58 protein-coding genes and 1 pseudogene (2 of these 59 only partly in view) are annotated in these 57671 nt (G+C 45.2%); 26 read left to right on the forward strand and 33 right to left on the reverse strand.

Annotation, left to right across the window (positions count from 1 at the left end):
* Positions 1 to 876: the 5' portion of a cell division protein ZapE gene (gene zapE, locus L5L97_RS10015; RefSeq protein WP_263142838.1), read on the reverse strand. It extends 237 nt beyond the left edge of the window; 876 of the gene's 1113 nt are visible here — the first part of the coding sequence; its start codon is at positions 874 to 876; its stop codon lies beyond the left edge, outside the window.
* A 412-nt stretch (positions 877 to 1288) separates the two neighbouring features.
* On the opposite strand from zapE, the gene degQ reads away from it, so the two are divergent.
* Together degQ and degS are read left to right on the forward strand one after the other, a co-directional pair.
* Positions 1289 to 2641, forward strand: coding sequence for a Do family serine endopeptidase DegQ (degQ, locus tag L5L97_RS10020; protein WP_131524126.1), 1353 nt, complete (start codon positions 1289 to 1291; stop codon positions 2639 to 2641).
* A 115-nt stretch (positions 2642 to 2756) separates the two neighbouring features.
* On the forward strand, positions 2757 to 3839 hold the full coding sequence (gene degS / locus L5L97_RS10025) for an outer membrane-stress sensor serine endopeptidase DegS (protein WP_105251400.1): 1083 nt from the start codon (positions 2757 to 2759) through the stop codon (positions 3837 to 3839).
* A gap of 97 nt (positions 3840 to 3936) precedes the next feature.
* On the opposite strand, the gene murA is transcribed toward degS, so the two are convergent.
* The 7 genes from murA to mlaF are packed head-to-tail and all read right to left on the reverse strand — an operon-like array spanning position 3937 to position 8568.
* Positions 3937 to 5196 carry a UDP-N-acetylglucosamine 1-carboxyvinyltransferase gene (gene murA / locus L5L97_RS10030; RefSeq protein ID WP_105251399.1) on the reverse strand — a complete coding sequence of 420 codons (1260 nt, stop codon included), beginning with the start codon at positions 5194 to 5196 and terminating at the stop codon, positions 3937 to 3939.
* A 9-nt stretch (positions 5197 to 5205) separates the two neighbouring features.
* Positions 5206 to 5463 (reverse strand): BolA family protein, encoded by a 258-nt coding sequence (locus L5L97_RS10035; protein ID WP_006086065.1) that lies wholly within the window; start codon positions 5461 to 5463, stop codon positions 5206 to 5208.
* Between the two features lie 19 nt (positions 5464 to 5482).
* A complete protein-coding gene (locus tag L5L97_RS10040; protein ID WP_263181744.1) occupies positions 5483 to 5767 on the reverse strand; it encodes a lipid asymmetry maintenance protein MlaB in 285 nt (94 codons plus the stop codon).
* Positions 5764 to 6426 carry a phospholipid-binding protein MlaC gene (locus tag L5L97_RS10045; RefSeq protein ID WP_105251397.1) on the reverse strand — a complete coding sequence of 221 codons (663 nt, stop codon included), beginning with the start codon at positions 6424 to 6426 and terminating at the stop codon, positions 5764 to 5766. Before L5L97_RS10045 ends, L5L97_RS10040 begins: the two co-directional genes overlap by 4 nt.
* An 11-nt stretch (positions 6427 to 6437) precedes the next feature.
* On the reverse strand, positions 6438 to 6911 hold the full coding sequence (mlaD, locus tag L5L97_RS10050) for an outer membrane lipid asymmetry maintenance protein MlaD (protein WP_028759401.1): 474 nt from the start codon (positions 6909 to 6911) through the stop codon (positions 6438 to 6440).
* Positions 6912 to 6967: 56 nt separating this feature from the next.
* The gene (gene mlaE / locus L5L97_RS10055) at positions 6968 to 7753 is read right to left on the reverse strand and encodes a lipid asymmetry maintenance ABC transporter permease subunit MlaE (protein WP_105251396.1); all 786 of its coding nucleotides are present in this window, start codon (positions 7751 to 7753) and stop codon (positions 6968 to 6970) included.
* Positions 7750 to 8568 (reverse strand): phospholipid ABC transporter ATP-binding protein MlaF, encoded by an 819-nt coding sequence (mlaF, locus tag L5L97_RS10060; protein ID WP_063882287.1) that lies wholly within the window; start codon positions 8566 to 8568, stop codon positions 7750 to 7752. Before mlaF ends, mlaE begins: the two co-directional genes overlap by 4 nt.
* Before the next feature lie 643 nt (positions 8569 to 9211).
* Here mlaF and L5L97_RS10065 point away from each other — a divergent pair.
* The 11 genes from L5L97_RS10065 (at position 9212) to mgtE (ending at position 17636) form a co-directional block, all read left to right on the forward strand.
* The gene (locus tag L5L97_RS10065; protein WP_168825500.1) at positions 9212 to 10189 is read left to right on the forward strand and encodes a KpsF/GutQ family sugar-phosphate isomerase; all 978 of its coding nucleotides are present in this window, start codon (positions 9212 to 9214) and stop codon (positions 10187 to 10189) included.
* A complete protein-coding gene (gene kdsC, locus L5L97_RS10070) occupies positions 10189 to 10740 on the forward strand; it encodes a 3-deoxy-manno-octulosonate-8-phosphatase KdsC (RefSeq protein ID WP_028759542.1) in 552 nt (183 codons plus the stop codon). Before L5L97_RS10065 ends, kdsC begins: the two co-directional genes overlap by 1 nt.
* The gene (gene lptC, locus L5L97_RS10075; RefSeq protein ID WP_105251394.1) at positions 10737 to 11297 is read left to right on the forward strand and encodes an LPS export ABC transporter periplasmic protein LptC; all 561 of its coding nucleotides are present in this window, start codon (positions 10737 to 10739) and stop codon (positions 11295 to 11297) included. The genes kdsC and lptC overlap by 4 nt, the downstream gene beginning before the upstream one ends.
* Positions 11284 to 11838, forward strand: a complete 555-nt coding sequence (lptA, locus tag L5L97_RS10080; protein ID WP_105251393.1) for a lipopolysaccharide transport periplasmic protein LptA — start codon at positions 11284 to 11286, stop codon at positions 11836 to 11838. The genes lptC and lptA overlap by 14 nt, the downstream gene beginning before the upstream one ends.
* The gene (lptB, locus tag L5L97_RS10085) at positions 11835 to 12566 is read left to right on the forward strand and encodes an LPS export ABC transporter ATP-binding protein (RefSeq protein WP_105251392.1); all 732 of its coding nucleotides are present in this window, start codon (positions 11835 to 11837) and stop codon (positions 12564 to 12566) included. Before lptA ends, lptB begins: the two co-directional genes overlap by 4 nt.
* Positions 12567 to 12673: 107 nt before the next feature.
* Positions 12674 to 14152, forward strand: a complete 1479-nt coding sequence (locus tag L5L97_RS10090) for an RNA polymerase factor sigma-54 (RefSeq protein ID WP_105251391.1) — start codon at positions 12674 to 12676, stop codon at positions 14150 to 14152.
* 28 nt (positions 14153 to 14180) lie between these two features.
* Positions 14181 to 14468 carry a ribosome hibernation promoting factor gene (gene hpf / locus L5L97_RS10095; RefSeq protein ID WP_028759468.1) on the forward strand — a complete coding sequence of 96 codons (288 nt, stop codon included), beginning with the start codon at positions 14181 to 14183 and terminating at the stop codon, positions 14466 to 14468.
* A gap of 2 nt (positions 14469 to 14470) precedes the next feature.
* Complete coding sequence (gene ptsN, locus L5L97_RS10100) at positions 14471 to 14914, forward strand: PTS IIA-like nitrogen regulatory protein PtsN (RefSeq protein WP_006083071.1); 444 nt, start codon at positions 14471 to 14473, stop codon at positions 14912 to 14914.
* Entirely contained in the window at positions 14911 to 15765 is an 855-nt protein-coding gene (gene rapZ, locus L5L97_RS10105) for an RNase adapter RapZ (protein ID WP_105251390.1), read from the forward strand. Before ptsN ends, rapZ begins: the two co-directional genes overlap by 4 nt.
* Positions 15752 to 16027 (forward strand): HPr family phosphocarrier protein, encoded by a 276-nt coding sequence (locus L5L97_RS10110; protein ID WP_006083073.1) that lies wholly within the window; start codon positions 15752 to 15754, stop codon positions 16025 to 16027. Before rapZ ends, L5L97_RS10110 begins: the two co-directional genes overlap by 14 nt.
* Before the next feature lie 244 nt (positions 16028 to 16271).
* The gene (gene mgtE / locus L5L97_RS10115; RefSeq protein ID WP_219235357.1) at positions 16272 to 17636 is read left to right on the forward strand and encodes a magnesium transporter; all 1365 of its coding nucleotides are present in this window, start codon (positions 16272 to 16274) and stop codon (positions 17634 to 17636) included.
* A gap of 78 nt (positions 17637 to 17714) precedes the next feature.
* Here mgtE and L5L97_RS10120 read toward each other — a convergent pair whose 3' ends face one another.
* The gene (locus L5L97_RS10120; RefSeq protein ID WP_263181745.1) at positions 17715 to 18551 is read right to left on the reverse strand and encodes a molybdate ABC transporter substrate-binding protein; all 837 of its coding nucleotides are present in this window, start codon (positions 18549 to 18551) and stop codon (positions 17715 to 17717) included.
* 265 nt (positions 18552 to 18816) lie between these two features.
* On the reverse strand, positions 18817 to 19506 hold the full coding sequence (locus L5L97_RS10125; protein ID WP_173497922.1) for an OmpA family protein: 690 nt from the start codon (positions 19504 to 19506) through the stop codon (positions 18817 to 18819).
* Positions 19507 to 20178: 672 nt separating this feature from the next.
* Here L5L97_RS10125 and L5L97_RS10130 point away from each other — a divergent pair.
* Positions 20179 to 20412 carry a transposase gene (locus L5L97_RS10130; protein ID WP_263181746.1) on the forward strand — a complete coding sequence of 78 codons (234 nt, stop codon included), beginning with the start codon at positions 20179 to 20181 and terminating at the stop codon, positions 20410 to 20412.
* Between the two features lie 716 nt (positions 20413 to 21128).
* On the opposite strand, the gene L5L97_RS10135 is transcribed toward L5L97_RS10130, so the two are convergent.
* Together L5L97_RS10135 and L5L97_RS10140 are read right to left on the reverse strand one after the other, a co-directional pair.
* Positions 21129 to 21989 (reverse strand): PA4780 family RIO1-like protein kinase, encoded by an 861-nt coding sequence (locus tag L5L97_RS10135; RefSeq protein WP_028759534.1) that lies wholly within the window; start codon positions 21987 to 21989, stop codon positions 21129 to 21131.
* Positions 21990 to 22324: 335 nt separating this feature from the next.
* The gene (locus L5L97_RS10140) at positions 22325 to 22639 is read right to left on the reverse strand and encodes a hypothetical protein (protein ID WP_317629528.1); all 315 of its coding nucleotides are present in this window, start codon (positions 22637 to 22639) and stop codon (positions 22325 to 22327) included.
* 180 nt (positions 22640 to 22819) lie between these two features.
* Here L5L97_RS10140 and L5L97_RS10145 point away from each other — a divergent pair, with 180 nt between their 5' ends.
* Entirely contained in the window at positions 22820 to 23368 is a 549-nt protein-coding gene (locus L5L97_RS10145; RefSeq protein ID WP_131524134.1) for a DUF2799 domain-containing protein, read from the forward strand.
* A 55-nt stretch (positions 23369 to 23423) separates the two neighbouring features.
* Here L5L97_RS10145 and L5L97_RS10150 read toward each other — a convergent pair whose 3' ends face one another.
* Complete coding sequence (locus L5L97_RS10150; RefSeq protein ID WP_263181818.1) at positions 23424 to 24182, reverse strand: phosphatase PAP2 family protein; 759 nt, start codon at positions 24180 to 24182, stop codon at positions 23424 to 23426.
* A 224-nt stretch (positions 24183 to 24406) separates the two neighbouring features.
* Between L5L97_RS10150 and L5L97_RS10155 the strand changes: the two genes are divergently transcribed.
* Positions 24407 to 26347, forward strand: coding sequence for a GGDEF and EAL domain-containing protein (locus tag L5L97_RS10155; protein WP_263142000.1), 1941 nt, complete (start codon positions 24407 to 24409; stop codon positions 26345 to 26347).
* Between the two features lie 188 nt (positions 26348 to 26535).
* On the opposite strand, the gene L5L97_RS10160 is transcribed toward L5L97_RS10155, so the two are convergent.
* The 8 genes from L5L97_RS10160 to L5L97_RS10195 all read right to left on the reverse strand — a co-directional run bounded on the left by L5L97_RS10160 (position 26536) and on the right by L5L97_RS10195 (position 34674).
* Complete coding sequence (locus tag L5L97_RS10160; RefSeq protein WP_263142002.1) at positions 26536 to 26931, reverse strand: hypothetical protein; 396 nt, start codon at positions 26929 to 26931, stop codon at positions 26536 to 26538.
* Between the two features lie 81 nt (positions 26932 to 27012).
* Complete coding sequence (locus L5L97_RS10165) at positions 27013 to 27426, reverse strand: hypothetical protein (RefSeq protein WP_263177672.1); 414 nt, start codon at positions 27424 to 27426, stop codon at positions 27013 to 27015.
* Positions 27427 to 27527: 101 nt separating this feature from the next.
* Positions 27528 to 27911 (reverse strand): hypothetical protein, encoded by a 384-nt coding sequence (locus L5L97_RS10170; RefSeq protein ID WP_263181748.1) that lies wholly within the window; start codon positions 27909 to 27911, stop codon positions 27528 to 27530.
* Positions 27912 to 27975: 64 nt separating this feature from the next.
* Complete coding sequence (locus tag L5L97_RS10175; protein WP_131524138.1) at positions 27976 to 28917, reverse strand: leucine-rich repeat domain-containing protein; 942 nt, start codon at positions 28915 to 28917, stop codon at positions 27976 to 27978.
* Between the two features lie 805 nt (positions 28918 to 29722).
* A complete protein-coding gene (locus tag L5L97_RS10180) occupies positions 29723 to 30553 on the reverse strand; it encodes a hypothetical protein (RefSeq protein WP_263181749.1) in 831 nt (276 codons plus the stop codon).
* Between the two features lie 97 nt (positions 30554 to 30650).
* Positions 30651 to 31364 (reverse strand): LysE family translocator, encoded by a 714-nt coding sequence (locus L5L97_RS10185; protein WP_263181750.1) that lies wholly within the window; start codon positions 31362 to 31364, stop codon positions 30651 to 30653.
* A 138-nt stretch (positions 31365 to 31502) separates the two neighbouring features.
* A complete protein-coding gene (locus L5L97_RS10190; protein WP_263181751.1) occupies positions 31503 to 32345 on the reverse strand; it encodes an AraC family transcriptional regulator in 843 nt (280 codons plus the stop codon).
* Positions 32346 to 32616: 271 nt separating this feature from the next.
* Positions 32617 to 34674: a TonB-dependent receptor gene (locus tag L5L97_RS10195; RefSeq protein ID WP_372832366.1), complete on the reverse strand. Its 2058-nt coding sequence runs from the start codon at positions 34672 to 34674 to the stop codon at positions 32617 to 32619.
* Positions 34675 to 35001: 327 nt separating this feature from the next.
* Between L5L97_RS10195 and L5L97_RS10200 the strand changes: the two genes are divergently transcribed.
* Positions 35002 to 35817 carry a transporter substrate-binding domain-containing protein gene (locus L5L97_RS10200; RefSeq protein WP_263181753.1) on the forward strand — a complete coding sequence of 272 codons (816 nt, stop codon included), beginning with the start codon at positions 35002 to 35004 and terminating at the stop codon, positions 35815 to 35817.
* 147 nt (positions 35818 to 35964) lie between these two features.
* Here L5L97_RS10200 and L5L97_RS10205 read toward each other — a convergent pair whose 3' ends face one another.
* Both L5L97_RS10205 and L5L97_RS10210 read right to left on the reverse strand, forming a co-directional pair.
* Complete coding sequence (locus L5L97_RS10205) at positions 35965 to 36927, reverse strand: hypothetical protein (protein WP_263181754.1); 963 nt, start codon at positions 36925 to 36927, stop codon at positions 35965 to 35967.
* A gap of 1 nt (position 36928) precedes the next feature.
* Positions 36929 to 37315 (reverse strand): PadR family transcriptional regulator, encoded by a 387-nt coding sequence (locus L5L97_RS10210; protein WP_263181755.1) that lies wholly within the window; start codon positions 37313 to 37315, stop codon positions 36929 to 36931.
* 411 nt (positions 37316 to 37726) lie between these two features.
* Between L5L97_RS10210 and L5L97_RS10215 the strand changes: the two genes are divergently transcribed.
* The 3 genes from L5L97_RS10215 to L5L97_RS10225 all read left to right on the forward strand — a co-directional run bounded on the left by L5L97_RS10215 (position 37727) and on the right by L5L97_RS10225 (position 39002).
* Positions 37727 to 38359 carry an excalibur calcium-binding domain-containing protein gene (locus L5L97_RS10215; RefSeq protein ID WP_263181757.1) on the forward strand — a complete coding sequence of 211 codons (633 nt, stop codon included), beginning with the start codon at positions 37727 to 37729 and terminating at the stop codon, positions 38357 to 38359.
* 83 nt (positions 38360 to 38442) lie between these two features.
* A complete protein-coding gene (locus tag L5L97_RS10220; protein WP_173246947.1) occupies positions 38443 to 38592 on the forward strand; it encodes a hypothetical protein in 150 nt (49 codons plus the stop codon).
* 62 nt (positions 38593 to 38654) lie between these two features.
* Complete coding sequence (locus L5L97_RS10225) at positions 38655 to 39002, forward strand: thioredoxin family protein (protein WP_263181758.1); 348 nt, start codon at positions 38655 to 38657, stop codon at positions 39000 to 39002.
* A 19-nt stretch (positions 39003 to 39021) separates the two neighbouring features.
* On the opposite strand, the gene L5L97_RS10230 is transcribed toward L5L97_RS10225, so the two are convergent.
* The 3 genes from L5L97_RS10230 to L5L97_RS10240 all read right to left on the reverse strand — a co-directional run bounded on the left by L5L97_RS10230 (position 39022) and on the right by L5L97_RS10240 (position 41876).
* Positions 39022 to 39537: a NifB/NifX family molybdenum-iron cluster-binding protein gene (locus L5L97_RS10230; protein WP_263181759.1), complete on the reverse strand. Its 516-nt coding sequence runs from the start codon at positions 39535 to 39537 to the stop codon at positions 39022 to 39024.
* Entirely contained in the window at positions 39534 to 39830 is a 297-nt protein-coding gene (locus L5L97_RS10235; RefSeq protein WP_012088215.1) for a DUF134 domain-containing protein, read from the reverse strand. The genes L5L97_RS10230 and L5L97_RS10235 overlap by 4 nt, the downstream gene beginning before the upstream one ends.
* A 531-nt stretch (positions 39831 to 40361) precedes the next feature.
* The gene (locus L5L97_RS10240; RefSeq protein WP_263181819.1) at positions 40362 to 41876 is read right to left on the reverse strand and encodes an ATP-binding cassette domain-containing protein; all 1515 of its coding nucleotides are present in this window, start codon (positions 41874 to 41876) and stop codon (positions 40362 to 40364) included.
* Positions 41877 to 42235: 359 nt separating this feature from the next.
* Here L5L97_RS10240 and L5L97_RS10245 point away from each other — a divergent pair, with 359 nt between their 5' ends.
* Positions 42236 to 42487 (forward strand): DUF2999 domain-containing protein, encoded by a 252-nt coding sequence (locus tag L5L97_RS10245; RefSeq protein ID WP_263146649.1) that lies wholly within the window; start codon positions 42236 to 42238, stop codon positions 42485 to 42487.
* Between the two features lie 159 nt (positions 42488 to 42646).
* Here the strand turns inward: L5L97_RS10245 and L5L97_RS10250 are convergent.
* Both L5L97_RS10250 and L5L97_RS10255 read right to left on the reverse strand, forming a co-directional pair.
* Positions 42647 to 43032: pseudogene (locus tag L5L97_RS10250) on the reverse strand (carboxymuconolactone decarboxylase family protein).
* A gap of 117 nt (positions 43033 to 43149) precedes the next feature.
* Positions 43150 to 43725, reverse strand: coding sequence for a hypothetical protein (locus L5L97_RS10255; protein ID WP_263181760.1), 576 nt, complete (start codon positions 43723 to 43725; stop codon positions 43150 to 43152).
* Between the two features lie 836 nt (positions 43726 to 44561).
* Here L5L97_RS10255 and L5L97_RS10260 point away from each other — a divergent pair.
* A complete protein-coding gene (locus tag L5L97_RS10260) occupies positions 44562 to 45473 on the forward strand; it encodes a hypothetical protein (RefSeq protein ID WP_263181789.1) in 912 nt (303 codons plus the stop codon).
* A gap of 457 nt (positions 45474 to 45930) precedes the next feature.
* On the opposite strand, the gene L5L97_RS10265 is transcribed toward L5L97_RS10260, so the two are convergent.
* The 4 genes from L5L97_RS10265 to L5L97_RS10280 form a co-directional block, all read right to left on the reverse strand.
* On the reverse strand, positions 45931 to 47232 hold the full coding sequence (locus L5L97_RS10265; protein ID WP_263181790.1) for a HipA domain-containing protein: 1302 nt from the start codon (positions 47230 to 47232) through the stop codon (positions 45931 to 45933).
* A gap of 3 nt (positions 47233 to 47235) precedes the next feature.
* Complete coding sequence (gene hipB / locus L5L97_RS10270; protein WP_263181791.1) at positions 47236 to 47472, reverse strand: type II toxin-antitoxin system antitoxin HipB; 237 nt, start codon at positions 47470 to 47472, stop codon at positions 47236 to 47238.
* Positions 47473 to 47877: 405 nt separating this feature from the next.
* Positions 47878 to 49515, reverse strand: a complete 1638-nt coding sequence (gene groL / locus L5L97_RS10275; RefSeq protein ID WP_011847850.1) for a chaperonin GroEL — start codon at positions 49513 to 49515, stop codon at positions 47878 to 47880.
* 57 nt (positions 49516 to 49572) lie between these two features.
* Positions 49573 to 49863 carry a co-chaperone GroES gene (locus L5L97_RS10280; RefSeq protein WP_006086113.1) on the reverse strand — a complete coding sequence of 97 codons (291 nt, stop codon included), beginning with the start codon at positions 49861 to 49863 and terminating at the stop codon, positions 49573 to 49575.
* 224 nt (positions 49864 to 50087) lie between these two features.
* Between L5L97_RS10280 and L5L97_RS10285 the strand changes: the two genes are divergently transcribed.
* Complete coding sequence (locus tag L5L97_RS10285; RefSeq protein ID WP_263181792.1) at positions 50088 to 51455, forward strand: MATE family efflux transporter; 1368 nt, start codon at positions 50088 to 50090, stop codon at positions 51453 to 51455.
* A gap of 1 nt (position 51456) precedes the next feature.
* Here L5L97_RS10285 and L5L97_RS10290 read toward each other — a convergent pair whose 3' ends face one another.
* The gene (locus L5L97_RS10290; protein WP_113940006.1) at positions 51457 to 52446 is read right to left on the reverse strand and encodes a LysR family transcriptional regulator; all 990 of its coding nucleotides are present in this window, start codon (positions 52444 to 52446) and stop codon (positions 51457 to 51459) included.
* Positions 52447 to 52574: 128 nt separating this feature from the next.
* Here L5L97_RS10290 and L5L97_RS10295 point away from each other — a divergent pair, with 128 nt between their 5' ends.
* The 3 genes from L5L97_RS10295 to L5L97_RS10305 form a co-directional block, all read left to right on the forward strand.
* Positions 52575 to 53657: an efflux RND transporter periplasmic adaptor subunit gene (locus tag L5L97_RS10295; RefSeq protein WP_263181793.1), complete on the forward strand. Its 1083-nt coding sequence runs from the start codon at positions 52575 to 52577 to the stop codon at positions 53655 to 53657.
* A gap of 3 nt (positions 53658 to 53660) precedes the next feature.
* Positions 53661 to 56747, forward strand: a complete 3087-nt coding sequence (locus L5L97_RS10300; RefSeq protein WP_263181794.1) for an efflux RND transporter permease subunit — start codon at positions 53661 to 53663, stop codon at positions 56745 to 56747.
* 695 nt (positions 56748 to 57442) lie between these two features.
* A protein-coding gene (locus tag L5L97_RS10305; protein ID WP_263181795.1) for a DUF3187 family protein crosses the window boundary here: on the forward strand, positions 57443 to 57671 show its 5' end (the start). Its footprint extends 758 nt past the window's final position; only the first 229 of its 987 coding nucleotides appear in the window; the start codon lies at positions 57443 to 57445; its stop codon lies beyond the right edge, outside the window.

The following is a 57671-nucleotide window of genomic DNA, read 5'->3' on the forward strand; positions in this document are numbered from 1 at the left end:
GACAGTGTGATAAATCCGCGCAAGTTCCATGTAATCACGCTGGCTTCGTGGACCATCACAGAGCGCTCTAAAATCGGCCAACAATACGCCCTGCGCCTGCTGCCGAATACTAATACTGCGGCCTTCTATTTCGATGTCAGCAGTAAGCACCTCAGACTCAGGCGCTAACTGACTAAAATAACGTATAAGATTGGCATCAGCTTGTGCATCTAATGGATGATGATAAATCTCTGCTTGCTCAAGGGTACGCAATCGATAGTCAATGCCAGAATCCACATTGAGCACTTCACAATGTTGATTAATTAGAGCTATCGCAGGTAAGAAACGTGCGCGCTGTAAGCCATTTTTGTATAAGTCGTCGGGGATAATATTCGAGGTTGCAACCAGTACAACGCCTTCTTTAAATAACGCTTGAAACAGCGTACCTAATAGCATGGCATCGGTAATATCAGAGACAAAGAATTCATCGAAACAGATAACGCGATATTTTGCAGCCATCTTTTTCGCAATCACCAACAAGGGATCGCGCACGCCTTTCAGCTCATCTAAATCTAAATGTAGCTGATGCATGAAACGATGGAAGTGAGCCCGCAGCTTTTGATCGCCAGGCAAGGCATCAAAAAAAGTATCCATCAGGTAAGTTTTACCGCGCCCAACTCCGCCCCAAAGATACAGGCCTTTAGGTGATGCTGGTGCCGATTTTAAGCCTAATGCGCTAAACAATTTCCCTACAATAGAACTCGGCTCTTCTGCCGTAGTTAAGTCTTCATAGACACGTTGTAACGCCTTAACGGCAATTTCTTGAGCCGGATCATGGGAAAAACCGTCACGGGTAAGATCTTTTTGATAATGCTGCCAAGGGCTTAACTGAGGCACGTTTAAATTCTCTTATGTCCTTTATTAAAACTGTGACGATATTAGCACGGCCAATATGACGCAGGATATATTAATGCAGAATACGACTTTTACCTTAACGCTAAACTGCATACAAACGTCTAATAAGCATCTATGCTGTAGGTCATTTTAATCGGCAAAATCCGCTAATATTGGGGCTTGAAAAATCCTAATCTCGCCCACAGATTTCTGTTCAGAAACAAGTATGAAACAGCCGACAAAATAGGCTAAAAAAATTAACATTTATTAATATAATGAACTTTTTCAATAAGGTGCGAGTCAGAGTGATTACCTAGGCAAATAGCCGGTACCGATACAGATTTGATCTGGCACTCGCACGATTGCTGATGCATTACATCCAGATCTTTCAACCCTTATTTGGAGTTATGAATAGATGAAAACAAAATTATCTGTACTTTCAGCCGCAATGTTAGCCGCGACCCTGACTATAATGCCTGTCGTCTCACAGGCCGCCATTCCACAGACGGTTGAGGGACAATCCATTCCAAGTCTTGCGCCTATGCTTGAGCGTACGACGCCCGCAGTCGTATCAGTAGCAGTAACGGGGACTCATGTTTCTAAGCAAAGAGTACCTGATGTTTTCCGTTACTTTTTCGGCCCTAATGCGCCACAAGAGCAAGTGCAAGAACGTCCTTTTAGAGGCTTAGGCTCAGGCGTCATTATTGACGCAGAAAAAGGCTATATCGTCACGAACAACCATGTGATTGACGGTGCTGATGATATTCAAGTTGGTCTTCACGATGGCCGTGAAGTAAAAGCAAAACTGATTGGTACTGACTCAGAGTCAGATATCGCATTATTGCAAATTGAAGCGAAAAATCTCATCGCAATCAAATCCTCTGATTCCGATGATTTACGCGTAGGTGACTTTGCCGTTGCCATTGGTAACCCCTTCGGCTTAGGTCAAACCGTCACCTCGGGCATTGTTAGTGCTTTAGGCCGTAGCGGCTTAGGCATTGAAATGCTGGAAAACTTTATTCAAACCGATGCTGCGATTAACAGTGGTAACTCGGGTGGCGCACTCGTCAATCTTAACGGCGAGTTAATTGGGATTAACACGGCAATCGTAGCACCGGGCGGCGGTAACGTCGGTATTGGCTTTGCCATCCCTGCTAATATGGTGAAAAACCTCGTGGCACAAATTGCCGAACACGGAGAAGTACGCCGCGGTGTATTAGGTATTTCGGGACGTGATCTCGATAGCCAACTCGCCCAAGGTTTCGGTTTAGACACTCAACACGGTGGCTTCGTGAATGAAGTAGCCAAGGGCAGTGCCGCAGAGAAGGCCGGTATAAAAGCAGGTGATATCATCATCAGCGTTGATGGCCGTGGTATTAAGTCATTCCAAGAACTGCGGGCTAAAGTCGCCACTATGGGTGCAGGTGCTAACGTTGAGTTAGGACTCATCCGTGACGGTGATAAGAAAACAGTTAAAGTGACCTTAGGTGAAGCGAGCCAAACCAGTGAAACAGCGGCTGGTGCCGTGCATCCTATGCTGCAAGGTGCGTCCTTAGAAAACTCATCTAAGGGCATTGAAATTACCGATGTCGCACAAGGCTCACCAGCGGCCATGAGTGGCTTACAAAAAGGAGATGTGATTGTCGGTATTAACCGTACTGCGATTAAAGATCTTAAGACACTTAAAGCACAACTTAAAGATCAAGAAGGTGCCGTTGCACTGAAGATAATGCGTGATAAGAGCATGTTGTATTTAGTCCTACGTTAATCGACAAAATAGGCCATTTTTTCTGCCATAGATAAGCATAGGGAGCTTAGGTTCCCTATGCTTACATCGATTAAACATGTTAATCTAACTCACCTTTTTCTAGATCCATCCTGCCATGACTATAAAAGACACTCTGTTATATCTCGGTAAAGCCACCCTTTTCGGCCTTATCATGGCGGCCATGTTTTTATTGGTGACACGTTATTTCGATAACCAATCCCTCGGCAGTAGTCTGCTACAAACCCGTGCCAACAACACAGTCGAGCTATCCTTTGCCAAGGCGGTACGCCGTGCAGCTCCTGCCGTTGTAAATATTTATAGCCTCAGCATAGATCAAAATCGGCCGCTTAATTCAGGCTCACTTCAAGGTCTAGGCTCTGGGGTGATAATGAGTAAAGAAGGTTATATTCTCACTAATTATCATGTCATTAAGAAGGCCGATGAGATTGTTGTCGCCCTGCAAGATGGACGCAAATTTACCTCTGAAGTGGTTGGTTTCGATCCTGAAACCGATTTATCGGTACTCAAAATTGAAGGCGATAACTTACCAATTGTCCCCGTTAATCTCGACAGTCCGCCTCAAGTCGGTGATGTCGTACTCGCTATTGGTAATCCCTACAATTTAGGCCAAACCATTACCCAAGGCATCATCAGTGCCACGGGGCGCAACGGCTTAAGTTCAGGTTACTTAGACTTCCTACAAACCGATGCAGCGATTAATGCGGGTAACTCGGGTGGCGCACTCATTGACACTAACGGCAGCCTTATCGGTATTAATACCGCAGCATTCCAAGTGGGTGAAGAAGGTGGCGGCCATGGGATTAACTTCGCTATCCCGATTAAATTAGCCCACAGCATTATGGGTAAGTTGATTAAAAACGGCCGCGTGATCCGTGGTGCCTTAGGAATTTCTGGCGAGCCGATTAATCCTGTGGTGGCACAAATCCTTAATCTACCCGATCTCAAAGGTGTGCTCGTTACGGGTGTCGATCCTAATGGCCCTGCGGCCCGAGCCCTGCTAATGCCAAGGGATGTGATTATTAAATACGATGGTGAAGATGTGCCAGGCGTTGAAATGCTAATGGACCGCATCGCTGAAACCACACCGGGTAAGAAAGTGATGATGACTGTGATACGCCAAGGTAAACAACAAGAGTTGCCTGTGATTATCGATGAGAAGGTTGTGATCGATAACTAGAGTGTCACTCAGTATTACGAGCTCAACTGCAGAAAACAAAAAACCAGCTTTTAGCTGGTTTTTTAATGATTCAAAATTAGCTTAAGTCAGTAACAGATCACTGAATACGCACAACCTGTGCGCCTAAACCTTGAAACTTATTCTCAATATGCTCATAGCCACGATCTAAGTGATAGATACGATCGACAATCGTCTTACCATCGGCCACTAAGCCCGCAATCACTAGACTCGCTGACGCACGTAAATCCGTCGCCATCACCTGCGCACCACTTAAAGATTCAATCCCTTGAATGATGCAGGTATTACCTTCAAGCTCCATGGTAGCGCCCATACGGATAAGTTCAGGCACATGCATAAAACGATTTTCGAAGATAGTCTCAGTTATGGTTGCCGTACCTTGTGCTAAGGCATTGAGCACACAAAACTGCGCCTGCATATCGGTTGGGAAACCAGGATAAGGTGCCGTCTTGATATTCACCGCCTTCGGACGTTTACCCTGCATATCGAGCTCAATCCAATCTTCGCCCGTAGTAATCGTCGCGCCTGCATCTTCAAGCTTAGCGATAACCGACTCAAGTGAAGCAGGATCGGCTTTTAAACAACGAATGCGACCACGGGTCACCGCAGCGGCCACCAAAAATGAACCGGTTTCGATACGATCTGGCATCACGCGGTAATTACAGCCCTGTAAACGCTCAACCCCTTGAATACGCAATGTCGCACTGCCTACACCAGTGATTTTTGCACCCATGGCAATTAAGCAATTAGCGAGATCGATCACTTCAGGTTCACGGGCCGCGTTTTCAATCACGGTTTCGCCATCGGCTAATGCTGCGGCCATCAGTAAGTTTTCGGTCGCACCAACACTCACCATGTCCATAAAGATATGTGCGCCTTTAAGACGACCATCAACACGGGCCTTGATATAACCTTCTTTCACTTCAATCTTGGCGCCCATCATTTCAAGGCCATGTAAGTGCAAGTTCACTGGTCTTGCGCCAATGGCACAGCCGCCAGGCAATGACACATCAGCCGTACCATAGCGAGCCAATAACGGCCCTAAGATCAAGATAGAAGCACGCATGGTTTTCACGAGATCATAGGGAGCGCAAAACTCATTCAGATTAGTGGTAGAAATGCGGATCTGTCCGTCACCGAGTTCAGTCACTTCAGCGCCGAGACAGCGTAATAATTTACAGCTCGTACTCACATCACGCAGATTGGGCACGTTAGAAACCACAAAATCGGTTTCAGCCAATACACCGGCCATCAGAATAGGCAAAGCTGCATTTTTAGCACCCGAAATAATCACATCACCGGCAAGCGGGGGGCTTGCCTGAATTGTTAGTTTATCCACTTTTCCTCACTAGCTAGGCATGTTGAAAACTTTTTCGCGTTTCCATTGAGTCGGCGTGAAAGTTTTGATCGTTAATGCATGTAATTCACCGCTGGCAATGTGTGCCGTCAACGGTGCATAAATGGCTTGTTGCTGTTTGACTCGGCTCATACCATCGAAGCATTCACCTACGGCGATCACTTTATAATGGCTACCATCCGAGCTAGCGTGAACTTCTTCAAGCCCTAACGCATCACGTAAAATCTGTTCGATTAAGCTGCATTCCATGAAATCTATTACCCTATTCTCAATGCGCTTCTTCGGTAAAGAAGGCATCTAAATCATATAAATCAATTAGTTTTTTAAGTTGTGCTGAAGCAGAACTCAATACAAGTTGGCTGCGATGTTCACGCACTAACGCCAGCAAAAATGCCATGCCAGCGCTATCACTGTATTCGAGCCCAGACAGAGACAATATCTGGGTTGACTCATTCAGCAGTTGTTGCCGCTGTGGCCAAAGTGTAATGACATCGGCTTGGGTTATGCGCCCTTTGAGATGACAAACTGTCCCCTGTTGCACAAATTCAATCACGACTGTGACTTCCCTGACTTAGCCTTCATGACCACTTTCTCTTTAGTGCGATCTTCGAGCATCTTAATCACAGGATCGATACCCTGTTGGCGAATTAGATTAGAGATTTCCGACTGCTTAGAAGACAGTAAGCTCACACCTTCGGCAACTAAATCAAATGCCTTCCATGAGTCATCCTTTAAACGGCGCGCCTTAAACAGCAGTTTAATCGGCGGGCGACCAGCTTCGATGATCTGCACGTTTACATCGACCATTTTCTCTTTGCTGAAATCAATCCCAGGTGAGAATTCCACTTTTTGATTAGTATATTCAGTAAAGGCTTGGGCATAAGTAGAGATTAAATAACCTTCAAAAGCATTGACGAAACGATTGCGTTGCTCTTCGGTTGAATCCTTAAGATATTGGCCTAATACCTTATAAGAAGCGTATTTATAATCGACATAAGGCATGAGTTCTTCACGAACAATCACCTTTAAATGGTCTGAATTTGCGTCGATTAATGCTTTATCTTTGTGAAAACGATCGAAGGTTTTATTGGCAACGGCTTTCACCATGGCATACGGATCTGTCGTATCGACAACCACATCAGCGGCGACTGCGCTCGTTGCCCCTAAAACCATCACTAACGGCAATAAAAAACGAGATAAGTTTTTAAACATAGCGGTAACCCCTATTTATCCTTCGAACCCATACTATATAAGAACTGACCAATCAGCTCCTCCAACACTAATGCCGAGCGAGTGTCGTCAATCTTATCGCCATCTTTCAGCATACTGACATCATCGTCGACAAAACCCGGTGTTAACCCTAAGAATTGTTCGCCCAACAAACCCGAAGTCAAAATGGCTAAACTACTGGTTTCAGGGAATTTATCGTAACGCTTGTCCATCACTAATGTGACCACAGCCACTAACTTAACTGGGTCTAAATCTATGCTGCTCACTCGGCCAACGACAACACCGCCAACCTTGACTGGCGAACGCACCTTCAAACCACCAATGTTGGTAAAATTGGCTTGTATGGTATAAGTGCTATCGCTGCTTTTCACTTCAATATTGGCGACGTTAAAGACTAAGACCAAAAAAGCGGCCAATCCTGTTAAAAGAAACACACCCACTAATAATTCAATTTTTCGTGTCAACATGTTCAGCTACCACTCTGTTAATCCATCTAACCTGTGTCGAAATCCGCAGTGTTCCGTTAGCGGCCAAACATCAGGGCTGTCAGTAAAAAATCCAATGCCAATACAGCGAGGCTCGACTGAACGACAGTCTGGGTCGTTGCACGGCTGATGCCTTCCGGATTTGGGATCACTTGATAACCGCGATATAACGCAATCCAAGTGACCACTACGGCAAACACACCACTTTTGATCAAGCAGTTAACTATGTCCTGACGCCATTCGACAGACGCCTGCAGAATCGACCAAAACGCACCACTGTCGATCCCTTTCCATTCCACGCCAACAAGGTGCCCGCCATAAATACCTACAGCGGTAAACATCAACGCCAGCAATGGCATACTGATCACTCCAGCCCAAAAGCGCGGTGCAATAATCTGCCTTAATGGGTCAATCGCCATCATTTCTAAACTAGAAAGCTGCTCAGTACTTTTCATTAAACCAATTTCAGCGGTTAATGCTGAACCCGCCCGTCCCGCAAACAATAACGCGGTAACAACTGGCCCTAACTCACGCAGTAAACTGAGCGCCACCATAGGACCTAAGCTTTCTTCGGTGCCAAAACCAACTAAGATGTTGTAGCCTTGCAGTGCGAGCACCATGCCGATAAAGAGTCCTGAGACTAAAATAATCACCATGGATTGCACACCGACCACATAAATCTGGCGCACTAATAATGGAAAACCTTTACGCACGCGTGGCCAGCGAAAAATCGCGCCCCACAGCATAAGGCCTGCACGGCCAAAACCGAGCACTAGCTCAATCGCGCTGCGGCCTAAGTCGGCAATACTGTCGATTAACTTCACTTGCCAACTCCTTTTGCCATTAATTCTTGCTGGTAATCATTTGCCGGATAATGGAACGGCACAGGGCCGTCCGGAGCACCTTGAATAAACTGTTTCAGCTGCGGATTATCAGCGTACTTTAATTCTTCAGGGGTACCGTGGGCGATGACTTTTTTGTCAGCCACCACATATACATAATCGGCAATGCCAAGCACTTCATCCACATCGTGGGACACCACAATGGAAGTCAGATTCAGCGCATCGGATAACTCACGAATAAGCTTTACTAACACGCCCATCGATATTGGGTCTTGCCCTGCAAAAGGCTCATCGTACATCACCATTTCAGGTTCAAGCGCTATGGCTCTAGCTAATGCGGCGCGGCGTTGCATACCACCGGACAATTCGCTTGGCATCATCTGAGCGGCACCACGTAAACCTACGGCTTCAAGCTTCATCAGCACGATAGTGCGAATAATGTCTTCAGGCAGTCCAGAATGTTCACGCAGCGCAAACGCCACGTTATCGAACACATTAATGTCGGTAAACAGCGCACCACTTTGAAACAGCATGCTCATCCGCTTACGCAGACTAAATAATTCATTACGACTCACGCCATGGATATCGTGACCGTCGAATAACACTTGTCCATGATCAGGCGTTAATTGGCCGCCAATCAATTTCAACAGGGTCGTTTTGCCTATGCCGCTCGGCCCCATGATCGCCGTCACCTTGCCCCTTGGAATGGACAGGCTAATATCTTCATATATCACACGCTGACCGCGGCTAAACCCCAAATTACGGATCTCAACCAACGGCGTTTGTTCTTGAGTCATGCTTGATTCCGACATTTGCAAATGAGGTGATCCTAGTCTTCCGAGACTGACCAATCGAAGAGCCGCAAATTGTACGTAATTGCGCTTTAACCTACAACCGAATCGACACTATCGCCCTCCGATACTTTCAATTTGCCTCATTTACAGCGAAAATGCGCCCTAAGTTTTCACTCTGCACAGGTAAAATGTTACTTAATGTTTTCAACCTGGTTGCAGAATTGGCAGTATTGGCTAATTCGTTCGCACTTAGCTCACTCTTTGCCCACTTTTATCGGGGAGAGTCGATACGCAATTGCGCAATAGAGGCATCCCATAGGGTAATACCCGCTGCGATATGGAATAAATCCATTGAAATAAACGACAAAGACGATGATATTGCTCAAGACCTTCTGCCGCTAAACACGTTATTGTGCGTGAATAGCTAACGCAGCTGAACTTGACGAGTCGGATCAATCGCTCTAGCCTGCCGCAATTGTTTTGCTGTTTTCGGTAATAAACCACAGTAAGACATAAGCTAAATTGTCTGAAAACAAACTAATACTTGGCAGAAAGCCTATTACATATCATCTTTATCGCGTACCAAATTGTGCTATTCCAATCCCATCAATGGGGCGACAAAGACAATGCAAAAAGAGAGATAGACATGGTAGACAAATCACAACTGCGCCAATGGGGTTGTAAAGTTATCGACATTGAAAAGTCAGCCCTAGACAATCTTTATCAATATGTTGATTCGGCTGAATTTGCAGAAGCTTGCGAGTTGATCCTCAACTGCACAGGCAAAGTGATTGTCATGGGAATGGGCAAATCGGGCCATATCGGCAATAAGATTTCAGCCACCCTCGCCAGCACAGGAACGCCCGCATTTTTTGTGCATCCGGGTGAAGCCAGCCACGGCGATCTGGGTGTATTGGCCGATAACGATGTGATTTTAGCGATTTCAAATTCTGGTGAGTCGAGCGAAATCCTCACCTTAATGCCGGTCATCCAACGTATGGGCGTGCCCGTTATCGCGGTAACAGGTAAACCCGAATCGAATATGGCGCGATTATCTAAAGTGCATTTATGTATTGAAGTCCCAGAAGAGGCTTGCCCACTTGGACTTGCCCCAACGTCGAGCACTACCGCGACCTTAGTGATGGGCGATGCCATCGCCATTGCGCTACTACAAGCTAAAGGCTTTACCCGTGATGATTTTGCTATGTCCCATCCTGGCGGAGCTTTAGGACGCAAGTTATTGTTAAAAGTCTGCGATGTCATGCACAGCGGTGATGACTTACCGCTCGTTAACCACGATATTTGCATCACAGAAGCTCTGTACGAAATCTCCAAGAAAGGCTTAGGCATGACGGCGATTATCGATGATCAGCGCAAGCTTGTTGGTATCTTCACCGATGGTGATTTACGCCGCGTTATTGATGCAGAAGTGAATTTACGCACGACGCCCATTGCCGATGTGATGACCCGTAACTGCGTCACGATCACGGATAATGTATTGGCCGCCCAAGCGCTGCAAGTGATGGACTCAAAAAACATCAACGGATTAATTGTTATTGATAAAGACCGCCATCCTATCGGCGCTCTTAACATGCTAGACATGGTTAAAGCAGGAGTCATTTAATGCCACAGCAAGGATTTTACGGCCCAATCAGTGATGATGTGTGGCAACGCGCACAAAAGATTAAACTGTTAATCTGTGACGTCGATGGGGTGTTTTCCGACGGCCGTATTTACTTGAGTAATAGCGGCGAAGAGCTCAAAGCCTTCCATACCCGCGATGGTTATGGCGTGCGCTCACTCCTCACCAGCGGTTTCAACCTCGCCGTGATCACAGGACGTCAATCCAAAATCGTTGAAAACCGTATGACAGCCCTTGGTGTTACCCATATTTACCAAGGCGTAGACAATAAGTTCGAGCCCTATGAAGCATTGCTCGCACTTTATGGTGTCACCCCAGAAGAAGTGGCTTATATCGGTGATGATATTGTCGATCTTCCCGTGATGAATGTCGTCGGTTTAGCGGTCAGTGTTGCTGACGGCCACCCCTATGTACGCCAACACGCCCATTTTGTGACTACGCTCAATGGTGGCCACGGTGCACTGCGTGAACTCACAGATCTGTTACTCCTAAGTCAAAATAAATTCACTTCGGCCCATGGAATGAGTATATGAGTCGTGTGACACTCGCGATTATCGCTTTTTTTGGAACCGCACTAGCGCTTTACTGGCAGGTCCAGAACAAACACAGCGGTGATTCCGATAACAGAGTAAAAGATCAAAATACCCCAGATTTCATCGTTGAAGATCTGCGCAGTGTTGAGTTCAATGAGCAAGGACTAGTGAATAGCCGTGTGACGGCGAAACACATGGAACATTATGATTCAACGAATCAAACTTTCTTTACTCAACCTGTTTATCTTGTTTATCCAGACCAAGGTAAAGCACAATGGCAACTCAGGGCAGATCAGGGCAAGCTAAACAAGGAAACTGGCAAGGTTGTATTAGAAAATAATGTTATTATCGATGCCATTAGCCCAGAAGAACCGATTCAGACCTTGTCCACCAGTTATCTGGAACTCGATCTCAACACTATGATAATGACCTCTGACCGTACCATTTACGTCACAGGGAAAGATTTTAATATTCAAGGCCAAGGCCTTTATGCCGACCTCAACGCGCAAGAAGTGCAATTGACCAGTCAGGTAGTAGGAACATATGAAGCAAAATAACGTATTACTTGCCAGCCTAATGCTAATTATGAGCATGAGTGCTTTCGCGAAAGTCGGCGACTTAAAGCAAGAAGTCAAAATTAAAGCAGTGAGCCAAACTGCGGATATCAAAAACAACCAGATCATTTTCTTTGGTCCGGTTGAAGTTACCCAAGGCTCAATAAAAATCCAAGCAAATGAACTGCGTGCATTTTCCGCTGAAGGTGAAAATAGCAAAACTTTGGTCGCCACAGGCAACCCTGCTACATATAGCCAAATATTAGACGATGGCCGCCCTGCATCTGCCAGCGCGAAAGAAATTCGTTACGATATGGCAAGCCGCACCTTAACACTGAAAGGTATGGCGTCATTAGATCAAGCAGGTAGCCAAGTTACAGGCAATTTAATCCGCTATAACATGATTCAACAGAAATTGATGGCCGAGAGTACTGGCAGTGGTGACGATCGCGTGATCACTATTATTCAGCCTGAAAACTATCAAGATGATGCTAAATCAGACGCTCCGGCGGATAAACCTGTAAAAAAGCAGGACTCTAAATGACCCAAATCACCTTAAGAGCACAAAATCTGGCTAAAAGTTACAAGAGTCGCCAAGTGGTTAAAGACGTCAGTCTGACGGTAAAAACCGGTCAAGTCGTTGGCCTACTCGGTCCAAACGGCGCGGGTAAAACCACGACCTTTTACATGGTTGTCGGGCTAGTGAAGAGCGATAAGGGACATATCTTTATCGACGATGATGATTTAACCGCAGATCCTATGCATCTGCGTGCCCGCAAAGGCATAGGTTACTTACCGCAAGAAGCCAGTATCTTTCGTAAGCTAACTGTTCATGACAACATCATGGCCGTACTGCAAACTCGTAAAGAACTTAAAAACGAAGAACGAGAAGAAGAACTAGAACATCTGCTCGAAGAGTTTCATATCACCCACATCCGTGACAGCCAAGGCATGTCATTGTCGGGTGGCGAACGTCGTCGCGTCGAAATTGCGCGGGCTTTAGCCGCTAATCCTAAGTTCATTTTGCTCGATGAACCGTTTGCCGGCGTCGATCCTATTTCGGTTATCGACATCAAGAAGATTATCGAACAACTCAAAAGTCGCGGCCTTGGCGTACTGATCACAGACCATAATGTCCGCGAGACATTAGATGTATGTGAACATGCTTATATTGTGAGTCACGGAAACCTGATTGCCGAAGGAACTCCAGCAGAGATCTTAGACAATCAGCAAGTTAGGGCTGTGTACTTAGGTGAACAATTCAGGCTATAGTTAATCGAGCGAAGCCAATGGAGGCAATTTATACCGCCATTGGGCTTCACTCAAGATAATAATAAGCGACCTCATCCAACAATAATAACGTAGGGATCAGCGGTAACATGAAAGCGTCACTCCAGCTCAAACTGGGTCAACAGTTAACCATGACGCCACAATTACAACAGGCCATACGTCTGTTGCAACTGTCGTCATTAGAACTGCAGCAAGAGATCCAGCAAGCATTAGATTCTAATCCCCTTCTCGAGCTGGAAGAGGATCAATTCGACGCCACTAAAACCCCTGTAAACCAAACGCTATCCGATACGGACTTCAGTGAATCTAGCACTCTGCCACCAGAAAAAGACAGCTCCACCATAGACACGGCAGAGTCGCTAACCAAAGAATCCATGCCCGATGAGCTCCCCATGGACACCACATGGGATGAAGTGTTTACCGCCTCCCCAAACTCAGGCCCCGGCGGCAGTCGTGAAGACGATATGCCCTTCCAAGGCGAGACCAGTGAAGGTTTGTACGAACACTTAGAATGGCAAAAAAACCTCACGCCGTTTTCTGAAACCGATTTAGCCATTGCCACCGCCATTATTGATGCCATCGACGATCAGGGCTATCTCACCCAAAGCACTGAAGAAATTCTCGAAGCCATGGGCAATCCTGAAGTTGAGCTTGACGAAGTCGAAGCCGTACTCAAGCGTATTCAGCATTTTGATCCCATAGGCGTTGCCGCCCGTGATTTAAGTGAATGCCTGCTGATCCAACTGTCGCATTTCGCCGCTGACACGCCCAACCTAGAAAACGCCCGCATGCTGATCAAAGATCATTTAGATCTGATCGCCGCACGAGACTTTAGGTTGTTGATGCGTAAGACTAAATTAAAAGAGGATGAATTAAGGGATGGTATAGCACTCATCCAAACCCTCAATCCTCGCCCAGGTTTGTTGATCACGCCCAATAATGACGAATACGTTATCCCAGATGTGTCTGTGTCGAAGAAAAATGGCCGCTGGGTCGTTGAGCTTAATCCTGACTGCATGCCAAAAATCAATGTAAATCAACATTATGCTTCTATGGCACGCAGTACCAAAAACCAAGCCGATAGCCAATTTATTCGCGGCCATCTGCAAGAGGCTAAATGGTTTATTAAGAGCCTAGAAAGTCGTAACGATACTTTGCTTAAAGTTGCTAATTGCATAGTGCAATATCAGCAGGGTTTCTTTGAGTACGGTGAAGAAGCCATGAAGCCTATGGTGCTTAACGATATTGCCGAAGCGGTAGAAATGCATGAGTCCACCATCTCACGGGTCACAACTCAAAAATACATGCATACCCCTAAGGGACTTTTTGAACTAAAATACTTCTTCTCTAGCCACGTCGGTACTGACGATGGTGGTGAGTGCTCATCCACAGCAATCAGAGCCTTTATAAAGAAACTGGTGGCAGCGGAAAACCAGAAAAAACCATTAAGCGATAGTAAGATGGCACAACTTCTGGCAGAACAAGGGATCAACGTAGCCCGCAGAACCATTGCGAAGTACCGAGAGGCTATGCTTATTCCACCTTCTAATCAGCGTAAAAGTTTATAACCTACAGTGGATATCGGAGGACGTTTCTATGCAAATAAACCTAAGTGGGCACCATATCGAAATTACCGAATCGTTACGTGCATATGTAGAAGAAAAGTTTTCAAAACTTGAACGCCATTTCGAACAGATCAATAATGTGCACGTTGTGCTCAATGTTGAGAAAATGCAACAGATTGCTGAAGCGAGAATAAACCTCATAGGTGGTGAAGTTTTTGCAACTTCAGAGCATGCTGACATGTATGCCGCTATAGACGCCCTGATTGACAAGCTTGACCGTCAGGTTATTAAACACAAAGAGAAGTTAACAAAACACTAATAATGGAACTTTGTACCATACTGCGGCCGGAGTGCACTACCTGCGCCACTCCGGGCAGCAAGAAAAAGGTACTGGAACTCATCAGCGACTTAGTCGCTGCCCAGTACCCGACCCTCTCATCTCAAGAGATATTCGAAAGCCTAGTGGCGCGCGAAAAGATGGGGAGCACAGGTATAGGTAACGGCATCGCCATTCCACATGGTCGACTAGCCGATATAGATCAGCCCATTGCCATACTAATTAAGTGTGAAGAGCCGATAGCATTTGATGCTATCGATAAGCAACCTGTTGATATTTTATTTGCACTACTGGTGCCTGCAGACCAATGTCAGCAGCACTTAAGTACCTTGTCTTGCATGGCCGAAAAGCTGAGCGACAAGCAAATATTAAAGCAATTACGCAAGACGCATGATGAAACGGAACTCTATCAGGTAATCACTGGATGAAACTGGTCATAGTGTCGGGCCGCTCAGGCTCAGGCAAATCTGTCGCCCTTAGGGTACTCGAAGATCTCGGCTATTATTGTGTCGATAACCTTCCCTTGCCATTGATTGGCAGTTTGCTTGAGCAACTCAAAGGCAGTAACGATCTCGTCGCCATCAGTGTCGACGTGCGTAACATGCCTGAGCAGGATAAGGTCTTAGTAAAACAACTCGCTAGCCTACCTCCAGATACTGAGTTAACGAGCTTCTTCCTTAACTCCAGCGATAAAATTCTGCTCAAGCGTTACAGCGAAACCCGCCGTTTGCATCCTTTGTCGAAGAGCCGAGTCTCTTTGCAAGAAGCGATAAAGCTGGAGGGGAAACTGCTTGAGCCTATGTCAAAACTGGTCGATCACTACATAGATACGTCGAATTTGAATATCTATGATTTAAGCGACCAAGTCAGACAAATTCTCCTTGGTAGTGTCGATAAAGAACTCGTGATCAACTTCGAGTCCTTTGGCTTTAAGCACGGAATGCCCACCGAAGCCGACTTTATGTTCGATGTACGCTTCCTGCCCAATCCCCACTGGGAGTTGGCGCTGCGGCCATTGACTGGCTTAGATGAACCCGTGGCTGAGTTCTTAAATCGCCAACCACTGGTCAATAAGTTCATCTGGCAAATCGAAAATTTACTGGAGACTTGGCTGCCGCACCTCGAGCGTAACAATCGCAGTTATTTAACGGTAGCCATTGGCTGCACAGGTGGACAGCACAGATCGGTTTACGTCGCAGAGCAATTGGCAAAACGCTTTAGTAACGGTAAACATAAAGTTTATGCCCGTCATCGAGAGCTCAATAATGCCAAAGCTTGAACGTCAGATAACCATCTGTAATAAGCTCGGTTTACATGCCCGTGCCGCCACTAAGTTGGTGGTACTGGCTTCCGAGTTTGATGCGACCATCACCTTAATCCAAGGCGATAAACAAGCATCGGCCGCCAGTGTGCTTGGCTTGCTGATGCTTGAAACTGGCATGGGTAAAACCATCAAGCTTATCGCCGAAGGTCCAGATGCAGAGCCGGCTCTCGATGCCATTTGTGCCTTAATCGACGCTAAGTTTGACGAAGCCTGTTAGTTTCACTTCACACTAAGCACTTCATCGTTAGTTTCACTTCATGTCTAGTTTAAAAAACTTGCCATTCAGACATGGCAAAACATTTGTCGCTCGACGATACAAGCCACAGGCGATTACACTAGCGGTCATTGCGCGGGCCTTACCTTAGCCGTCTTAATCTATGTCATCGACTGACGCTTAGTCACCACTAAATCCTAGCCCAACACTAAGATCTCAAACCAATTTGCCGCACAATGGAGGACAAATGCCCGTAGATAATGCAGAAAACGATCACACCGGACATAGTCTTGACCAGTTAAACCAAGCGCTTAGCAGCGGCATGTTTGTACACGTGCGTAATATGCTGCAAAAAATGGCCGCCTCAGATATCGCGCTGATCTTAGAATCATCACCGCCAAATGCCAGACAAGTACTGTGGCAGCTCATCGATCAGGAACAAATAGGCGACATACTCGATGAGTTGAGTGAAGAACTCAAAGACCCACTGATCCGCAGCATGAGCCCTGAGCGAGTCGCGAAAGCGACAGCAAGCATGGACACCGACGATCTCGCCTATATTCTGCGAAGTCTTCCCGACGCCGTTTACAAACAAGTGTTGCAGTCGATGACGGAGCAAAATCGCCTGAGGGTAGAACAAGCCCTATCTTATCCAGATGAGACCGCCGGCAGCTTGATGAACACAGATACTGTCACCCTAAGACCCGATGTGAATATCGATGTGGTGCTGCGCTATCTTCGGCAAAGGGGCAACCTACCCGATACCACAGATACCTTATATGTGGTCGACAAACAGGACAAAGTCCTTGGCGGTGTTAGGCTGGCAGATCTGCTGACTTGCGCGCCAAGCACCACAATTCGCAATATCATGGATCCCAATATTCAAAGTATTCCTGTGAGCATGTCCGACAGCGAAGTCGCGCAGAAATTCGAACGCAATGACTGGGTATCGGCACCTGTCGTCGATTGTGATGGTAAGCTGCTCGGGCGTATCACAATCGATGACGTAGTCGATGTGATCCGCGAAGATGCTGAACATTCCATGATGGGTATGGCGGGGATGGACGGAGATGAAGATACCTTTGGTCCTGTACTAAAAAGTACCCTACGTCGCTCGCTCTGGCTCACCATAAACTTATTCGCCGCCCTGCTCGCATCGTCGGTCAGCAATATGTTTGAAGGCACTATTGAGCAATTTGCCACTATCGCCATCCTAATGACGATTGTCCCTAGCATGGGCGGTGTTGCCGGTAATCAGACCTTAGCGCTCGTGATCCGCGGTATTGCTTTAGGACATATAGGCCAAAGCAACGCCCGCTGGCTTATCGGTAAAGAGCTATCTATTGGTTTTCTCAATGGCTTGATGTGGTCTATTTTAGTCTTTGTCGCCGTGTGGCTATGGAAGGATGATATGGCACTGGCGGGATTAATTGGTAGCGCCATGCTGATCAACATGACAGTAGCTGGGCTTGCAGGTGCGAGTATTCCATTGATTTTAAAACGACTTAAAATCGATCCAGCCCTCGCTGGCGGTATGGTGCTTACCACAGTCACTGACGTGGTTGGCCTGTTCGCCTTCCTTGGGTTAGCGACGCTCTACCTGATGAACTAACGCTTTAACAGTTTGAGCTAACCACAGAACGGCACTCCAAAGGTGCCGTTTTTTATCCCGCTGGAAAGCTAAAAAAGGCTATTTTACCGGAGGTTGAAAACCATAACGGCTCAGAATCGCTTGACCTTTTGTCGATAGAATAAACTCAGCTAACGGCTTAGCGGCAGTATTAGCGCCTTGTAAAACCAGTAAACCATAGTCGGCACCCACGGCAAGTTCCTGCGGTAAATCGATGATTTGTAAACTCGGCACTTCTTTTTTAGCCAGCACAGCATTAGTGCAATAGGTTAAAAAGATATCCGCTTGCTTGTTTTCCATCACCCAGCCATAGGGGTTGCGATCTTTAGGCGGTTTAACGCTCTCAGGGCCGCCCGTCAGTTGTAATGCCTTGGTCTCTAACGCGGCTTTCGCATTGGGTTTTACCGCTTCGGCCTTAGCAAAAACGGCCCAGGCATAATCACCCGCGGGATCGGCTTTCGGGGTTGAGGTGCCGACTTTAATCTTAGGATCTAACAAGGTATCGAGTAACGTCGAACTCGTCACCTGAACTGTGTCTTGAGCAACAGCGCAGAGTTGATTACGGGCAAACATTTGCACCGCTTCGCCCTGACCCGAATCCACTAATGCCTGTGGATGTTTCATATTCGCCGAGGCAAAGATATCGACTTTTTCACCCTCTTGAATACGTTTTAACAATAAACCTGAGGGCGCATATTGCGCTACAACACTCATTTGCGACTGTGCTTGATAAGCAGCAATAATATCACTCATCGCAGCCTTTAAACTGCCTGCGGCGCGCAGTTCTATCGGCGCGGCTCCTGTGGTCACTTCGGCTTTCATCGGCACTCCTTGTACAGCAGTCACCATGATGACAGGACTTAAACTCAAGGCTACTAACATATTTTTGCTTATCATAGTCATATTCTCCTTTAGGCACTAAAAGTCATTCTTGTGACTTATTACCATACAGAACGTGAAATCGATAAAGGGATCAAGCTGAACTCATCCCAAGGTAATTAGCAGTGATATGTTTGTGGTGCAGGTCACTCAAGGTGCGCTTCATAAAGGACAAATTGTCTAATTGAAGCACGGCAAGCTAATCACTCAATTAGCCCACCACTGAAAACAAAAAAGTCGCCCCAGGCGACTTTTTCAGCGAGAACTTTGTGCTTAGACCAGACTATTTACCCGTTGGTATTAGTACGATCTCAACGCGGCGGTTTTGTGCTCGGCCATTTGCATTGGCATTTGATGCAATAGGACTCGCTTCACCCATACCTTTTGATTTTACACGGGCTGAGGCAACGCCTTTATTCATCAAGTAATTACCCACTTCGCTAGCACGGACCTGTGACAGACGTAAATTGTAAGAGTCTGAACCACTGCTGTCGGTATAACCTAATATGTTGAGCTGCGTTTTGCTGTATTCCTTGGCCACAACCGCCACTGAATTCAGCACGCGTTTAGCACCGTCGCTTAACTCGGTTTGATCTACGCCGAAGGTCACTTCATTAGGCATATTCAAAATGATGTTATCGCCGTTACGGGTCACACTCACGCCCGTTGAGGCTAATTGTTGGCGTAATTTGGTCTCTTGCACATCCATGTAATAACCAATACCACCACCGACTGCAGCGCCCGATGCAGCACCAATTAAGGCACCTTTACCGCGGTCGCTCTTGCTCGAAGATACCACTCCAATTGCGGCACCCGCGACGGCACCAATCAATGCGCCACTGGTCGCTTTAGCGGTTTGTTCTTCGTTTGAATAGGGATTGATTGTTGTACAACCCGATGCAACTAGCGCAGTCGTCAATACCACTATGGCTAACAGGGATGGTTTAGATTGCACTGCCTGAAAACACTTCATCATTTATAACCTCTTTATATGATTGATGACTGTGAATACCGCTCAAAAGGGCAAGAAATATCACGTCCATTAGGTAATACGAATGACCTAGGGATTACCACAAAGCAGGCAGTATATAAGCAATTGCGCTGGAGACAATCCTTTATCCATCTTCAATTATGCTAATCCAGATTTTAGTCAGCAAAGATACAGATTTCGGGTTTCAATCATGGCTTGTACCAGCCAATTTAATATCAAGTCTATGGCACCGAAATAGTGCACCTTGCACCTTTATTGGCAGCACTAAAAAATAACGCCGTTTTAATCGAAGGCACAATCCAATGATTTAAAAGGTTAAAATAAAAATTAGAATATTGGCACGAATTTTACATACTACTAAGTGAGTAGACAGTCAGACGCGGTAAACATCGCCGAAAACTAGAGTCGACTTCAACAGGATTAATCCAAATTAAATGGACCTATCGAGACAGAAAATGGGCTCGAGTATTTAGGGTCATGAAGGAGGAAGTATGAAAAAGGTCATGAACTTTATCGCACTATGTCGCCACGAATGGATTTGTCTGCGCCATCTAGGTCTGAGCCAGTGGGATTTAGAACAGCGTCACTATCATCAATAAAAGGCAACGCAAACGGTCATATTTTGGTTCGAAGGCAGTAAAAGAGGGAACGCTCATGGGAATCGCAGAAAATAGTCTCAAGCTACATGTTATCACCGAGGTTAAAGTACAAGGTCGCTTACTGTCGGATGTTGCACGCCAATACGGTTTATCTGCCAAGGCAGTCTACCAATGGGTGCGAGAAAGCGATCTGCAACCCCAGCAAAGAGAATGCGCATTAATGAGTGAGATTGCCCTGCTACAGAAAAAAATTAAACAGCTCAATCAAGAGCTACGCACGATAGGTTAGCCTGTACAACAAGCTAAACGTGCCCGAATAGACAAGGCCGGACGAGATTGCATATCGCCCTGCTGATAACGCTAACGATGTAAAAGATGTGCTAACAACAATAATAACAGCGCCCTTTTTAGTCCGGCCTTGTCGTCCAAATTGATGAACCCAGCGAAGATTGGGAAATAGTATTAACAGCAACAAACGGATAGGGACAATGCAAAAGTTTCGGCAAGACTAGGGAGGGAGTTATCTCCCCCAAGATCAAATATGTGAATTGTGCTCCCCCAAGTCATGAACATATTTCTCTCTCTGGCCTTGTCATTTTATTCACAGGATCAATGATGATCCAGCACTGCAATGAGTGTAGTGCGCCAAGGAAGGCCGTGATTGGTATTACATAGATTGACTGAAGAGTGACCAAGGTTTCGGCAAGGATTGAGGGAGTTATCTTCCCCAAAGATTAAATATGTGAATTGTGCTCCCCCAAGTCATGAACATATTTCTCTCTCAGCTCTTGTCCTTTTATTACACTGTTCGATGATTGCTAGCTTGTTTGTAGCAACAAGGATGGCCCCAGCTTCCATAGGGGATTAAGCCAAGGATTGGCTAACGCAAAAAATTAAATAACAATAATAAAATCAACAATAAAAATAATAATTCACTTAATTTTTAGCATAAAAAAGACGCTACTTTGAGCGTCTTTTTTATGGGTGAAAAACAACGACTGACGATTAATAGTCTTCTTCGTTTGCCTCTTGGATCCGCTGCTTACGCTCTTGTGCCTCTTCAAAGGCCGCTTGGATTTCTTCCAAGACCGCACTAACATCGGCTTCGACCAGCACTTCGGTAAACTCACCCGTTAATGGTGTTTCAGGCTTCAATTCACCGGCTTCAAACAAGGCCCAAATTTCTTTGGCGTATTGTGTTTTTAACAGCTCAGGAGCATACAAACCATAGTATTGAGTCATGTTATTCACATCACGCGCTAACATCCATTTAGCATGGTTATTTGCAGCGGCATCGACGGCCTGAGGTAAGTCGATAATCACTGGCCCTTCACTGTCAACTAACACGTTAAACTCAGACAAGTCACCGTGCACTAACCCCGCACAGAGCATACGTTTGACATAGGTCATCACCAACGCATGATCCTTCAAGGCTTTTTCTGCCGACATACTAACATCGTTTAATCTCGGCGCGACATTGCCCTCGGCATCCGTCACTAACTCCATCAGCAACACGCCATCGAAACAACCATAAGGCGTTGGCACACGCACACCCGCATTCGCTAAACGGTAAAGTGCTTCAACTTCAGCATTTTGCCAAGCTTCTTCCTGCTGATCGCGGCCAAATTTAGACCCTTTTTCCATCGCGCGCGCGCGACGACTGTTACGGACTTTTCGACCTTCTTGATATAACACAGCTTGCTTAAAACTGCGCTTGTCCGCTTCTTTATAGACTTTGGCACAGCGGATATCATCACCACTGCGTACAACGTACACAGTCGCTTCTTTACCGCTCATTAACTGGCTAATGACCTCATCGACCAGTCCTTCATCAACCAGGGGTTGGATTCGTTTCGGAGTTTTCATAGCGCCCTTATACCTTACTTAGGCATGATATGGAATACTGCGGGCAAATCTTCATACAAAAGCGGTCTCCAGCGGAAGTTTGATGAATATAGTTTAGGATTGTTAAACGAATTTTAAGTAGAAACTAATGCACTTGCGTGTTAAACACAATACCAGATTTACTCAGCGCTTTGGCAAAGAAAGAGACTGAAAATACCACTTTAACTAAAAGAATATTCTTTTATGCTCACCCCAATAAAACCAGACTCAAAACGACAAGCCATATTCCACGGCGAATATGCCAATCCAAGCCAGTTGAAATAATACCCAGAGCTAAATTGCTGCAGGAACTTAACTCAAACAAACAAGGCAATCACACTGCCCACAGTCGCCGCCGCTTTCAATATTTGGCCTGCACTGTAATAAGTGTCGTTTGAACTCTTAACGTCATCTAAATCATCCGCACTAGGCTCAGATATTTTACTCCTTGCATTGCCATCAAAACTGACCTCAGCTTTAGGAGCTGCCAGCCCTAATGCACCATAGGTAAAGGATTTAAGTCCGCTTGGCTCGGCGGTATCAAGGGATTGATGAGCCGACTTAACTGCCGGTAATGAAGCTGAATACGCAGATGAAATAAGTGAAATCATAGCGAGCACCAAAGCAGACATTTAAAGTGTTAACCACAAACTAACACAATATCAGCTGGTTATCATGCATTCATCCGCTAAACTGTGATGGATTCTGCCCAACAAAACGCATCTATGACCGTATAAATGGCGGTATATATAGCTAGATCTCCCCCATAAGAGCCTTTATCCTAAACGCCACAACATATAGAGAACTTATCCATGCACTATCCCAGCATTTTCCTCGCACTTTCAGTCCTATCCCTGACTCAATGCAGCAGCTTATCTATTGAAGAATGCGCCAATAGTGATTGGTTTGCCCTTGGGCTTGCCGATGGCAACCGTGGGACAAGTTCTGGGCAATTAAATCAATATCAAAAAGATTGTCGTGAATTTAATCTCACTGTCGATACCGCGCAGTGGAAACAAGGATACCAGCAAGGGTTAGCCAGTTACTGCGTGCCAGAAAATGGCTACCGCGTAGGCTTAGCGGGAGAAAGTTATTATGGGGTTTGCAGTAATAACCAGTTTGTTGAGCGCTATAACCAAGGCCATCAACAATACCTGACCAACAAACGTTTAACTGAGATTGCCGATCGCTTAAATACCATAGAGAGGGAAATAAGCAGTCTTGATGGCAAGATCAATAATCTCACCGACAAGGCTGACTTATTGAAACAGAAAAACAGCCTACTCAACGAAAAAAACCAACTGTTAGATGAAAGATCTCGCCTACGCAGACCTGATATGCGCTTCGAATTTAGATTTTAAGCCATAAAAAAATACTGAACCCAATAAGGACTCAGGGCGTTAGCTTCACAGCTCGTTATTTTTGCGGTATTCCACTACTTGCAACCTTGAACATTTGACCCAAAGCGACCAATTTAGACTTTCTAAACGCAGGCGAGCGCAGAAAAAACGCATAGTAGAGTAGGCTAGCGGACGTCCATGCTATGGCTAAACTCCATAAATCATGACTCAAGAAGTGGGCACCGCGTAACTCTTGGCCAATGCCAAATACTAGGCCTAAACTCAAACCAAAGATTAATCCAAACTTAGCTAAATGCGGGCGATACTCACGCAGCACGTAATACAAGGCAACCCAAGCAAATCCCCCACTGGCATGGCCACCAGGGAAACATTGACCAAACTCAGCACTTTTAGGTAAACGAGAAAACAAGGATGAATGTATCATCTGGCCGCCAAACTCAATCACATCCCACGGGCAGGTCATGTGAGTAACGCTCTTGCCAATTCGGACCAGCAACACACTCGCCAATACGCTACTAAATAGGTAAATCAGGCCCTTGCGGTACGGTTTTACCCTGTCACTTCGAAAACTAAAGGCAATGCCGACTACGACACTCACCGCCAGCAAGATGACAAAGTTACGCCCAGTGACATGCAATAAATCTTCGGTCAACCAATATCCTCTCAATGGCCAAGAGTCGATGCCCCCTTGCCAATGAAATAACAAAGTCGCGACTTTCATATCAGCGTGAGTCCATTCAAGCCCCACTATGATCACTGCAAACACTAAAAGCGGCGTAATTAAATGCCCCTTAGCAAAATCCATAAATGTCATCATAACTTTATCTTTCAGATAGTTATTCACTAATAAATCCAAAAATCAGAACATTTAGTGTTAGAGTACCGTTGAATTCTTACCTAACACTTAAGAGATCTAACAGCGCAGCATTTAAGATAGAACCGAGATTTTGCAGTAACTAAATTTATCGAAAAGACTCACATCATGAGTAAAAAGACTATAGTTTATGCATAGTATCGCGCCTCTAGGACTGAGCATTCATGCCATACAACCTCGCCATTAACCAGTCTCAAAAAGATCGTTTATTTGCCGACATTACGATCGACACAGACAAAATCGTTGTTCCCCAAGAAATGGTTGATAACTGGCAACAAACCTTAGATTTGCTCTCTGAATTAGTCGACACTCCCGCCGCTTTGATCATGCGTGTCCATCAAACCGATATTGAGGTCTTTACCTCGAGCCGCACCCAAGGTAATCCCTATAAAAAACATGATAAAGACAGTTTAGGCCACGGGCTTTACTGCGAAACAGTGATCAAAGAAGGTAAGGAACTCCACATTCCTAACGCCCTAAAAGATAAAAACTGGGACAAAAATCCTGACATTAAACTCGGCATGATCGCATACTGTGGTTTACCTTTACGTTGGCCAGATGGCAGTGCCTTTGGCACTATCTGCATGCTCGATAGCCAAGAGCATAATTACCGCCAATCTTTTCGCAGCTTACTCGCTCGGTTTCAAAATGGTATCGAAGCTAACCTAGTCACCCTTTATCAACAGGCTAAGCTACAACTGCACAATCAGCAGCTAGAGCAAAAAGTACAACAGCGCACCCATGAACTCGCCGAACTTAGCGGTAAGCTCATTAAAGAAATCGAAAACCGCACCTCCACCGAAACCTCACTGGAATACCATAAAAGCTACGATCCGCTCACGGGATTACCCAACCGCATCAATTTGATTAATAGTCTGTCGATCATGCTCGAAAAAGTGAATCGCAAAGAAAAGATTTCAGTACTCTATCTTGGGCTGCGTAATTTCAAATCCATCAACGACAGTTATGGTTACCTGATTGGCGATAAAATTCTCACGATTCTCAGCCAACGTTTACAGCACTATACCGATGAAAACACCTTTATCGCCCGCATCGCTGGCGCCGAATTTGTGATTATTCAAGCCCACAAACCTTCGAATAACGAAACCAATAAACTCATCAATAAAGTGCTTAACTGCTGTAATACCCCCTTTGGTGTGGCTGATTTTGTAATCACGATTCCCTCGAGCATGGGCATAGCACAAGCGCCTATGGATGGTATCGATGCCGCCATCCTGCTGCAAAAAGCCGGAGCGGCCATGACGATCAGCAAGGCTGATGGCTCAACTCACAGCTTCTTTAATCAAGATACACAAGCCGCTTTAAACCTACGCTATCAACTGGAATCCCATTTGGTCGATGCGCTGAACAAGAACGAATTAAGCCTGCATTACCAACCCTTTATTAACTTAAAGACGAAGCAAGTGATTGGTGCCGAAGCCCTGCTGCGCTGGCATAATCCCATCCTTGGCAATGTCGCCCCAGACAGATTCATCGCCTTAGCTGAACGTAATGGCCAGATTATCGATATTGGTAATTTTGTATTGCATACCGCGCTGTCTCAGGCGGCAAAATGGTGTCGCGAGGTAGGCCAAGAGTTTAAAATCGCCATCAATATTTCCCCTTTGCAAATGCGCAATCCCCGCTTTAGCGAACACATAGCCGACTTACTCACCCTCTATCAATTGCCACCGACCGCCTTAGAACTTGAAATTACCGAAGGCATGCTGATGCAAGATGAACACATTGCCCACAATGCCATCCAAAAACTACAAGAACTCGGTATCCGCATCTCCCTAGATGATTTTGGCACAGGCTACTCATCCTTAAGTTATCTACAAAAATACTCTTTCGACACCTTAAAAATCGATCGCTGCTTTATTAGTAAACTCGAAGAAAACGAACAAAATAGAGAGTTAACCAAGGCAATTATTGCCATTGGTAAGAAACTGGACTTGGAAGTGATCGCCGAAGGCGTAGAAACCCTAGAACAAGATGCCTTTATTCGTCACGAAGAATGCGACTTAGGCCAAGGTTACCTCTACGGTAAACCCATTACCGCAACACAGTTTGAGCAGGCATTTATCCATAAAAAAGAGCATTAAGTTCATCCTTAATGCTCTTTTTTATTTCGCGAATTAAAACCGACTGAATAATGCTACGTGAATAGTCATTTCCACAGAATGTTATAACTCACATTTGTACAAAAGTGAGCTAGTTTTTTTACTCTAATTCGTGGAGTTCGGATTAAAATTTCTATGGGTTATCACCTTACAAACGCAAGCCAACTGTTTTACGTCCGTTTAAGCAACTTATTATGTTCTCTTGCTAACCACCACAAAAATAAGATTGCTTGTAATCCCGAAATACCTGCATAAAACAAAAACAATTCAATTTTCATAGAAGGTAGTGAAATCAGAATACCGAAAGCTAGAATCCCTAAAAAATAACACCATTTATTCTGATTAAAGAACTTTACTGCCACCCAATGCACAGGAAAGCCAATTAACATCCATCCAATAATTGAGAATATAAAATAGAACACTAAAACAAAATGTATTGATTCATAGAAGTATTTAAAATCCATTTTTATTAAGTCAGATTCATTACTCCAGTAAAACAGCATAATTGGAACAAAACATATTGCTATAGCAATAAACATGGCTCGTAAAAAGTGCTCCAAATTCACAACCTCTCCCTGAGAACATAACGCCGCAAGCGGCGAGCGTTAGCGAGTCCAGCACCGAAGGTGCGATGCTGACTTGCCTTGTTAACTTTTTGCATACTCTACAACTAAAGACAGCGGTAACAAAAAAATAGCTGCCAACAAGAAATAACAACAAAGATAAAACACTCCGTAATAAACTGAATTTGTTATCTTACAAGCTAACTCCAATCTACGGGTGCCTAGCAGAGACGGAAAATAACTAGAGAACAGATTAATCGCATCAGCATTCTCTTCAAATAGTTTCACTAAGAAAAGCCTTAGCGTTGTGATAGTCATTACCATCCCTGCAAGGACAAAGGTAAAAAATAATAACCACTCAGCCATTTCAAAAGCTGTAACACCAACGAATGCAGCAAGAACAAGTAACATAGTGCCGATAACCCACCAGCGATAATAGCTTGCCGCCTTTTTTGTAAGGGCCTGATAGCAAAATTTAAGCGGTGCTTGAGGGTGCATAGTTCTTCCATAAAGTTAACGCCCGCAGCACGCGCGGCTTTGTAGTGAAGGCGGAGCTGCAACGAAAAGGCCGTCGCTGTGCCTGCGATTGTTAGGCATTTCTACTTCCGGCCCCTCGAAATATAGTCGGCATATTCATCTTGAATCATAAACTCGTTCAATAACCTTTCAGATGATCCTGCGAATCGTTGCTCAATAAACTCTATCGCTTGGCCAAATGAAGTGAATGATTTGACCTCATTGGCATCCTCTAGCTCTAGGTCTGGACCTAGTGGACCAAACTCATAAATATTAAGGAATGATTCATCACCCAAATCAGCAGTTTCGTAAACTGAAACATCTATTTCGGATTTAGGACCTCGAACGCTTAGCCACTGAATACCAGCACGGCCATCCCGTTCACAGCCACCAAGAAAGCACTCAACTGCTTTCCCTCGCTTAAGCGCCGACTCGGCTTCTTGAAGATTAAGGTATCTACGGCTCATTGTGTATACCTAACGCCGCGCTCTGCGGAGCGCAGCGGAAAATTTGTCCGACAGCAGCGCCTTGTTAACTGCAGAACTCAATTCTATAGCCTCTGGCTGTACTGTATTTTAAATCATTAAATGTGTCGCATATAACGGAACTATCAAAGAAACTAGATGCTTCATTTGTTTTCCCTTTAGTTCCGAGACCAAGTACAAGTCGCTGCAGCACTGGCAAACTATTATTTAGCTCAGAAAACAATACAGGATCTATCTTCGAATTAATTACAGCCAATTCGTTAATTGAGCTACCTTTAATACCTGACAAAGAGGAAAGTCCATTCATGGTATCCATGACCAAGCTCTTAAGGTGCTTTAGATTGGAAACATCTGGAATGGATGTAACTTGCTTTAGAGTACTTAAATGCAATATCTCAAGAGATGTCAGGTTTTCCAGGGCACTTAGGTCGTGTAATTTCTTTACCCAAAGTATTTCTAGGCTTGTTAACTTAGATAATCCTTTAATAGCATTTAGGTCTTCAAATGTGCCGAAACCCAAATATAAACTTTCTAAATTACTCAGACTGGCAACATGCTCTATTTGTTTTTCTTGATACCCTGAAAGGGTTAGGTCTCTAAGGCTAGTGAGCGTAGCTATAGAATCGATATCTTTCTTATTTTTGACCAAACTCAAAGAATTTAACTTATTCAGATCTGATAGAGGCCTTAAAGATACAGTTTTTTTATTAAGCTCTCCCAGACTCAAAAACTCTATTTCGTTTACATGCTCAGCAATAGCATCAATACTTGTTAGCGCAGGAAGAAAAATCTCTAAAGCTCTAATGCCCGAATAGTGTTTCAGGAAATCTAAACTGTAATCGTTACCCGCAGACCATGTAGGACCAAAAGCACCACCTAAGTATGATAGAGATATACCATCGATTTTTCCTTGGCGTATTTCATCCGCGATAGATGAATGTTCTTCATCGCTCAAATTGTCGGCTATCTTTTTTAGTTTTATGTGCATAATCTCAATTCTAGGTAGCAGTTAACGTCTTAGTATTTATGCGCTGCGCTGTTTGCAGGGCATAAATCGCTTGTTTACTAAATCTCAAATATGGCCGCTGCCACATCCATATCAATTGGTATAAATAATGCTATAGGAATTTGCTTTTTTGCGGTAGCGGTTTTTTATACAGTTTGATGGGTAATCACTTGATATCGTTTTACCTTTCTCGTTCTTTTACGCTTATTTTTTTGCTGATGAATAGCTATCTAAAGACTCAAAACTCCAAGGAATACACCTCCCCTCGGAGTTGCCGCTAGGCGAATAGAGCTCTTGATTTAATAAAGAGTGCGTGAGTTCGGTCATGGATGACCGACTAGCTTTCGCAGGTGCAGGGGCGAATGAAAATCGGTGATTTTCGCGCTTATGAGCGAGAGGCAGGGACTGCCGAACTGGAAGGATTTACATGGATGTAAAGCGCATCCTTCGGAAGCGATAGCAAATTTGGCAATGAGCACAAGGGGCTTTCAACTCCGTTGGGCGTCTTGGAGCATCCAAGGGCGAAGGCCTACGGCCGCTTTGAGCGCGAGATATGGATATCGAGCTGGCTATTTAACATGGACGTTTTTGATAGGACGAGCAGTCCTCCTTGGTCGGGTGTGGGGTGAAGCCCCACGACTTTGATTTTGATTAAAGCATTCAAACTACGAAACACACTTTGGGGCAATAGCTTCTAGCTAAAGGAAGTCGTTAGGATTACTAAAGCAGCGACCATCAACATAGAGTCGCAGCTTTAAATCTCACTCATAGGGATAGGGAAACGAGACTAGTCTGCTTTAATAACAGCTTGTGTCAGTATTTCTTGGTCATTCTTAAACACCACTAGCTCGCCTAGAGGACTATCGCTGCCGCCTAAGACGGTGACATAACAATAATACTGGTATGGGCCGCTGCGAAATTGGTATGAATGATTCCCCCCACTGCCATCAAATACGAGTTTGCCTTTATTCAGCACTAAATCTGGCTTGTCGCTCAATGACTTACCCTTTGCCCATGCGGCATAGCGGTATTGGCTGTTCCCCATATCATCGACACGAATGGTAAACTTGGCGGTCTCCCAAGATAACGCTGGGCTGACAAATTCACTCACACTCGGATGTAATGCCGTTTGTTGCTTAGCAATAAGCTCTGCTTTCAGTTTTGCCTCTACCGGTGTTTGATAGTTAATGGCGATGATCTTGCCATCAAAATCCAGCCACACAACGCCGCTACCGAGCATAATGCCGCGCCAGCCCATCGTCTGCCAATCGGCTTCAATCTTAGAATGGGCGATCTGCTCAAGCAGCTTAGGATCAAAAACCTGATCGAAACGTGCGATCATTTCCTGGGTATTTTGAATCGCGGGGATCGGATATTCACGTTTAAGCGGGTAAGCCACACGCTTAGCAATCGCCTCAAGATCATTGGCCTTGGCGGCGTCGATAAGTCCCTGCACCAGAGGAATATATTCCTCTGGCATGGCTTCATCAGCGGCGTTTGCATTGATGCTTAAACCCATAACGCTGAATATTAACGCCGCAGAAAACGCGATATTCATCAGTGTAACTTGGCTGAAAACAGCTAATTTGCTTCCCTTGAGTCGTGAGGCGAATGGCATCTTTATCCCTTACTCCAAATGTCTCTGCTGAGACTAAAAGCCAAGAATACCATAAGTGCCTCAGACTAAAACCTAAGGTGATTTACACTGCGCCTGACTAAGCGGTTAATAATAGGTTTGAGTAAATCGCCAAGGCTACCGACATAAAGATAACACCAATAACCGCATCGATAACTGGTGTTAGTCGCTGCAATTTAAGTTGCACCTGCGCCTTTGACAACATTACCGCTAAAAAACCAAACCATGCCAATGACAAAGACAACAACAAAATAGCGGAAGCGATTTTAGTACTCGTTGTAACACTTGGGGTAATCAAGGCCGAAAACAAGGTTAAGAAAAACACTAATGCTTTCGGATTCAATAGATTGGTATAAAGCCCAGTCAAAAAACCTTGCCTGCGCGACATAGCGCCACCTAAGCCACCAGCAACAGACGCCACGCCTTCAACGTCACCAGCGCTAATAACAGCATCATCATTTGTTCCTGCATGGACTCTGGCACTCATTTTACGTTTAGCGAGTATCGCAAGACCGGCACGCAGGGCACCAAACCCCATCCAAGCGAGGTAAGAAGCGCCCACAATTTGCACTAAGAGATACAGAGTGTGCGAACTCTTAATGAGTAGACTCACACCGGTCAGACTCAAAATCGTATGAGCTAAAATGGCTATTGAAATCCCCACAGCGGCGGAAACCGCAGTGCTTCTGGACTGCTGAGTCGCAATCTTCACCATAATGGCAAAATCGGGTCCGGGACTGATTAAAGCAACGGCATGGATTACAGCCAAGGTGAGTAATAAAGATAAATCCATAGATATGCGGCTCCGCAAAAAAGGCTAATAACGATAACTGAGGCAGCCAGTATGGCAATTTGTCGCAGCGCTGAATTGTAATAAATTGCACTATTCAGTGTTTTTTAAAAACCAGCGGCGTCGAAAGACGGGCGGAAATTAGAGCATACGCCGCTGAAATTGCACTGGCGATAATAGGAATGCCTGCTTAAAAGCTTTGTTTAAATGACTTTGATCGAAAAATCCGAACTGCTGCGCCACATCCGCCACTAAAGCGCCATGACTTAAGGATTTTTTCGCCAACTCTAAGCGCACCCGTTTAAGGTACGCATGGGGAGTCATCCCTGTTGCCTGTTTAAATTGCCGTAAAAACTGAAATTTACTTAAATTCACTTCATTGGCTAAGGTTTCAAGTTGAGTATTATGCCAAGGCTCATCGTGAATTCGCTGTTTCACTAAGCTCACCTGCAACTTAGATAACCCCTGCGGTTGATTCGGTTTAGATAGGCAAGATGAAATACCGCTTGGGTAACGCTCCAGCAGCAGATGAATAAAATTCAGTAAGTGGGACTCACCCGCAAGCGCACCACATTGGCCTTGAATTAATAGCTCGTGTAGTTGAATAAAATATTGATAAAGCGTCGGGTCATCCACCATAGGCGCGCTGAAAAAGTGCTCCTTCAAACCCAGTTCTTGGCTGACTTCATTCATGTATTCCACGGGGATCGACATCACTTTCACCCGATAACCGTCGGCATCGCGGCTCTGACCATCGTGGGTTTCGTCGGGATTTAAAGTCGATAAACTATGCTGACCAAGCTGATAACTGCTGCCCTTATTCACAAACTGCTGCGCGCCTTGAGTGACTACGCCTAAGTGGTAATCCAGATGCACATGTTTATCAAAACTGAAATGCGTAAATTCCGCCTGACTCAGTTCTATGCCTGATAAGCTAGGATGACGCCAATAATTAATGTTTTCAATGGGTGTTGCAGTACTCATAACTCGCGGCGATTACCTATAGCATCAGCTGTAAAACAGGGGGAAACTCAGATCGACTCGCCCTCATTCTAGCCTCCATTGTCAGCGCGGGAATAGTAAATTATTGCAGCCACATAGTTTGAAGCGATTTGGGCTTAGATTAGTGCTTAAATTAGCGCTTAAATGAGTGCAGCAGAAAAAAGCGCCCAACTATCTGGACGCTTAATGAGATACATTTTTGCTCGGCGACATACGTAATAACCTTCGATATCGCCTTAACCGATGAATACCACTAGAAATGATAACTCACGCTGACTCTCACCATTCGTGGCTCAACAGGATGATAATGCTGATCTTCAACCCCTTCGGCTGCTTCGCCGGGCAAACGAGAAGCATAAAAATAATCTATGTCGTGATCTTTACTATCAAACACATTGAGCAGCTCAAGCTTAGTATCGAAGCAGCGGAACTCGTATCCTAATGCGAGGTTAACTAATGTGGTCGCATCAGCCTTGTGGTCATTAAAGCTGTCGAGCACCCGCTCGCCAAGGTGCCGCACGCGTACACTCGAATACAGGCCATCGCCGTCGGGTCGATAGGTGATGCCCGCACTGGCAACAAAGGGAACCGCGCCATCGATATACTTGCCCTCTTCAAATTCATTTTCAGTAAATCTAGCGTTAGTCCACGCTAATTCCATATCGATACTGATTGCCTCATTCAGCCAATAATAAGCCGTTAATTCAGCACCATAACGTTCAGATGCACGACTCGGCTCAGTGTTACCCGCATCGCCCACAAATACTAATTCTGAATCTAGTTGCAGATACCAGATCGCAGCAGAGAAATTAATAAAGTCCCTGTCATAGTATTTCACCCCAAATTCGCCGCCATTTGAGCGCACGAGCAGATCGACTTTTTCGACCTCATCGCCACTCACGGGGTCAACCTTGATTGTCGCACCGCGGGCATCGTTCGAATGTAGCCCTTGGCCTGCATTAACATATAACTCAAGATTATCGCTCCACAAATAAGAAGCGCCGGCTTTGAGGCTGAACATACCATCGGACGCATCGCCACTGTTAAGCGGATTATCACTGTCGACCTGCACATCAAAATAATCGTAACGCAGCCCAAGATTAAAACGCCATTGATCAGCTGGCAGCCACTCAACTTTGCCAAAGATGCCACTCGACAACTCTTGCACTTCATCAAGCCTTACCGTATTCAGCCGTTGTCGCGCCTGAGTGTTATACAAACCCACTGCACCAATATCGTCATAACGCACATCACCGCCCACACTGTAATTCAGTTGAGTGCCACCAAGTGAAGTCTGCCAATCACGCTTAAGATCACCGCCCCAAATCGTGCGTTCATCGACTTGTTCAAACTCATCACCATTGATGGGATCGTTTAAGAAATAGGTAAAATTAGAGAATAAATTCATAGTCGAGCGAATGGCGTAGACATTTCCCTGCCAATCACCCGCATCGTAATTAGCTGAAACGCTATAACGGTTAGATTCACCGCCGACGTCTTTATCTAAAGATCCATAAAAATCAATTAATCCAGAATCCACCGCACGGGCGGGGATCTGATCCGCCGAATTCCAGCTGTTGTCGTAGGCCATCATAGTGACGCTCAAGTCACCCTCGCCGAGCCGAGTTAAATAACGCCCGACGACACTGATCTTACTCACATCCTCATCAATATCCGTCCACGGGCCATCATAGGTTTGTGCCTCACCACCCCAAATAAAACGCCCCATGTCAGTGTTTAGCTCCTGAGTTGCCACGAGTCGCTGGTAACCATATTCACCCAACGTCACCCCAACTTGGTTATGAGGGAGTTGATCAGCCAGCAGTAATTGCGCAGCACCTGCGCCAGAAAAATCGGCCACCTCAGGATAATAAGCGCCTTTGGCATAACGGATCTCGCCTATAAGTTCAGGGATCAAAAAGTTAAGATCCGTATAACCCTGACCATGCCCATGGGTTCGCATATTCACAGGCATACCATCGACTCGAGTATTAAAGTCTGTGCCATGATCCAAATTAAAGCCGCGTAAGAAATACTGATTCGCTTTACCCGAACCACTGTGCTGAGTGACTATCATCCCAGGAACAAATTCGAGGATTTCGCCGGTTCGTAATAGGGGTCGACTCTCGATTTCTGCCGCGCCGACTATTCCCTCAGATGCCGAAGTACTATGGCCTAAGGTATTAATTTGCCTACCGCGCACCTCTAGGCGTTCGATATTGTCCGTTGCCGCCTCTGCCACTACGGTACTCGATAAACAACAAAGAGGTAATAACCACGTCATTGATAACCAAAGCTTTGATAACCGCATTCCTGATAATCCCAGTCCCGATTTCATCCTTTCTTTCCTACTACAGGTGATAGACGGCAGGGATTTAACGCCTTATTTACAAGCAAAAAACCGATCAAGCTCAAACTCTGATGAATAAAAAACCAGCAAAATACAGGCAAATATCATTTCTATGTGCCGTATCGCACCTTTTTAAACCCAAAAGGACAAAATGTCCGCCAGCAGATCACATTTCAACCGTGTGTTAGTGCGAAATCATGGTAATGAAATAATCTTGCTTGAATAAAAATGAACCCATTTATCAGGCTAGCTATACTCTAAATAACTCAACACTTTTAGAGACACGCTATGCAACGATGGAGTAATATGCAGATTTGGAGTGTGTGGGTAGGCCTTTTCTTTTGTGTCTCGGTTCATGCAACCAGCAAATCAACAGCAGAAACCACAGCGATGATTGCTGATAAACCTATCATTACGATGGCGTTTTATGAGGACCCCAAACATAACTTCTACTTTAAATGGGCTGAACTGATTTACGCCCAAGCCTTTGAACGCTTAGGATATGACTTCTCCTATCAAGTGGTTCCCGCAGCCCGCGCCAGTATGATGGCGGACTCAGGTAAAGTGGATGGTGAGCCGGGGCGTGTATCTCATTATGGCGAAAAGTTTACCAACCTCATTCGAATTGAAGAACCGGTTATCGATACCCATTTAATTGCCTTCGCGCACAATCCCGAAATCAAAATACCTGACTGGCAAGCGCTGCAAAAGAGTCGATACAAGATCGAATACTATCGAGGCGTGTTCCTCGCAGAACAAAAGCTAAAGGGACTCATTCCTAAGGAGCGTCTGACTGAATCTTCATCCCCCGCGAGCTCCTTTCGTAAAATGCTCCGCGACCGAATCGATATCTATATTGATACGGAGGCAAGCTCATTGGATCTATTACAAACGCCTGAGTTTCAAGGCAGCAAAATAATCGCGATTGCCACCCTAGAAGAACTCACCAGCTATGGTTACTTAAATAAACGTCACGCGGCACTCGCCGTTAATCTTGCTCGGGAGCTCAAACAGATGAAGCAAGAAGGCATATTTGACACCTACAAACAACAGGCTCAAGAATCGCTTAATAATGAAATGAATCATGGCGATACCCCAGAATAAATCAGCATCGAATGTAAATGTCGTGGCTTACTTTTCTCCACAGAAGATGGCACAAATATAAAAAGCCTGTTCAATCATGCTGATCAGGCCATGTATTCGATAAAAAAGTGAATAAAACTCACCTACAAAACCTAGGTTAAACCTTACTTATTTGCTTGCGAGTTTACGCCAACGCACCCCATCGCGAATCACTTCATAGCCAGGGAACATAGCGGCAATCACTAGAGTATAACTTAGCCAATGTTCTAACTGTAATAACGTAAATTCCCCATTTAATTCAGCGCCTTGGTTTTGTACTTGGCTTTGTAATAGTGGCGAACTAAAGGCCAGAAAGACTAAGAACAAGGCATAAGCAAGATTGATCCCCATATTCGCCAGTAACAATTCAGTAGTCCACACTCGGCGGCGTAGTTGCCAGAGACTATTCCCCATAGACAGCAAAATAATAGGGCTAAACCATTGCAGTAATTGCTGAGCATTGACGCTGAAAATCACAGTCCGCGCGGCTAATTGCTCGCTACTCATCCACACAGAACACCAGATCACAAGTAAGAGAAAAAGGTATGTCGCCAGATCAGTAAACACATCGCTTAAACTAATATGCTGCCAACCAGGTCCAACCTTGGGCAAATTCTGCGGCTGCCATTTTTGACAATTGCTGCCGGACATAGGTTTTCCCTGAGCCGAGAAACTCCAAAAGACCAACAGGATAGCGGTAAAGGCAAGACAGGCATCGCCAATAAAACCTTTAGCAATATGGTGGATAAATCCTAATAGATCCCCCTCTGCCGAGCCCAACCATTGAGTCGTGCCACCTACCACCTGCAACACAAACAAGACACCCAGTACCATGAAAAGTGTATGTTTAAAAAGCGGAATATCCTCAGAGGCGATAATAGGCATAGATGGTACAAATTGCTGCGCGACCTTACAGGGATGACCCATTTGCTTTAATACCGCGGCAATTTGCGATTCACTCAATTCACCTTGTTCAGAGAGGGCATCCAGTTGATCACAGATATTAGCTTTTAATTCACGGCCAATTTCCTGACGTTTGTTCTCGGGCAATTCTCGCTGCACCGCGGCGATATAGCGATCGACTAATTCCATATCAAATCTCCTCTGCACTCTCGTCTGAGCTTTTTATATCTGAGCCATTAGTGTCAGCACTTTGCTCCAGTAAAAAAGCCAAGGCGCCATTAAGTTGCTGCCATTCATCGGTAAGTTGACTGAGCAACTCAGCGCCCAATGACGACAATTGGTAATAACGACGCTCACGCCCTTCGGCCTGTCGCCACTCACTATCCAACAATCCTTGATCGGCTAGGCGGCGCACTAAGGGATACAGAGTCCCTTCGTCAATATCAATACCACCTTCCTGCAACTGTTTGCGGAGCGAATAACCGTAGTGGGCTTGTTTTAATAATCCCAGTACCGCCAACACTAATACCCCACGGCGCAACTCGAGTCGCATTTTGACTAGCTGTGAACTTGTCATTGTCGAATTCCTATCCTTAACACTGTGTCACACACACTGTGCGCCACACAGTAAATACTATGTAGCACACAGTAAGATTGCAAGTTTTTACGCACATTTTTTGATCACTTCGTTTGTTACTAATGCAATCTATTGTTTGTATTGAATTTACAAAAATGCCAACCGTTTCTGCTAAGTGCTCACATTTCCCCACCGCCATACACTCAAAGCGAATGAGTCACACATAAGCAAATTCAAGATAAAAAATTGCAAAACTTCCTATGCTTGAGTAACTTAGCATCCAACATTGAATAGCCGATTCGTCAACCTAAGTACGGTTTGCTCCTTAAAGGAGATAAATCGGAGCGACTCAAGTAAGTATTGATATTCAATAACTAAAAATATTAAGCCGTTAAATTAAGGACATAGAAAATGCTCATGGATAGAGGCGTACTGGTACGCTGGAACGATGAAAAGGGATTTGGCTTTATTCAGCCTGAAAAAAACGCAGCCCAAGATGTGTTTATTCATATTTCAGTGCTGAAAAAGATGGCGAGAAAACCCATAGTGGGCGACAGCATTCTGTATCAAACGGAAGTGCAAAATGACGGCAAAAGAAAAGCGGTTATCGCCTCGATTGAAGGCGTCGCAGTCGTTGCAGCGAGTGCAACACCGCGCTCCCACTCTCATGTCCAATCACGCAATGAAAACTTCAACTTCAATAACAAAGACAAAGCGCATTACCATAACTCACGAAAATCGTCCTTTAATACGATAATCCCGCTGCTAATAATCGTGGCCATAGTTATCTTTGGCTTTAAACAATACCAAGAATTCAATGAAGCTCCTGCAATCGATGAAGTACCAGTCCTCACGAATGAAGACATTGAGAGAATGCCCATATATGAATCTGCAACACCAAGATTCCAATGTGAAGCGGGTAAAACCCATTGCAGCCACATGAGTTCCTGTGCTGAAGCGACTTTCTATATCCAAAATTGCCCCAATACTCAAATGGATGGTGACGATGATGGAATTCCCTGCGAGCGCCAGTGGTGCAGTTAGCGATGCGACACATGTAAAGTCACGCGTATAACCTTAAGCCTGAGCAGGTAGCAGGTAGCAGGTAGCAGGTCACTAGTAGTGAAATGATAAATAATCTAAAACAATGGCGAGATAGCCTGACAGGCATACAGCAAATCGGAGTGATTGCTGCCAGTATCGGGCTTCTCATGCTTGGCTTATTCTACCTTGGTCAATTTATCGGTAGCAGCGTGGTAAAAATGGGCTGGCTTTAACCCTAGAAATACGCAAACTAGCCCATGAATTCATACCCATAGCACCTTCAAAATGGTAACGCATGCACACTGATATCATCACGCACATTGATTCACCTGAGATACTGGAGTCATTGTTAACCGAGCATGCGGCGGTGCTATTGTTATTTGGCGCGCCAAACTGCGGTGTGTGCCAAACGCTCAAACCGAGAATTGCTGAGATGATAGCGCAAGCGTTCCCGCAGATGCGGATGGCCTATATTGATTGCCAAGCCCAAGGTGAGATAGCGGCGAGCCGCAATGTATTTGCCTTGCCTGTGGTGGAATGTGTGTTTTATGGCAAAACCTTCGGACGGTTTTCTAAGGTGTTTTCGTTAGCGGATATTCGAGGGGCGCTTGCCCGCCCCTACGCTTTAACTGTGGCGGAATAATTCAAATTAAACACTGAGATTATTTATTTACCAAGGGTCTAAACCCAGCGTAATGCACTGACTTATCGAGCTTAACCTGTACTGCTGGCGTGCTTATAAGACGTGTTGAGCTAGATGCTGCTTTAGCTTTACCGCTGCAACCACAGCCGTCACCTGTAGAATGACAACATCCGCCCTTGGCTGCATGTTTGAGTGAAGCGCGGCCTTGGGATGCATCCGTTAACCTAAGATTAAGATCCGCCGTTTGTGCAAGTAAAGTCGCCACTGTTTGACTCGCACTACCTTTGCTCACACTAATCCCCGCATCGAGCAACTTTCCTAACATGCGCTCACCGATATTCTGCACAAGTACAATGTCGGTGCCTTGTTGAATAATCAGCTCTAATAAGGCTTTTTTAGCACTACAGTCACCCTCAATTGCCGGGTTATCGACCAGCTTAATCAGCTGAAACTGTTCATTATAAAAGCCAATTTGTAGGGCTTTCGTAAAGTGACTGGCGAGGCGTTCGCGGCTCATCGGCATGGCAATAATCATGATAAATCCTTGTCTGTTTGGGTTGGCAGCCTCAAGGCTTGACCTTGAGTGATAGCCGTCGCCACCTTTTTACGGGCATTGGCGAGAAGGTATCCAAAGGTTTGCCGAGAGATCCCCATCAAGGCCGCGGCTTCGATCTGGCTTAATCTTTTCACATCACCCAGTTCGAGGGCCTCAAACTCATCGGCCTCTAATTGAATATGGGTTAATTTAACCGCAGGGATCCCATTAGGCTTAAATAGGCTACAGGGCACACAGCTCGATAATTGACGGCATTTTTTAGGTCTTGGCATAAATGTTTTTATCTTTAAGTCGTCTTATATGTATTGAAATCGTGTTTTAGGTCTTGGTGCACATCTTGTTTACAGCGCACGACACTAAGGCTCATCTAGCTAAGGGAGTCCATAGCTCTGGATTCTCAAGCGTGATAACTGACTTGATGAATAAGTTCAGTGGATGAACCATAAAACTGTTACGAGTTTTTGGCCTAGGCCAGAAACTATTATTCGCGCCAACGACATTCAAAACTGTAAGACGGCTCACAGTTACCTATATCAAGCATGACTAATTAACAGAACTGCTGTCTGACGAATGGGGGATAAAACACTAGGGCGATACCCTCATTATCGATATGTGGTGTATCTCAGTTTTCACTGGAATACGAAAATCTTTCGCGCCACAGATATATTGCCATTGAGCGTGACTAACACACTCAATGGCTAGCGCCCTGTAAAGTCAATTTTAACCTGTGTTGGAGTGCCGAGGGATAATGACAAACTCTGCAAACAAATAAGCAGCCGTTAAGCTGTTACGATAGGTGGCATTTACTGATTTAAACGGGTTAAATCCTCAGACTCACAGTAGTTCACCTGTACCGAATAGCCGTCATCTTGCTTGATAAAATCGACAAAGTTTTTAATCGCAGGTAAGGCATCTTCCCTATGGTGAGACACGTACAGCAATTGGCTCAGATGATGCTCGGCTATCATCTCCAGCGCCCGCATCACTAAGGTGCGATTGATAAAATCTAAGCCCTGATACGGCTCATCTAAAATCAGTAACAGTGGCTGTTTAATCAAGGCGCGACCTATCAGCAGTAACCGCTGCTGACCATAATCGAGCTTCTTAAAGCTTGTGCTCGCCAGCCCTGTCATGTGCAGAATAGCCAACCATTCCTTCGCCAAATCTAGCTGAGGTTTAGTGGGTTTATGGTACAGGCCAATAGAGTCAAAAAAGCCCGAAAGCAGCACATCTAATGCCGAGCAACTGACGCGATATTGCAAGTGTAGCGCCGACGATACTATGCCAATCCGTTGTTTAATCTGCCAAATACTCTCGCCGCTTCCGCGAGGTCGGCCAAAGAGCGTGATGTCATTGCTATAGCATTGGGGATGGTCGCCTAAAATCAGTCCCAGCAAAGTGCTTTTACCGCAGCCATTTGGGCCACGAACTTGCCAATGTTGCCCCGCCTCGATGCGCCAATTCACGCCGCTGAAAATCAGCCCACTGACATATTCCACTTTGCCATTTTTAATCTCGACCAGAGGATCAAACGCCTCGGCGTTGTGCCTTTGCCGCTCCATCAAGGCCAAGAGTTCATCGCTACGCTGTGCCGATAACGCATTCAGCTGCGCCATCACGGGATGATTATGCCATTGCTCAATCGACATCGACGGGCTGAGTTTGTGCACACTCTGCCCCGATTTGAGCATCTCGCCATTAAACAGCGCCACATGGCTGATACACGGCGGCAATTCTTCTTGGCGCGAGGTGATGATCAGCAACTGAGTATGCTCGGCCACTTCACTCAGCAGCTCAGATAAACTCGCTTGATGTTCAGCATCAAGCCCTGCATAAGGGTCATCTAAAATCAGCAATTGCGGTAACATTGCCAGTGCACGTGCCAGCATGACTCTGCGCGTTTCGCCCGTGGATAATTGCCGAAAACCGCGCCGACGCAGAGGCTCAAGCCCAACCTTTTGTAATAATGCAGGGAGTTGCTTGGCATCTTGGCAGCATTCCAATACTAAGAATTCGACACTCGAACCGTAATCCAACTCGTCTTTTTCTAACTCGCGCTCCAGCAATGCTTGTTGCAACCCAAGTGACACCCAACCGATACGTTGCGGCAAGCCAGCAATCGTCCCTTCATCGGACAGAATATCACCCGTTAATATTCGCCCAAGCAAGGAACCACAATAACTGTCGGTCGCGAAAATCGCCCAATGTTCAGCAGGATGCAGTTGCCACTCATCGACGACTAACACCTCATTATCACGCCCGTATCGCAACTGTTTAACCACAATACTTTTGTCTTGGTTCGCGACAACATCAAGCATAACCACAGTTCCTTTCTTTTTTAAGGGATGATAAAAGCCAGCGATTACCCAATCGTATTGCTCCATGATATCTAAGGTAATAATATCTAGAGCCACAATATCTTAGAGTCATGATATCTAGAGCCATAATATCCAATGCAACGGCTCAAGATGCACGACAGTCGCTCAGGTTTTATCGGCAGATTTTGGGGAATACGTCACCAGAGTAAAGCTTATTGGGAATAAAATCTAATGCGCTTAATGGCATAGGCAAAGCGTGGCAACATCCAACAGGTACGCATGTGGTGTGAGGCAACCACTCTGGCAGAACTGTGATAAAATCGGCACCTGTTTAACTTTCATATCAACAAGGTAATGCAATGAATCCCATTATTGCCATCTTAAAAGAACACAACGTCAGTAACGCTAAAATTCAAGAACTGTTTCAAACATTAACCGAAAATCCATTAATGGCGATGGGCACGCTCGGTCAATTAGGCATCCCAGCCGAAAAATTACAACAACTGCTGGGACTAGTGATGCAGAAACCGGCCTTGCTCAAAGAAGCCGTGCTTGAACTCGGTTTGGATTTCTCAAAAGTAGAAGCCGCAAAAGCCCAGTTACAAAAATAAGCGCAGACTGTTCAAGTTTGTAGCCATCATGCGCTAGGGGAATCCGCGTAACTCAGCTCCCCTAGCGAATGTTAAAACCACTAAACCGCAAAGTAACTAAATCTCACAGCAACTAAACCTCAAAGCCATTGACGCTCAAAATGATTAATACCAAGTGAGCTAACTGTGTTGCGCCTGCCACTCCTCAATCGCTTCTTTCGCCGCTCGAAAGCCTCAATCCCCGCAGGCATACCGCAGTAAACGGTGCAATGCAGTAAGACTTCTTGGATCTCTTCAACCGAGCAGCCATTGTTTAGCGCGCCCCGCACATGGCCCTTTAACTCAGTCGGCGCCTTTAATGCCGCCAGCGTCGCTATGGTAATCAAACTGCGCGTTTGCCTTGAAATGGCATCACGCACCCAAACCTCACCCCAGCAATTGGCCGTAACTAAATCTTGCAGCGGCTGGGTAAAATCCGTCGCACTATTGAGCGCCTTATCCACATAGCTATCGCCCATCACAGCACGACGCACCTCAAGCCCCTTTTTGTATTGCCCATCGTTCATCGATGCATCCTTTTTGTTATGTGATTAGCTATGTGATTAAGCTCTGTGATTAGAATTATTGAACCGCCGCCAACCAATCTGCCCTATATCCTTACCACCTATAACTAATAACTAACGTTAGATTGAGCGCACCCAAGAAACGAACTCTTCGGCGAGTCTGGGAGGGTTACAGGCCTCTGTCTGATCTGCGATCTCGTTATAGTACTCGAGCTCGTGAACTATGATGGGTACCGAACGACCAAAAACGCGACTAACGGTTAAGTTGGAATGGAGTGTAGAAGCGACAACGCATACTGCGGCAACAAATTGCTCGGTTATCTCCTGACCGAGCTCAAGGCAGCGATCAAAATCGACATCTTCCTCCGCATCACTGTACCCGAGACCGAGATCGGCCACCCAGCGAGCTAAGATATCCGCAGTCTGAGAGTCAGGATCCCCAAAGACGAGGAGTTCGTTTTGAAGCCAGAAGGCATAGTTCCATTTTGCTTCGTCAGAGCTAGAAGCCTTTGGAATCGAAGCATGCCACTCGTCGACTGTGTTATAGCCGACTGTCAACGTAGGTAGACGGGGATCGTCATATTCGTTGTTGATATAGAAAGACAATGCATAGATCTGCTCCGCCTCAGCGGTTGGTATACTCGCTAGCGCTTCGGTAATAGCACTCTGAAGCGCGGTAATCATCGGGATATTCATACTGGGTTTCCTGCTCGTTTAATGCCGCATTTAGCTAATGAAAATAGTGCATTGTAATTGAGAATAAGAGCTTAACCCACTATTTTTGTTCAGCTTAAATGTCTGCCAATATATTAGTATTCAACCAATTTTCCAGTTATCTGTATGCCTTTTTACAAGCATACACTCTGCAAATTTAACAATGGATGGCTCGTTAGATTCTTTTACTGCTCGTGTGCTGCTTAACAGCGGAAGCTGATTATTAAGCACTGTCATTCCAGTGACACGCCATAAACTCATCCATGAGGGCTCGACGACGGCATCCATGCCGTCAACGGTCACTTACATGCCAATGCTTAATCCAACCAACTATCCAGTTATCTGTATGCCTTTTTACAAGCATACACTCTGCAAATTTAACAATAGGTGGCTCGTTAAATTCAGGCTTTATTTTAATGCTATTAAAAGCCAAGTCCCACCAATCAATATGAATTGTAATCAGCGTTAAAAAAGCCAAGAAATAAAGCAGAAGGATAGCCACAGCGTCAAACACGTTACAAGATGTGGCTGTCTTACTAAGCCCGAATTAGGTAACGCGACCATTATTCGTTGTGGTCGCCTAAGCCGCGCAGCTGACCGCAGGATGATGGCAGCAGAAATAGATATCAGCCCCAGCGTGTTAGCAAAGCTAGTGCAGTTAGATTATGTGATGAAGGATATGAATACAAATGAAGTTGTGAAGGGGAATTTACAAAATAAAAATGTAGTGCGTATAAACTTGATAAACTGAGATATAACTTTAAAAATTTAACTAGCTAACTTACAGTAGGTGGATATGAAATTTCAAGGAGATAGCTGTGAAGGTCACTGTATTTATATTACTAATGTTATCATTTTTCTCCCACGCAGATAGTGCATTGCCATTGCCGACTGAATCAACTGAGAAAACACCATTAGTTAAGTCAGAATTAATAAACAAAAGCTTAAGTAGTGATACAACTTCGGCAGAAAACTTTAAAAAACTTGAAGCTCAGATTGATATTTTGAAGACTCAAAATCAGATGCTTGATAAGTATATTGATAGATTGACGGCTGGTTATTATTGGTCACTATCGTTCGCTGGCGGTTTTCTTCTGTTGTTTTTAGGTTTTAATATATATAACGTAAAAGGGCAAATTAAAGATGAAAAGACTAATATTAGATTGCAGTTAGAAGCTGAAATCTCTAAAGGTATTAAGGAGATAGAACAAAGATTATTAGAACAGAACAATAACTTAAATTCAAAGTTTCAGGAGTCGAAAGAGTCGGTTGATAGTTTGATTAAAAGTCAAATTAAATCTGAAATTGATTACTTTTCGATAGTTGTTGAAAAGACAAAGTCTGACTTGATAAAAGCAATCTCTGAAAGTGCGGAGAAGTCAAAAAAAGAAGGCAACAATATCCTAACAGTGTTAAAAAAAGAATTAGGAAGTATTGAAAGTGACCTACTAAGGCAAACCTATGAGTATTATGAACTCAAGGTTAAGTTCGAAAAGTTTGTAGATACCCCGGTCGCAACAAAAATAAGAACTCTAATTAGTTTTATTGATTTTGTTACTAAGAAAGACATTTTTGCATTTATCGTTAGCTATTGTTTAGATGACTTACTTAAGATGCTGGAAGAAGGTGGTATGCCACACTCGTCAGACATGGCTAAATTAACGAAAACATTGGAATCTCAACTAGGTAATCATGAAATTTTAGTGAACAAAATTAAAGCCAAACTTTAAAAAGTACCCGTTAATCAAAGATAGGACAGGCATAACTCTTTTGGGTTTAACAGCCAACACCTAGACCACAGTAGTTCACCCTCCCCTGCGAAGTTGCTGAAGGGCGTTGAAGACTCTTTATTGAAAGAATGGCGTGTTACGCAGACAGGACATCTGCGTAGCTTTCGGGGGGAAGGGACGCCCCATCGGAAGCGTTAGCGATTTTCGAATAAGCACGAAGCCACTAACTAATGCATGTAACTTCGCTAGGGGCGCCGGGGGATTTCCAAAAGGGGAACAGGCGCTTTTCCCCTTTTGGTCGGGTGTGGGGTGAAGCCCCACGACTTTGATTTTGCTTTTAAAAGCAATCAAGAATTATGGGATATGCCCAACTCTATAGATTAACAAATAAAGCGAAGGTGACAGGAGTGCCCCCTTCCCTACGAAATTACCGCTGGGTGATAAGATATAGCTAGAGCTACACTTCCACATCCCTGACCTCGTCAGCAAAACTAAGGTAACGCTCACATCTCGCCAGCAACTGCGCTTTGTAATAAGCCACAAATGATGTTTCACTCTCATCGAGGGCCGGAAGCATTGAAATCACACCATCTATTGCCTGCGGAATTCTTCGCGCTATTGTCGTTAAGTTACTGATTAATAAATTCCTTGGTAAATCTAAGCCATCAATAAATGCGGCCAATTGATACGGGTAAATACTATTTGGATCAAATTCATCATCAATTGCCATAGCAAGCTGTTGTTCAAAATCTTCATACATAGCCACGCTGACCAAATCGTACCAAGGAGTTGGCTCCATTCCGCTTGGCGTCATAAAAAACGAGTAGTTTTTACCGTGTGCATCGGCATTGCCGGTCAGTAAATTGAATAGCGCCCATTGCAACATATCCTGTTTAGCGGCCACTGGATTACGGCATTTTGCTGCGAGACTAAAGAGCCTGTTAAAACTTACCCCTTCACGAATATCTTTAACATCACGCCCTGAACCAAAATTACGTTCATATTTTTTGCTAACACTAAAACCAAGTGCTTGGCAGCTATCGACAATATGCCTTCTTAATACCCTTTGCTCATTTGGCATATAACGTCGGTCAAAGCGTTCGACACAGAGTACTTTGTAATCTCCAAAATGAACGATATCAATATTAGCCACATTCATTCCAATCGCCTTAGCTAAGCGCATCGTCATAAATTCATTGAGCACTAAATGGCGATATTTTTCGAATTTAACAATATGGGTAGATGAAAGCGCGCCTTCGGCAAATGCAAATTCTTCACCGTTATAAAACAGGTTTAATTTAGGTTGTACACCCGCTACCGACAGTCGAGGTTTGCCGTCCCAAATTTCCATCGGCCACATTGTGGGATCTTCAATTCGCTGAATAACTTCTTCAGCCTTAATTGGCCGTAATTGTGTTTCAGGCAGCAAAGTCCCTTTAAGAACATAAGCAACTGCACCTGCGGTATCGAGACCAATTGCACGGATCAAGGCAAAGGTATTTCCCTTGGAGACGCCAAGCGATTCAATTAGATAATCTAATCCTTTGTTTTCCGGTAATAAGTTAACCAAAAACATCGATATCTGACTGCTACTGCCTGTGCCATCTAAGGGAATTGTTGGAGATAGTGGAAATCCGCTTTGTTGCCACTTTTCGGTGTAATGTACGGCAAAGGTGTCGGTCGTCGCATCAAAGGATAACTCCCCGATAATTAAATCACCGAGGTGCATCTCTAACGTGAGCTTTTTGGAAGTACTCATGGGTTAATACCAGCCGTTAGTTTCGGTGTCGCTGGTTTGAGCCGAAACGATATCAATCCCCAGACCATCAAGGATTTTGAATACGGTTGAGATATAAACATCATCACCTTTTTCAACTCGGATCAGCGTTTTTTTGGTTACGCCGCACAGCATGGCTGCCACGTCTTGAGTAAGAGCAGCACTTTTCCTTCGCTCTTTAATTAACAAGCCGAGGGATTGTTGATTTAGCGGTGATGCCATAATCATCTCCAAAAGTGTAACTTCATACACCTTAGTCCTAAAACCAGCCCTATTCAATATAAAAGTGTACAGAACTACACTTTTGGATTGTTGAAAATGACAAGCCACTCAAAAGTGTACAATGTTACACTTTTGTGGTCATTTCAGTGCTTAAATCCCAAAAAGTGTAGCTAAGTACACCTGAAACTTGCCCAAGCTACCAGACTAAAAACAAAGCCCCGACACTGTTTCCAGTGTCGGGGCTTTCATTTTTTACAACAATTTAGGTTTAAGCGATTAAGCTAAAGACCGCAGACGTTTTTGCGCAGGATAAAACGTTCAATACAAGGCGCTGTGAGCGTAGCATACGTTGTGTGTATGTGAGCGAGCTGCAACGCCGTAATCAACGTTTTAGACCAGCAAAAATTACATCATGCCGCCCATTCCGCCCATCCCACCCATACCGCCCATATCTTGGCTAGCATTTTGTGGGATCTCAGCAACCATAGCTTCTGTAGTGATCATCAGACCTGCGATTGACGCAGCGAATTGCAATGCACAACGGGTCACTTTAGTTGGGTCAAGGATACCCATTTCTAACATGTCGCCGTAAGTGTCGTTGCCAGCGTTGTAACCGAAGTTACCGCTACCGTTCTTCACTGTGTTAGCAACAACTGACGCTTCTTCACCCGCGTTCGTGGCGATTTGACGCAGTGGTGCTTCCATTGCACGCAGTGCGATAACCACACCGTGTTTTTGATCTTCGTTTAATACTTCAACTTCAGCGATCTTAGAAGCTACGCGAACCAGAGCAACACCGCCGCCAGGAACCACGCCTTCTTCTACCGCAGCGCGAGTTGCATGCAGAGCATCTTCAACGCGGGCTTTTTTCTCTTTCATTTCAACTTCAGTCGCTGCGCCAACTTTAATCACTGCTACGCCGCCAGCTAGTTTAGCCATACGCTCTTGCAGTTTTTCTTTGTCGTAGTCTGAAGTTGACTCTTCAACTTGTTGTTTGATTTGGCTTACACGAGCAGCAATTTGTGTTTGCTCGCCGTTACCATCGATGATGGTGGTGTTGTCTTTAGTGATCACAACACGCTTAGCTGTACCTAAATCTTCCAGCGTTGCTTTTTCAAGCTCTAGGCCGATTTCTTCAGCAATAACAGTACCGCCAGTCAGGATTGCTACGTCTTGCAGCATTGCCTTACGACGATCGCCAAAGCCAGGTGCTTTAACGGCAGCCACTTTCACAATACCGCGCATATTGTTCACAACTAAAGTTGCTAATGCTTCGCCTTCAACGTCTTCAGCAACGATAAGCAATGGCTTACCGGTTTTTGCCAGACCTTCAAGGATAGGTAACAGTTCGCGAATGTTAGAGATTTTCTTGTCTACTAACAGTACGAATGGGTGGTCTAACTCAACGCTGCCGGTTTCTGGCTTGTTGATGAAGTATGGAGACAGGTAGCCACGGTCAAACTGCATACCTTCTACTACGTCCAATTCGTTTTCTAACGCTTGGCCTTCTTCAACTGTGATCACGCCTTCTTTGCCGACTTTTTCCATCGCTGTTGCGATGATTTCGCCGATAGATTCGTCAGAGTTTGCAGAGATAGTCGCAACTTGTGCAATCGCTTTTGAATCTGCACAAGGTTGTGATAAGGCTTTTAATTCAGCAACTGCAGCGATAACGGCTTTGTCGATACCGCGCTTCAGATCCATTGGGTTCATACCGGCTGCAACGGCTTTTAAGCCTTCAACGACAATGGCTTGAGCCAGTACAGTTGCAGTAGTAGTACCATCACCGGCGGCATCGTTGGCTTTAGAAGCAACTTCTTTCACCATTTGCGCGCCCATGTTTTCGAATTTATCTTCTAACTCGATTTCTTTGGCAACAGAAACACCGTCTTTAGTGATCAGTGGTGAGCCGAAGCTCTTGTCTAATACCACGTTACGGCCTTTAGGGCCTAAGGTCACTTTAACTGCGTTTGCGAGAATGTTTACGCCAGCCAGCATTCTTACGCGAGCGTCATTACCAAATACAACTTCTTTAGCTGCCATCTTGATTATCCTTTAAATTTTTAATGATTAATTGGAATGTCGAATTGATGCTGAGGATTAACCCACTACTGCCATCAGGTCAGCTTCCGACAGGATCAAGACTTCTTGACCGTCGATTTTTTCTTTCTTAACGCCGTAACCTTCGTTGAAGATCACCACGTCACCCACTTTGACATCCAGTGGCTTAACTGTGCCATTTTCTAAAATACGGCCATTGCCCACAGCAAGGATTTCACCGCGAGTTGATTTTTCAGCGGCGCTACCGGTCAGTACTATGCCACCCGCTGATGTAGATTCAACTTCTAGACGCTTAACGATTACGCGGTCATGTAATGGACGAATATTCATCTATGAACTCTCCTAATGATTTGATGCCCTACAATCGAGCCTATTTGTGATTAAAAAAACAGACACCTGAGTCTGCTCTTTTGCTGTCTGAGATATGGGGCTGACAGTGTCGAGATCCAAGGGCATTTACAAAAAAAACTTCAATTTTTTGATGTCGGTTTTTTCAAGTCCGCACAATCCTGCTAGAATCTCGCCTCCGCTCGCTAACAAGGCACTATTTTTCCATGAAAGACAGACACGGGCTGCTCACCGCGCCAATTGGTCGTGTACTGCTCAACATGAGCCTCCCCAACTTAATTGGCATTATGACCATTCTAGGTTTCAGCCTCGCTGACACTTTTTTTATCAGCCAATTGGGCACTGAAGCCTTAGCCGCCATCAGTTTTACCTTTCCGGTGACCTTAGTGATCTCTAGCATCGCCATTGGTATTGGCGCTGGAGTCTCGACCAATTTAGGTCGACTTATCGGTTCGGGTAATGCCCACAAGGCCAAAGTGTTCTTGCATGATGCCTTATTGCTCACCTTTGTCTTGATCGCCAGTTTAGCCGCTCTGGGTAGCATTTTTATTACGCCACTGTTTCGCTTACTCGGGGCAAACGATGACAGCTTGCCGCTGATCCACGACTATATGATTTACTGGTATGTCAGCGCACCGCTGCTGGTATTGTTGATGGTAGGCAATCAAGGTTTACGTTCCACTGGCGACACCCGCTCGCCGGCGATGATCATGGCGCTGGCGGCAATCATCAATCTTATCCTCGATCCGTTACTGATTTTTGGTATTGGGCCATTTCCACGTTTAGAAATCCAAGGCGCCGCAATTGCAACCCTGTTCGCTTGGTTGATTGCCTTATCTTTGTCGGGATATTTGTTGATTGTCAGGCGCAAAATGCTCGAATGGGTCGCCTTTGACATAGACAGAATGCGCGCGAACTGGAGCAAACTAGCCCATATAGCACAACCCGCCGCCTTGATGAATTTAATCAATCCACTAGCCAATGCCATTATTATGGCCATGTTGGCGCATATCGATCACAGCGCAGTGGCAGCCTTTGGTGCCGGTACTCGATTAGAGTCAGTGCTATTAATCGTAGTGATGGCACTGTCGTCGAGTTTAATGCCCTTTATTGCGCAAAATTTAGGGGCAGGACAGCCACACAGAGCGAAAGAAGCCCTGCTATTATCGATAAAATTTATCTTTATTTTCCAAACCTTACTCTATATCCCACTGATCTTTTTAGCCGAGCCTATCGCGCATTTATTCAGTACCGATCCGCAGGTTATCGAGTGGCTGAGTTTTTATATCTTAGTGCTGCCCTGTGCCTACGGACCTTTGGGTATAGTGATTATTGTCGCGACCTCCCTCAATGCCTACCACAGGCCTATGAGTTCATTAGTCATCAATCTGTGCCGCTTAGTACTGCTCATGCTGCCGCTAGCAGCCTTGGGATCGTATATAGGTGACGTTAAAGGCCTGCTGCTCGCGCTACCTGTGACCAATATTTTGATGGGAATTGCCTGTTACTGGCTGGCGCAGCGGATCTGTGAGCCCACAAAGATCACGACCGCAAACGCCATTAGCGAGGGGTAAACTAGCTTGATTTTTTAACGGGAAAGCGCAACACGTCGTCTGAAAACGCTCCCGTAGAGGCTTTGCAGGATCGACGTGGGCCTTGCTCGCTCATGTTGATCGGCACGCCATTTGGCACTAACTCTTGCATGATATAGTCGATAAAGCGTCGACAGGCTAAACTTACGTAACGTCTTGATGGATAAGCTAAGAAACACTCGCCTTGGTGGGGCTGGATTTCAGGTAACAAAGTCACTAACTCACCGCTTTGTACATATTCATCCACGACTTCAGCAGGCGCATACACTATGCCGCGTCCTTGCAATCCAAACTCAACCGCCACTTCAATACTGTTGGAGCAGAAATTACCTCTGACTCTCACCTCTTGTTCTGAACCGATAAATAACTCATTAAAGATTTTGCCGTTGGATAAACGGAACATAGACACATTATGTGCTTCAATCTCTTTCGGTGTTTTAGGTGTACCGTGTGCCGCTAAATATTGCGGACTCGCGTAAAAACGTAAGTCAGTAGTAAAAATCGGCCGCACCACTAAATCTAAGGTATCCAACGCAGGCTCGACCACAAAGGCCACATCGAGATTATGTTTCACCATATCAACGGATTCTGAACTGCTGATGACTTCTAAGGTGAGTTTAGGATGCATATCCATAAAGCGGAAAATGGCTTGCATCAAGATTTTCATGCTGTGGATGGGGAACATTTGAATACGCAAATGCCCGCTGATCTCAGCATCGTCATTGGTCATTTCGAATAGGGTTTCGTCGAGCTGAGCCAAAATATTCTGCGAGCGCTGGTAAAAATGGCTGCCCGCAGAAGTGAGCGTCATAGAGCGGCTCTGACGGTGGAACAATTTAATGTTCAGCTCATCTTCCAAGGCTTGCAAACGCCGACTCACAGTCGATTTAGGTAAGTTAAGTAAATCCGCCGCTTCAATCAAACTACCGGTTTCAGCAATTCGGTGGAATAACGCTAAGTCCTCTGTCTTCATTTTGACCTTAAGTTCAATCTCATTATGTGGGACTGATAATCCCAAAGTATCCCGTTTATTGCAACTAATTTAGCTGGTATCTTCGCGCCCAGAAATGCTGACAATTTGTTAACTAGGAAATCTCCACCATGAAATCATATCGACTCTTGCCGCTGACAATGCTGCTTCCAGCCCTGATCAGTGGTTGTTCGCCTGCGGAAAGTTCAGTGCAAGTGGCAACAATTCGTCCGGTTAAACTGTTTGAAGTACTCAATGTAGAAGACGGAGATTTCAGAACATTTCCAGCCCGCGTTGCCGCCAATAGTCGCGCAGAATTGTCGTTCCGCATTTCAGGACAATTAACAGAATTAGCATTAGTTGAAGGGCAAAGAGTCACTCAAGGTAGCTTACTCGCAAAACTTGATGACAGGGACGCCCACAATAATTTAATGACCCGCGAGGCGGAGCATGAACTGTTAGCCGCTGACTTTAAACGTAAAGTCGAGCTACTCAATCGCAAACTGATTTCACAATCTGAGTTTGATAGCACTCAAGCGCAACTCAAATCGGCCACCGCCGCCTTAGCCGCTGCACGCGATCAACTGAGTTACACCCATTTAACGGCACCTTTTAGCGGTACAGTCGCCAAACGTTTAGTGGATAACCACCAAATAGTGCAAGCAAATCAAGGGGTATTAACATTACAAAACAATAATTTGCTCGATATTAGCATTCAAGTTCCCGAGTCGATGGCGGCGGGTTTGAAGCAATATACCGATCAAGCTCATTTTACAGCTAAGGTGCGTTTTAGTGCCTTCCCCGAGCAAAGTTTCGATGCCAAATTTAAAGAATACTCGACTCAAGTCACGCCGGGCACCCAAGCCTATGAAGTGGTGTTTTCGTTACCTCAACCTCAAGATATTCAGTTACTTCCAGGAATGAGTGCCGAGTTGACCTTAGCCTTAGTCAAAGATCCTAGTGCCCTCGCGTCAACGGTAGTGCCAGTGACCGCTATCGATAAGCGCGACCAAGATGGCCAAGTGCAAGTGTGGATTTATCAAGCGCAATCGGGTGAAGTAAAACCGACGATGGTGACGCTAGGACGCGTGAGTAATCGAGGTGTTGAGATTTTAACGGGCGTTAACAAGGGCGATCTCATCGTCAGCGCTGGAGTGTCTCAATTATCCAATGGCATGAAAGTCAAACCACTACGCTGGCAGCGTGGGGTGTAATTGATGAACATTGCAGAGTATTCGATACGCCACAAAGTCATCAGTTGGATGTTTGTGTTGCTACTACTCGTGGGTGGTGGCGTCAGTTTTACTGGTTTGGGGCAACTAGAATTCCCCGAATTTACCATTAAAGAAGCTTTAGTGATCACGGCTTATCCCGGTGCATCGCCTGAGCAAGTTGAAGAAGAAGTGACATTACCGCTCGAAGATGCCCTGCAGCAACTCGACGCCATTAAGCATGTGACTTCAATTAATAGTGCGGGTTTATCACAAATCCAAATCGAGATTAAAGAAAGCTACGATAAAACCAGCCTGCCGCAGGTGTGGGATGAAGTGCGTCGTAAAGTCAATGATGCTGCGGGAAACTTGCCGCCGGGCACAGCAACGCCACAGGTGATGGACGACTTTGGCGATGTATATGGCATTTTATTTAACCTTTCGGGACCTGATTACAGCAACCGCGAGTTGAGCAATTACGCCGACTATCTGCGCCGCGAGCTAGTGCTAGTACCTGGAGTAAAAAAGGTTTCTGTTGCTGGCAACGTCACTGAGCAAGTCGTGATTGAATTCTCCCAGCAAAAGCTATCGGCACTAGGGTTAGATCAGAGCTATATCTATGGTTTAGTGAACAATCAAAACGTCGTCTCTAACGCGGGCAGCTTAGTGATTGGCGATAACCGTATCCGCATTCATCCCACGGGCGAATTTAGCAATGTGCAGGATCTCGCGCGTTTGATCGTCAGCCCTCCGGGTAGCTCTGAGCTGATTTACCTTGGCGACATTGCCAATATTGAAAGGGATTATGACGAAACCCCTAACGTGCTTTATCACAATAAAGGTGAAGCAGCATTATCGCTGGGGATTTCTTTCTCTAGCGGTGTGAATGTAGTCGAAATCGGGCAAAAGGTCAGTGACCGTTTAGCCGAGCTTGAATCACAACGCCCAATCGGCATGAATTTAGCGACGGTTTATAATCAAAGCCAGGCGGTAGATGAGACAGTTAACGGCTTCTTAATCAACCTAATGGAATCCATTGCCATAGTGATCGCCGTGCTTCTGCTGTTTATGGGATTGCGCTCAGGCCTGTTGATGGGCCTGATCTTACTGCTGACGATTCTAGGCACTTTTATCGTGATGAAAGTGCTCGGGATTGATCTACAGCTCATCTCCCTCGGCGCACTCATTATTGCCCTTGGTATGTTGGTCGATAACGCCATTGTCGTTACTGAAGGCATTTTAATTGGTATCCGTCGCGGTAAGACCCGTTTAGAAGCGGCCAAACAGATAGTGTCCCAAACCCAGTGGCCGCTATTGGGCGCGACTGTGATTGCCATTATTGCCTTTGCCCCCATTGGCTTATCGCAAAATGCCGCCGGTGAGTTCTGCCGTTCTTTATTCCAAGTGTTGATGATTTCACTGTTTATCAGCTGGATCACGGCCATCACACTCACGCCGTTTTTCTGTCATCTGTTATTTAAAGATGCGCCGAGCGATGAAGAAGCCCAAGACCCCTACAAGGGCTGGTTCTTCAGCTTATATCGCACAAGCTTAATTGTGGCACTGCGCTTTAGGCTGGTGAGCGTACTGCTGGTTATCGCTATGCTTTTCAGCGCAGTAGTGGGCTTTGGTCATATCAAGAATGTGTTTTTTCCTGCTTCTAACACGCCGATTTTCTTTGTGGATATCTGGATGCCAGAGGGGACTGACATCAAGGCGACCGAGCGTTTTACCGCTGATATCGAAAAGTTAATGCTTGCGCTGGACGAGCAAAAAGACGTTGGGCTAAAACACTTAACAACCGTTATTGGCCAAGGTTCGCAGCGCTTCGTACTGCCCTATCAGCCAGAAAAAGGCTATCCCGCCTTTGCGCAGTTGATAGTAGAAATGCATGATCTCGCCGCCGTTAAAGCCTATATGCCAGAATTAGAAACCTTGTTAAATCAACGTTTCCCACAGGCACAATATCGTTTAAAAAACATGGAGAACGGCCCTTCGCCCGCCGCCAAAATTGAGGCTCGCTTTTACGGTGATAACCCAGAAGTGCTGCGCGCTTTAGGTGCCCAAGCCGAGGCCATTTTCCACGCCGAACCGAGCATGGATGGCATACGTCACAACTGGCGTAATCAAGTGCCGTTGATCCGTCCGCAACTGGAAAATGCCCAAGCGCGCGAAACAGGGATCAGTAAGCAAGACCTCGACAATGCCCTATTGGTTAACTTTAGCGGTAAGCAAATAGGTTTATACCGAGAAACCAGCCACTTGTTGCCCATCGTTGCCAGAGCGCCCGCCGAAGAACGTTTGCAGGCCGACAGCCTATGGAAGCTGCAAATTTGGAGCAGCGAACACAATACCTTTGTGCCCGCCACCCAAGTAGTCAGTAGCTTCAACACTGAGTGGGAAAATCCGCTGGTGATGCGCCGCGATCGCATGCGCATGCTCGCAGTAATGGCCGATCCTAAGCTTGGTAGCAATGAAACCGCCGATTCTGTACTGCGCAAAATCAAAGACCAAGTCGAAGCGATCAGCTTGCCCGCGGGTTACCGCTTGGAATGGGGCGGTGAATTTGAAACCGCAGGTGAAGCACAAGCGTCGGTATTTAGCTCAATTCCCTTAGGTTATCTGGCGATGTTTTTGATTACCGTATTCTTGTTCAACTCAGTGCGTCAGCCCTTAGTGATCTGGTTTACTGTGCCACTGGCATTGATTGGGGTTTCAGCGGGACTCTTGTTGTTCGATGCGCCCTTCAGCTTTATGGCACTACTCGGATTACTGAGTTTGTCGGGCATGGTGATTAAAAACGGTATTGTCTTGGTCGATCAGATCAACCTCGAGCTCAGTGAAGGTAAACCAGCCTATTTTGCCTTAATCGACTCCTGTGTCAGCCGTGTTCGTCCAGTGATGATGGCCGCGATAACCACTATGCTCGGGATGATACCGCTGATCCCCGACGCGTTTTTCGGTTCTATGGCGATTACAATTATTTTCGGTCTAGGCTTCGCTTCTCTGCTGACGCTCATCGTACTGCCAGTGATGTACAGCCTAGTATTCAATATCAAAGCGACGGCAACAGGAGGTCAATCACCCAGCTAACCTGCTCCGCATTTTATCCAAAAACGCTTCCCGGCGCGGCCGGTCAGTCATTCGTGGCTGGCTGGCCATTTCATTTTTGATCTATTACGGTTTGAGGGACAATTTAAACAAGCACATCCATTAGATAAACAAGTTTGGCAAACTGAGATTGGTCTTTAATTACGATAACTAATATGACTGATAAATAAATATATTAATTAAAAAACATGAACTATCAGTTCCATATTTTCACCGCTAATACGGGACAATTACCTGTTACACACATTTACACGAGTAAATAGCAGCGGTATATTTAGTGCTGATTATTCATTTACAATGCCATCTGAAATACCACTACCTATAACTAACAACATAAACAATGTTATTGCTTTGTTAGCATAATAATTTATGTTTGAGAAACATCATGAAATTACGCTTTGATAGCGTCCAGACAATGAGTAAACAGACAATATTACTCGCAGTTATTAGCACTTTACTAATACTCACTACAATCCCGTTTATCTGTAGGTCATTCTGGCTCGCACTTGTATTATTATGGTATGTTTTTTGTAGCTTTTAATTCTAAAGTCAATTAGAAAGCTGTCGAATCAAAAACTTTATTGCTTCAAATAGAAAATTTTCAGTCATTTATACATAACATCAGCCTTACTACAAAACATTGCTTTTAATAGAGATTAGCTAAAAAAGAGTTTTCGATGAAATATGCAAAGAAAATTTTATTTGTGACTATTAGAGCACATCTAATTTATACGGTAATATTTTTACCGAGTACTTTCGCAGAAAATATCAATTATAGTCATTATGGGCCACTTCGTGTGCATGCCCAATCACCTACACATGCGGGTAGCTTAACGCCTCTACTTCGTTCAGGATTTGCACTGCCTGAAGGGAAAAAAGAGATATACGGATCTGCAACAGTAGCAA

It is taken from the genome of Shewanella sp. SM71, assembly GCF_025653905.1.
Classification (GTDB): domain Bacteria; phylum Pseudomonadota; class Gammaproteobacteria; order Enterobacterales; family Shewanellaceae; genus Shewanella; species Shewanella oncorhynchi.

Bases quoted from the DNA above. Each gene is read 5' to 3' on its own strand.
- L5L97_RS10215 (WP_263181757.1), top strand. From the start codon at position 37,727: ATGCTCATGGATAGAGGCGTACTGGTACGCTGGAACGATGAAAAGGGA.
- L5L97_RS10245 (WP_263146649.1), top strand. From the start codon at position 42,236: ATGAATCCCATTATTGCCATCTTAAAAGAACACAACGTCAGTAACGCT.
- L5L97_RS10045 (WP_105251397.1), bottom strand. From the start codon at position 6,426: ATGTTTAAAAACTTATCTCGTTTTTTATTGCCGTTAGTGATGGTTTTA.
- L5L97_RS10185 (WP_263181750.1), bottom strand. From the start codon at position 31,364: ATGGATTTATCTTTATTACTCACCTTGGCTGTAATCCATGCCGTTGCT.
- L5L97_RS10125 (WP_173497922.1), bottom strand. From the start codon at position 19,506: ATGAAGTGTTTTCAGGCAGTGCAATCTAAACCATCCCTGTTAGCCATA.
- L5L97_RS10170 (WP_263181748.1), bottom strand. From the start codon at position 27,911: ATGAGCCGTAGATACCTTAATCTTCAAGAAGCCGAGTCGGCGCTTAAG.
- L5L97_RS10210 (WP_263181755.1), bottom strand. From the start codon at position 37,315: ATGACAAGTTCACAGCTAGTCAAAATGCGACTCGAGTTGCGCCGTGGG.
- L5L97_RS10220 (WP_173246947.1), top strand. From the start codon at position 38,443: ATGATAAATAATCTAAAACAATGGCGAGATAGCCTGACAGGCATACAG.
- degS (WP_105251400.1), top strand. From the start codon at position 2,757: ATGACTATAAAAGACACTCTGTTATATCTCGGTAAAGCCACCCTTTTC.
- hpf (WP_028759468.1), top strand. From the start codon at position 14,181: ATGCAAATAAACCTAAGTGGGCACCATATCGAAATTACCGAATCGTTA.
- L5L97_RS10190 (WP_263181751.1), bottom strand. From the start codon at position 32,345: ATGAGTACTGCAACACCCATTGAAAACATTAATTATTGGCGTCATCCT.
- mlaD (WP_028759401.1), bottom strand. From the start codon at position 6,911: ATGTTGACACGAAAAATTGAATTATTAGTGGGTGTGTTTCTTTTAACA.
- L5L97_RS10120 (WP_263181745.1), bottom strand. From the start codon at position 18,551: ATGATAAGCAAAAATATGTTAGTAGCCTTGAGTTTAAGTCCTGTCATC.
- ptsN (WP_006083071.1), top strand. From the start codon at position 14,471: ATGGAACTTTGTACCATACTGCGGCCGGAGTGCACTACCTGCGCCACT.
- L5L97_RS10155 (WP_263142000.1), top strand. From the start codon at position 24,407: ATGCCATACAACCTCGCCATTAACCAGTCTCAAAAAGATCGTTTATTT.
- mlaF (WP_063882287.1), bottom strand. From the start codon at position 8,568: ATGACTCAAGAACAAACGCCGTTGGTTGAGATCCGTAATTTGGGGTTT.
- L5L97_RS10265 (WP_263181790.1), bottom strand. From the start codon at position 47,232: ATGAGTACTTCCAAAAAGCTCACGTTAGAGATGCACCTCGGTGATTTA.
- rapZ (WP_105251390.1), top strand. From the start codon at position 14,911: ATGAAACTGGTCATAGTGTCGGGCCGCTCAGGCTCAGGCAAATCTGTC.
- L5L97_RS10280 (WP_006086113.1), bottom strand. From the start codon at position 49,863: ATGAATATTCGTCCATTACATGACCGCGTAATCGTTAAGCGTCTAGAA.
- degQ (WP_131524126.1), top strand. From the start codon at position 1,289: ATGAAAACAAAATTATCTGTACTTTCAGCCGCAATGTTAGCCGCGACC.
- hipB (WP_263181791.1), bottom strand. From the start codon at position 47,472: ATGGCATCACCGCTAAATCAACAATCCCTCGGCTTGTTAATTAAAGAG.
- L5L97_RS10200 (WP_263181753.1), top strand. From the start codon at position 35,002: ATGCAACGATGGAGTAATATGCAGATTTGGAGTGTGTGGGTAGGCCTT.
- L5L97_RS10180 (WP_263181749.1), bottom strand. From the start codon at position 30,553: ATGCCATTCGCCTCACGACTCAAGGGAAGCAAATTAGCTGTTTTCAGC.
- L5L97_RS10195 (WP_372832366.1), bottom strand. From the start codon at position 34,674: ATGCGGTTATCAAAGCTTTGGTTATCAATGACGTGGTTATTACCTCTT.
- L5L97_RS10065 (WP_168825500.1), top strand. From the start codon at position 9,212: ATGGTAGACAAATCACAACTGCGCCAATGGGGTTGTAAAGTTATCGAC.
- L5L97_RS10240 (WP_263181819.1), bottom strand. From the start codon at position 41,876: ATGCTTGATGTTGTCGCGAACCAAGACAAAAGTATTGTGGTTAAACAG.
- L5L97_RS10290 (WP_113940006.1), bottom strand. From the start codon at position 52,446: ATGAAGACAGAGGACTTAGCGTTATTCCACCGAATTGCTGAAACCGGT.
- lptB (WP_105251392.1), top strand. From the start codon at position 11,835: ATGACCCAAATCACCTTAAGAGCACAAAATCTGGCTAAAAGTTACAAG.
- L5L97_RS10165 (WP_263177672.1), bottom strand. From the start codon at position 27,426: ATGCACCCTCAAGCACCGCTTAAATTTTGCTATCAGGCCCTTACAAAA.
- L5L97_RS10285 (WP_263181792.1), top strand. From the start codon at position 50,088: ATGAAAGACAGACACGGGCTGCTCACCGCGCCAATTGGTCGTGTACTG.
- L5L97_RS10145 (WP_131524134.1), top strand. From the start codon at position 22,820: ATGCACTATCCCAGCATTTTCCTCGCACTTTCAGTCCTATCCCTGACT.
- L5L97_RS10255 (WP_263181760.1), bottom strand. From the start codon at position 43,725: ATGAATATCCCGATGATTACCGCGCTTCAGAGTGCTATTACCGAAGCG.
- L5L97_RS10135 (WP_028759534.1), bottom strand. From the start codon at position 21,989: ATGAAAACTCCGAAACGAATCCAACCCCTGGTTGATGAAGGACTGGTC.
- L5L97_RS10175 (WP_131524138.1), bottom strand. From the start codon at position 28,917: ATGCACATAAAACTAAAAAAGATAGCCGACAATTTGAGCGATGAAGAA.
- L5L97_RS10230 (WP_263181759.1), bottom strand. From the start codon at position 39,537: ATGATTATTGCCATGCCGATGAGCCGCGAACGCCTCGCCAGTCACTTT.
- L5L97_RS10090 (WP_105251391.1), top strand. From the start codon at position 12,674: ATGAAAGCGTCACTCCAGCTCAAACTGGGTCAACAGTTAACCATGACG.
- lptC (WP_105251394.1), top strand. From the start codon at position 10,737: ATGAGTCGTGTGACACTCGCGATTATCGCTTTTTTTGGAACCGCACTA.
- kdsC (WP_028759542.1), top strand. From the start codon at position 10,189: ATGCCACAGCAAGGATTTTACGGCCCAATCAGTGATGATGTGTGGCAA.
- L5L97_RS10110 (WP_006083073.1), top strand. From the start codon at position 15,752: ATGCCAAAGCTTGAACGTCAGATAACCATCTGTAATAAGCTCGGTTTA.
- L5L97_RS10300 (WP_263181794.1), top strand. From the start codon at position 53,661: ATGAACATTGCAGAGTATTCGATACGCCACAAAGTCATCAGTTGGATG.
- lptA (WP_105251393.1), top strand. From the start codon at position 11,284: ATGAAGCAAAATAACGTATTACTTGCCAGCCTAATGCTAATTATGAGC.
- L5L97_RS10130 (WP_263181746.1), top strand. From the start codon at position 20,179: ATGGGAATCGCAGAAAATAGTCTCAAGCTACATGTTATCACCGAGGTT.
- L5L97_RS10150 (WP_263181818.1), bottom strand. From the start codon at position 24,182: ATGACATTTATGGATTTTGCTAAGGGGCATTTAATTACGCCGCTTTTA.
- L5L97_RS10225 (WP_263181758.1), top strand. From the start codon at position 38,655: ATGCACACTGATATCATCACGCACATTGATTCACCTGAGATACTGGAG.
- L5L97_RS10140 (WP_317629528.1), bottom strand. From the start codon at position 22,639: ATGTCTGCTTTGGTGCTCGCTATGATTTCACTTATTTCATCTGCGTAT.
- groL (WP_011847850.1), bottom strand. From the start codon at position 49,515: ATGGCAGCTAAAGAAGTTGTATTTGGTAATGACGCTCGCGTAAGAATG.
- L5L97_RS10035 (WP_006086065.1), bottom strand. From the start codon at position 5,463: ATGGAATGCAGCTTAATCGAACAGATTTTACGTGATGCGTTAGGGCTT.
- mgtE (WP_219235357.1), top strand. From the start codon at position 16,272: ATGCCCGTAGATAATGCAGAAAACGATCACACCGGACATAGTCTTGAC.
- L5L97_RS10205 (WP_263181754.1), bottom strand. From the start codon at position 36,927: ATGGAATTAGTCGATCGCTATATCGCCGCGGTGCAGCGAGAATTGCCC.
- L5L97_RS10295 (WP_263181793.1), top strand. From the start codon at position 52,575: ATGAAATCATATCGACTCTTGCCGCTGACAATGCTGCTTCCAGCCCTG.
- L5L97_RS10235 (WP_012088215.1), bottom strand. From the start codon at position 39,830: ATGCCAAGACCTAAAAAATGCCGTCAATTATCGAGCTGTGTGCCCTGT.